General features: G+C 71.6%; 53 protein-coding genes (2 of these 53 cut by a window edge). 32 read left to right on the forward strand and 21 right to left on the reverse strand.

The genetic code is table 11. From position 1 onward, the window contains the following. The 8 genes from Voc01_RS13410 to Voc01_RS13445 all read left to right on the forward strand — a co-directional run. Positions 1-54: the 3' portion of an Nramp family divalent metal transporter gene (locus Voc01_RS13410; RefSeq protein WP_203927705.1), read on the forward strand. The gene continues 1,317 nt to the left of window position 1, outside the view; 54 of the gene's 1,371 nt are visible here — the last part of the coding sequence; its start codon lies beyond the left edge, outside the window; its stop codon occupies positions 52-54. A 10-nt stretch (positions 55-64) separates the two neighbouring features. Further along, positions 65-1,210, forward strand: coding sequence for a tRNA dihydrouridine synthase DusB (dusB, locus tag Voc01_RS13415; RefSeq protein WP_203927706.1), 1,146 nt, complete (start codon positions 65-67; stop codon positions 1,208-1,210). Between the two features lie 134 nt (positions 1,211-1,344). Beyond that, the gene (locus Voc01_RS13420) at positions 1,345-1,620 is read left to right on the forward strand and encodes a DUF2277 domain-containing protein (protein ID WP_203927707.1); all 276 of its coding nucleotides are present in this window, start codon (positions 1,345-1,347) and stop codon (positions 1,618-1,620) included. Between the two features lie 5 nt (positions 1,621-1,625). Continuing rightward, positions 1,626-2,000 (forward strand): hypothetical protein, encoded by a 375-nt coding sequence (locus Voc01_RS13425; RefSeq protein WP_203927708.1) that lies wholly within the window; start codon positions 1,626-1,628, stop codon positions 1,998-2,000. A 64-nt stretch (positions 2,001-2,064) separates the two neighbouring features. Further along, positions 2,065-4,740 carry a pyruvate, phosphate dikinase gene (gene ppdK / locus Voc01_RS13430; protein ID WP_203927709.1) on the forward strand — a complete coding sequence of 892 codons (2,676 nt, stop codon included), beginning with the start codon at positions 2,065-2,067 and terminating at the stop codon, positions 4,738-4,740. A gap of 34 nt (positions 4,741-4,774) precedes the next feature. Continuing rightward, the gene (locus tag Voc01_RS13435; RefSeq protein ID WP_203927710.1) at positions 4,775-5,131 is read left to right on the forward strand and encodes a VOC family protein; all 357 of its coding nucleotides are present in this window, start codon (positions 4,775-4,777) and stop codon (positions 5,129-5,131) included. Beyond that, positions 5,128-6,300, forward strand: a complete 1,173-nt coding sequence (locus Voc01_RS13440; RefSeq protein WP_239160160.1) for an AI-2E family transporter — start codon at positions 5,128-5,130, stop codon at positions 6,298-6,300. The genes Voc01_RS13435 and Voc01_RS13440 overlap by 4 nt, the downstream gene beginning before the upstream one ends. Before the next feature lie 22 nt (positions 6,301-6,322). Beyond that, complete coding sequence (locus tag Voc01_RS13445; RefSeq protein WP_373873815.1) at positions 6,323-7,558, forward strand: deoxyguanosinetriphosphate triphosphohydrolase; 1,236 nt, start codon at positions 6,323-6,325, stop codon at positions 7,556-7,558. A gap of 85 nt (positions 7,559-7,643) precedes the next feature. On the opposite strand, the gene Voc01_RS13450 is transcribed toward Voc01_RS13445, so the two are convergent. Beyond that, positions 7,644-8,465, reverse strand: a complete 822-nt coding sequence (locus Voc01_RS13450; protein ID WP_239160161.1) for an alpha/beta hydrolase — start codon at positions 8,463-8,465, stop codon at positions 7,644-7,646. A gap of 49 nt (positions 8,466-8,514) precedes the next feature. On the opposite strand from Voc01_RS13450, the gene dnaG reads away from it, so the two are divergent. The 8 genes from dnaG (at position 8,515) to Voc01_RS13490 (ending at position 16,351) form a co-directional block, all read left to right on the forward strand. Beyond that, a complete protein-coding gene (dnaG, locus tag Voc01_RS13455) occupies positions 8,515-10,374 on the forward strand; it encodes a DNA primase (RefSeq protein ID WP_373873812.1) in 1,860 nt (619 codons plus the stop codon). Beyond that, positions 10,375-10,911 carry a hypothetical protein gene (locus Voc01_RS13460; RefSeq protein ID WP_203927712.1) on the forward strand — a complete coding sequence of 179 codons (537 nt, stop codon included), beginning with the start codon at positions 10,375-10,377 and terminating at the stop codon, positions 10,909-10,911. 45 nt (positions 10,912-10,956) lie between these two features. Next, positions 10,957-11,871 carry an ABC transporter ATP-binding protein gene (locus Voc01_RS13465; RefSeq protein WP_203927779.1) on the forward strand — a complete coding sequence of 305 codons (915 nt, stop codon included), beginning with the start codon at positions 10,957-10,959 and terminating at the stop codon, positions 11,869-11,871. Between the two features lie 2 nt (positions 11,872-11,873). Further along, positions 11,874-12,638, forward strand: coding sequence for an ABC transporter permease (locus Voc01_RS13470; RefSeq protein WP_203927780.1), 765 nt, complete (start codon positions 11,874-11,876; stop codon positions 12,636-12,638). A gap of 28 nt (positions 12,639-12,666) precedes the next feature. Continuing rightward, positions 12,667-13,482 carry an ABC transporter permease gene (locus tag Voc01_RS13475; RefSeq protein ID WP_373873816.1) on the forward strand — a complete coding sequence of 272 codons (816 nt, stop codon included), beginning with the start codon at positions 12,667-12,669 and terminating at the stop codon, positions 13,480-13,482. Next, the gene (locus Voc01_RS13480; protein WP_373873813.1) at positions 13,479-14,294 is read left to right on the forward strand and encodes a DUF3626 domain-containing protein; all 816 of its coding nucleotides are present in this window, start codon (positions 13,479-13,481) and stop codon (positions 14,292-14,294) included. Before Voc01_RS13475 ends, Voc01_RS13480 begins: the two co-directional genes overlap by 4 nt. 159 nt (positions 14,295-14,453) lie before the next feature. Then, entirely contained in the window at positions 14,454-15,371 is a 918-nt protein-coding gene (locus Voc01_RS13485) for a tetratricopeptide repeat protein (protein ID WP_203927714.1), read from the forward strand. A 143-nt stretch (positions 15,372-15,514) separates the two neighbouring features. Next, positions 15,515-16,351: a glycosyltransferase gene (locus tag Voc01_RS13490; RefSeq protein WP_203927715.1), complete on the forward strand. Its 837-nt coding sequence runs from the start codon at positions 15,515-15,517 to the stop codon at positions 16,349-16,351. A gap of 47 nt (positions 16,352-16,398) precedes the next feature. Here the strand turns inward: Voc01_RS13490 and Voc01_RS13495 are convergent, their stop codons facing one another. Genes Voc01_RS13495 through Voc01_RS13510 form a run of 4 tightly spaced genes read right to left on the reverse strand, consistent with a single transcriptional unit; the run spans position 16,399 to position 19,823 of the window. Further along, complete coding sequence (locus Voc01_RS13495) at positions 16,399-17,040, reverse strand: DUF305 domain-containing protein (protein WP_239160162.1); 642 nt, start codon at positions 17,038-17,040, stop codon at positions 16,399-16,401. Further along, a complete protein-coding gene (locus Voc01_RS13500; RefSeq protein ID WP_203927716.1) occupies positions 17,025-17,831 on the reverse strand; it encodes a lytic polysaccharide monooxygenase in 807 nt (268 codons plus the stop codon). The genes Voc01_RS13495 and Voc01_RS13500 overlap by 16 nt, the downstream gene beginning before the upstream one ends. Positions 17,832-17,880: 49 nt before the next feature. Then, positions 17,881-19,143 carry a sensor histidine kinase gene (locus Voc01_RS13505; protein WP_203927717.1) on the reverse strand — a complete coding sequence of 421 codons (1,263 nt, stop codon included), beginning with the start codon at positions 19,141-19,143 and terminating at the stop codon, positions 17,881-17,883. Next, positions 19,140-19,823, reverse strand: coding sequence for a response regulator transcription factor (locus tag Voc01_RS13510; RefSeq protein WP_203927718.1), 684 nt, complete (start codon positions 19,821-19,823; stop codon positions 19,140-19,142). The genes Voc01_RS13505 and Voc01_RS13510 overlap by 4 nt, the downstream gene beginning before the upstream one ends. A 161-nt stretch (positions 19,824-19,984) precedes the next feature. Between Voc01_RS13510 and Voc01_RS55065 the strand changes: the two genes are divergently transcribed. Then, on the forward strand, positions 19,985-20,542 hold the full coding sequence (locus tag Voc01_RS55065; RefSeq protein WP_203927719.1) for a DNA mismatch repair protein MutL: 558 nt from the start codon (positions 19,985-19,987) through the stop codon (positions 20,540-20,542). Between the two features lie 41 nt (positions 20,543-20,583). Continuing rightward, positions 20,584-21,798 (forward strand): MFS transporter, encoded by a 1,215-nt coding sequence (locus tag Voc01_RS13520; protein WP_203927720.1) that lies wholly within the window; start codon positions 20,584-20,586, stop codon positions 21,796-21,798. Here Voc01_RS13520 and Voc01_RS53005 read toward each other — a convergent pair. Then, entirely contained in the window at positions 21,786-22,172 is a 387-nt protein-coding gene (locus tag Voc01_RS53005) for a DUF6069 family protein (protein WP_239160163.1), read from the reverse strand. The two genes, Voc01_RS13520 and Voc01_RS53005, sit on opposite strands and share 13 nt — an antisense overlap. A gap of 92 nt (positions 22,173-22,264) precedes the next feature. Between Voc01_RS53005 and Voc01_RS13530 the strand changes: the two genes are divergently transcribed. Continuing rightward, positions 22,265-23,200 (forward strand): AraC family transcriptional regulator, encoded by a 936-nt coding sequence (locus Voc01_RS13530; RefSeq protein WP_203927721.1) that lies wholly within the window; start codon positions 22,265-22,267, stop codon positions 23,198-23,200. Here Voc01_RS13530 and Voc01_RS13535 read toward each other — a convergent pair. Then, positions 23,183-24,373, reverse strand: a complete 1,191-nt coding sequence (locus tag Voc01_RS13535) for an alpha/beta fold hydrolase (protein ID WP_239160164.1) — start codon at positions 24,371-24,373, stop codon at positions 23,183-23,185. The genes Voc01_RS13530 and Voc01_RS13535 overlap by 18 nt on opposite strands. Further along, entirely contained in the window at positions 24,370-26,151 is a 1,782-nt protein-coding gene (locus tag Voc01_RS13540) for an ABC transporter ATP-binding protein (protein WP_203927785.1), read from the reverse strand. The genes Voc01_RS13535 and Voc01_RS13540 overlap by 4 nt, the downstream gene beginning before the upstream one ends. A 102-nt stretch (positions 26,152-26,253) precedes the next feature. Between Voc01_RS13540 and Voc01_RS13545 the strand changes: the two genes are divergently transcribed. Next, complete coding sequence (locus Voc01_RS13545) at positions 26,254-26,676, forward strand: MarR family winged helix-turn-helix transcriptional regulator (protein ID WP_373873814.1); 423 nt, start codon at positions 26,254-26,256, stop codon at positions 26,674-26,676. Between the two features lie 42 nt (positions 26,677-26,718). Here the strand turns inward: Voc01_RS13545 and Voc01_RS13550 are convergent, their stop codons facing one another. Genes Voc01_RS13550 through Voc01_RS13565 form a run of 4 tightly spaced genes read right to left on the reverse strand, consistent with a single transcriptional unit; the run spans position 26,719 to position 30,019 of the window. Next, positions 26,719-27,528, reverse strand: coding sequence for a VOC family protein (locus Voc01_RS13550; RefSeq protein WP_203927723.1), 810 nt, complete (start codon positions 27,526-27,528; stop codon positions 26,719-26,721). A 21-nt stretch (positions 27,529-27,549) separates the two neighbouring features. After that, the gene (locus Voc01_RS13555; RefSeq protein ID WP_203927724.1) at positions 27,550-28,173 is read right to left on the reverse strand and encodes a CbrC family protein; all 624 of its coding nucleotides are present in this window, start codon (positions 28,171-28,173) and stop codon (positions 27,550-27,552) included. Between the two features lie 5 nt (positions 28,174-28,178). Next, entirely contained in the window at positions 28,179-28,652 is a 474-nt protein-coding gene (locus Voc01_RS13560; protein ID WP_203927725.1) for a hypothetical protein, read from the reverse strand. Beyond that, complete coding sequence (locus Voc01_RS13565) at positions 28,649-30,019, reverse strand: pyridoxal phosphate-dependent aminotransferase (RefSeq protein ID WP_239160165.1); 1,371 nt, start codon at positions 30,017-30,019, stop codon at positions 28,649-28,651. The genes Voc01_RS13560 and Voc01_RS13565 overlap by 4 nt, the downstream gene beginning before the upstream one ends. A 185-nt stretch (positions 30,020-30,204) precedes the next feature. Between Voc01_RS13565 and Voc01_RS13570 the strand changes: the two genes are divergently transcribed. Continuing rightward, entirely contained in the window at positions 30,205-31,221 is a 1,017-nt protein-coding gene (locus Voc01_RS13570) for a M14 family zinc carboxypeptidase (RefSeq protein ID WP_203927726.1), read from the forward strand. Between the two features lie 239 nt (positions 31,222-31,460). On the opposite strand, the gene Voc01_RS13575 is transcribed toward Voc01_RS13570, so the two are convergent. From Voc01_RS13575 to Voc01_RS13605, 7 genes are read right to left on the reverse strand one after another with little or no spacing between them, the layout of a single operon-like run. Further along, entirely contained in the window at positions 31,461-32,078 is a 618-nt protein-coding gene (locus Voc01_RS13575) for a PadR family transcriptional regulator (RefSeq protein ID WP_203927727.1), read from the reverse strand. A gap of 28 nt (positions 32,079-32,106) precedes the next feature. Beyond that, positions 32,107-32,745: an ABC-2 membrane transporter-related protein gene (locus Voc01_RS13580; protein ID WP_203927728.1), complete on the reverse strand. Its 639-nt coding sequence runs from the start codon at positions 32,743-32,745 to the stop codon at positions 32,107-32,109. Next, positions 32,742-33,623: an ABC transporter ATP-binding protein gene (locus Voc01_RS13585; protein WP_203927729.1), complete on the reverse strand. Its 882-nt coding sequence runs from the start codon at positions 33,621-33,623 to the stop codon at positions 32,742-32,744. Before Voc01_RS13585 ends, Voc01_RS13580 begins: the two co-directional genes overlap by 4 nt. Continuing rightward, complete coding sequence (locus tag Voc01_RS13590; RefSeq protein WP_203927730.1) at positions 33,620-34,012, reverse strand: GntR family transcriptional regulator; 393 nt, start codon at positions 34,010-34,012, stop codon at positions 33,620-33,622. Before Voc01_RS13590 ends, Voc01_RS13585 begins: the two co-directional genes overlap by 4 nt. A gap of 26 nt (positions 34,013-34,038) precedes the next feature. Next, the gene (locus tag Voc01_RS13595; RefSeq protein WP_203927731.1) at positions 34,039-35,850 is read right to left on the reverse strand and encodes a S9 family peptidase; all 1,812 of its coding nucleotides are present in this window, start codon (positions 35,848-35,850) and stop codon (positions 34,039-34,041) included. 51 nt (positions 35,851-35,901) lie between these two features. Next, positions 35,902-37,566: a sensor histidine kinase gene (locus tag Voc01_RS13600; protein WP_203927732.1), complete on the reverse strand. Its 1,665-nt coding sequence runs from the start codon at positions 37,564-37,566 to the stop codon at positions 35,902-35,904. After that, positions 37,566-38,252, reverse strand: coding sequence for a response regulator transcription factor (locus Voc01_RS13605; protein ID WP_203927733.1), 687 nt, complete (start codon positions 38,250-38,252; stop codon positions 37,566-37,568). The genes Voc01_RS13600 and Voc01_RS13605 overlap by 1 nt, the downstream gene beginning before the upstream one ends. A 144-nt stretch (positions 38,253-38,396) precedes the next feature. Between Voc01_RS13605 and asnB the strand changes: the two genes are divergently transcribed. The 9 genes from asnB to Voc01_RS13650 all read left to right on the forward strand — a co-directional run bounded on the left by asnB (position 38,397) and on the right by Voc01_RS13650 (position 53,146). Continuing rightward, positions 38,397-40,286, forward strand: coding sequence for an asparagine synthase (glutamine-hydrolyzing) (gene asnB, locus Voc01_RS13610; protein ID WP_203927734.1), 1,890 nt, complete (start codon positions 38,397-38,399; stop codon positions 40,284-40,286). Positions 40,287-40,580: 294 nt separating this feature from the next. Next, positions 40,581-41,762 carry an ROK family protein gene (locus Voc01_RS13615; RefSeq protein ID WP_203927735.1) on the forward strand — a complete coding sequence of 394 codons (1,182 nt, stop codon included), beginning with the start codon at positions 40,581-40,583 and terminating at the stop codon, positions 41,760-41,762. Further along, positions 41,759-43,330: a sugar ABC transporter ATP-binding protein gene (locus tag Voc01_RS13620; RefSeq protein ID WP_203927736.1), complete on the forward strand. Its 1,572-nt coding sequence runs from the start codon at positions 41,759-41,761 to the stop codon at positions 43,328-43,330. The genes Voc01_RS13615 and Voc01_RS13620 overlap by 4 nt, the downstream gene beginning before the upstream one ends. Positions 43,331-43,400: 70 nt before the next feature. Continuing rightward, on the forward strand, positions 43,401-44,471 hold the full coding sequence (locus tag Voc01_RS13625; protein ID WP_203927737.1) for an ABC transporter permease: 1,071 nt from the start codon (positions 43,401-43,403) through the stop codon (positions 44,469-44,471). A gap of 98 nt (positions 44,472-44,569) precedes the next feature. Then, positions 44,570-45,619, forward strand: coding sequence for a substrate-binding domain-containing protein (locus Voc01_RS13630; protein ID WP_203927738.1), 1,050 nt, complete (start codon positions 44,570-44,572; stop codon positions 45,617-45,619). Positions 45,620-45,664: 45 nt separating this feature from the next. After that, complete coding sequence (locus tag Voc01_RS13635) at positions 45,665-46,849, forward strand: Gfo/Idh/MocA family protein (protein WP_203927739.1); 1,185 nt, start codon at positions 45,665-45,667, stop codon at positions 46,847-46,849. A 173-nt stretch (positions 46,850-47,022) separates the two neighbouring features. Then, a complete protein-coding gene (locus Voc01_RS13640) occupies positions 47,023-49,809 on the forward strand; it encodes a PQQ-dependent sugar dehydrogenase (RefSeq protein ID WP_203927740.1) in 2,787 nt (928 codons plus the stop codon). Positions 49,810-49,826: 17 nt separating this feature from the next. After that, positions 49,827-51,542 carry a ThuA domain-containing protein gene (locus Voc01_RS13645; protein WP_203927741.1) on the forward strand — a complete coding sequence of 572 codons (1,716 nt, stop codon included), beginning with the start codon at positions 49,827-49,829 and terminating at the stop codon, positions 51,540-51,542. A gap of 599 nt (positions 51,543-52,141) precedes the next feature. After that, positions 52,142-53,146 (forward strand): sugar phosphate isomerase/epimerase family protein, encoded by a 1,005-nt coding sequence (locus Voc01_RS13650; protein WP_203927742.1) that lies wholly within the window; start codon positions 52,142-52,144, stop codon positions 53,144-53,146. 72 nt (positions 53,147-53,218) lie between these two features. Here the strand turns inward: Voc01_RS13650 and Voc01_RS13655 are convergent, their stop codons facing one another. Next, on the reverse strand, positions 53,219-53,926 hold the full coding sequence (locus tag Voc01_RS13655) for a polysaccharide deacetylase family protein (protein WP_239160166.1): 708 nt from the start codon (positions 53,924-53,926) through the stop codon (positions 53,219-53,221). Positions 53,927-54,045: 119 nt separating this feature from the next. Next, on the reverse strand, positions 54,046-54,939 hold the full coding sequence (locus Voc01_RS13660; RefSeq protein ID WP_203927743.1) for a LysR substrate-binding domain-containing protein: 894 nt from the start codon (positions 54,937-54,939) through the stop codon (positions 54,046-54,048). A gap of 70 nt (positions 54,940-55,009) precedes the next feature. Here Voc01_RS13660 and Voc01_RS13665 point away from each other — a divergent pair, with 70 nt between their 5' ends. Both Voc01_RS13665 and Voc01_RS13670 read left to right on the forward strand, forming a co-directional pair. Then, a complete protein-coding gene (locus Voc01_RS13665; protein WP_203927744.1) occupies positions 55,010-55,747 on the forward strand; it encodes an SDR family NAD(P)-dependent oxidoreductase in 738 nt (245 codons plus the stop codon). Positions 55,748-55,752: 5 nt separating this feature from the next. After that, positions 55,753-56,907, forward strand: partial view of an MFS transporter gene (locus Voc01_RS13670; protein ID WP_203927745.1) — the 5' portion only. 192 nt of this gene lie beyond the right edge of the window; the window shows 1,155 of its 1,347 coding nt (coding positions 1-1,155); the start codon lies at positions 55,753-55,755; the stop codon falls past the right edge of the window.

Here is a 56,907-nt window from a genome sequence, read left to right on the forward strand (position 1 = left end):
GGCGTGTTCTCGGTGCTGACGCTGTGGCAGCAGGTGCCGAAACTGTTCGAGTAAGTTGGGGCCCATGCGCATCGGGCCCTTCGAGGTGACGCCACCGGTGGTGCTCGCCCCCATGGCGGGCATCACCAACGTGGCGTTCCGCAAGCTCTGCCGGGAGCAGGGTGCGGGGGTCTACGTCTGCGAGATGGTCACCACCCGCGGCATCGTCGAGCGGAACCCGAAGACGCTGCGCATGATCGCCTTCGACGAGGACGAGCACCCGCGCAGCCTGCAGGTCTACGGCGTCGACCCGAACGTGGTCGGCCGGGCCGTCGGCATGGTCGCCGACCAGGGTCTGGCCGACCACATCGACATCAACTTCGGCTGCCCGGTGCCGAAGGTGACCCGGCGGGGCGGCGGTGCCGCGCTGCCCTGGCGGCACAACCTGTTCGGTCGCATCGTGCGCGCGGCGGTGGACGCCGCCGCGCCGTCGGGTGTCCCGGTGACCATCAAGATGCGCATGGGCATCGACGAGGACCACCTGACCTACCGGCAGGCGGGGCTGATCGCGCAGGAGGCCGGCGTCAAGGCCGTCGCGCTGCACGCCCGCACCGCTGCCCAGCGTTACTCCGGCACCGCCCACTGGGACGCGATCGCCGACCTGGTGTCGGTGCTCGACGTGCCGGTGCTGGGCAACGGCGACATCTGGGAGGCCGACGACGCGCTGCGGATGGTCGCCGAGACCGGCTGCGCCGGCGTGGTCGTCGGCCGCGGCTGCCTCGGGCGTCCCTGGTTGTTCGCCGACCTGGCGGCCGCGTTCGGCGGCTCGTCCCATCGCGTGATGCCGACGCTGGGCGAGGTGGCGGTCGTGATGCGGCGGCACGCGACGCTGCTCGTCGAGTGGGCGGCCACCGAGATCGACCCGCGCGGGAAGATCTCGACCGAGCACCACGGCTGCGCCGACTTCCGCAAGCACGTCGCCTGGTACCTGAAGGGCTTCCCGGTGGGTGGCGAGCTGCGTCGCCGGCTGGCGATGATCTCGTCCCTCGCCGAGCTCGACGACCTGCTGGGCAAGCTCGACCCGGACGTACCGTTCCCCGAGAGCGAACTGGGCCACCCGCGTGGCCGCACCAACTCCCCGGGCAAGGTCGCGCTTCCGGAGGGCTGGCTCCAGGACCCGGCCAACCCGGACGTCCCGGCCGGCGCCGAGCTGGAGCACAGCGGCGGCTGACCCATCTCTTTCCCCGCCGATCTTGCACTCGTGGCCGCCCTGATGTCGTGCTTTATGTGGATTTAGCGGGGGCTACGACTGCAAGATCGGCGGGGTGGGTGGTGGGGAGTGGGCGGGCGGGGTTAACTCGGGGCATGTGTCGGAACATTCGGGTGCTTCACAACTTCGAGCCGCCGGCCACCGAAGACGAGGTGGAGGCGGCGGCCCTGCAGTACGTGCGGAAGGTCAGCGGGACGACCAAGCCGTCCGCCGCGAACCAGGAGGCGTTCGACGAGGCGGTACGGGCCGTCACCGAGGCGACCCGGGTGCTGCTGGAGAGCCTCACCACCAAGGCGCCGCCCCGTGACCGGGAGGTGGAGGCGGCCAAGGCCAAGGCCCGCGCGGCCGAGCGCTACGGCGTCCGCGCGTAACCCCCGTGGCCCGGTGGACCTGCCCCGCGTGTGACCGCGAGTTCGACCGGACCCGCCAGTCGCACGTGTGCGTGCCGGGGTGCACGATCGACGACACGTTCCGGGGCCGCGAGTGGCAGCGTCCCATCTGCGACGAGATCGTGGGCTTTGTCGCCGGCCTCGGCCCGGTTCATGTCGATGCGGTCGGGGTCGGTGTGTTTCTCAAGCGGCAGCGGAAGCTCGCCGAGATCCGGCCGAAGGTGCGGGCGTTGTCGATCTGGGTGTGGCGGCCCGGCCTGTCCGGCGACCGGGCGTGGCAGAAGCGGAACCTCACCGACAGAACGGATGTCGACGACCAGCTGCGGGACTGGCTGACCGAGTCCTACGACGCCGCCGGGTAGCGGGGACCGCCGGAGGGTAGGAACCTGGATACCCACCCTCCCTCCTCCCCCGGAGGTGCCCGCCATGACCGCATCCACGTTCGTCTACGACTTCGCCGACGGTAACCGGGACATGAAGGACCTGCTCGGCGGCAAGGGCGCGAACCTCGCCGAGATGAGCAACCTCGGCCTGCCCGTGCCACCCGGGTTCACCATCACCACCGAGGCCTGCCGGCACCACCTCACCACCGGTGACGTGCCGCCGGAGCTGGCCGGCGAGGTCGACAGCCACCTGGAGGCGCTCGAAGGGGCGATGGGCAAGCGGCTCGGCGACCCGGCCGACCCGCTGCTGGTGTCGGTGCGGTCGGGTGCGGCGTTCTCGATGCCGGGCATGATGGAGACCGTCCTCAACGTCGGGCTGTCCGACGCGAGCGTCACCGGGCTCGCCGAGCGCACCGGCAACGAGCGGTTCGCCTGGGACTCCTACCGCCGGCTCATCCAGATGTTCGGCCGCACCGTCTGCGACGTGCCGGGCGATGCCTTCGAGGACGCGCTCGACGCCGCCCGCCGGGCCAGGGGCGTCGAACACGACACCGGTCTCGACGCGGCCGCGCTCAAGGAGCTCGTCGGCACGTTCAAGGAGATCTTCGCGAAGCACGCCGGCCGCGACTTCCCGCAGGACCCGCGCGAGCAGCTGGAGCTGGCCACCCGCGCGGTCTTCGACTCGTGGAACGCCGACCGCGCCGTGCTGTACCGGCGCCAGGAGCGGATCCCGGCCGACGCGGGCACCGCGGTGAACGTGGTGGCGATGGTGTTCGGCAACATGGGCGACGACTCGGGGACCGGCGTGGCGTTCACGCGCGACCCCGGCACCGGCGCGCAGGGCATCTACGGCGACTACCTGCAGAACGCGCAGGGCGAGGACGTGGTCGCCGGCATCCGCAACACGGTGCCGCTCGGCGACCTCGAACGCATCGACAAGGCCGTGTACGACGAGCTGCTGCGCACGATGTCCACATTGGAGGACCACTACCGCGACCTGTGCGACATCGAGTTCACCGTCGAGCGGGGCAAGCTGTGGATGCTGCAGACCCGCGTCGGCAAGCGCACGGCGGCGGCCGCGTTCACGATCGCCACGCAGCTGCTCGACGAGGGGGTCATCGACCTCGACGAGGCGCTGCGCCGGGTCTCCGGAGCCCAGCTGGGGCAGCTCATGTTCCCGACGTTCGCCACGACCGAGGAGAAGCCCGTGGCGCGCGGGGTCGCGGCGTCGCCGGGCGCGGCCGTGGGCAAGGCCGTGTTCGACTCGGCCCGCGCGGCGGAACTCGGCGCGGCGGGCGAGAACGTGATCCTGGTGCGCCGGGAGACCAACCCCGACGACCTGCCCGGCATGATCGCGGCGCGGGGCGTGCTCACCAGCCGCGGTGGCAAGACCTCGCACGCCGCGGTGGTGGCCCGGGGCATGGGCAAGACGTGCGTGTGCGGCGCCGACAGGCTCGACGTCGACGTCCACAATCGACAGTTCACAGTGGACGGTCAGACGGTGAACGAGGGCGACGTCGTGTCGATCGACGGCAGCACCGGCGACGTGTACCTCGGCGAGGTTCCGGTCGAGCCGTCGCTCGTGGTCCGGTACTTCGAGGGCGAGGTCGAACCCGACAGCGAACCGCTGGTCCGCGCGGTCCATACGCTTCTGACCCACGCCGACGGGAAGCGGACGCTGAACGTGCGCACGAACGCCGACACCGGCGCCGACGCCGCGCGGGCGCGGCGCTTCGGTGCCGAGGGGATCGGCCTGTGCCGCACCGAGCACATGTTCCTCGGCGAGCGCCGGCCGATGGTCGAGCGGCTGATCCTCGCCACCGACGACGCCGAGCGGCAGGCCGCGCTCGACGAGCTGCGACCGTTGCAGCGCAAGGACTTCGCGTCGCTGCTGCGGGAGATGAGCGGGCTGCCGGTGACGATCCGGCTGATCGACCCGCCGCTGCACGAGTTCCTACCGTCCCTTGTGGACCTGGAGGTGTTGGTGGCCATCGCGAAGGAGCGGGGCGAGGACCCCGGCCGCGACGGTGACCTGCTCACGGCGGTGCGCCGCATGCACGAGGAGAACCCGATGCTGGGGCTGCGCGGCGTGCGGCTCGGCCTCGTCGTACCGGGCCTGTTCGACATGCAGGTGCGCGCCGTGGCCGAGGCGGCGCGCGAGGTGCGGGAGGCCGGCGGCGACCCGCGTCCCGAGATCATGGTGCCGCTCGTCGGCGCCGTGCAGGAGCTGGAGACCGTGAAGGCCGCCGCCACCGCCGTGATCGCCGACGTCGACCCGGGCGTCGACGTGATGATCGGCACGATGATCGAGCTGCCGCGGGCGGCCCTCACCGCCGGCCAGATCGCCGGCGCCGCCGAGTTCTTCTCGTTCGGCACCAACGACCTGACCCAGCTCGGCTGGGGCTTCTCCCGCGACGACGTGGAGAGCTCGTTCTTCACCCGCTACCTCGAGCTCGGCATCTTCGGCGTCTCGCCGTTCGAGTCCATCGACACCGAGGGGGTGGGCCGGCTGATCCGCATCGCCGTCGCCGAGGGCCGGGAGGCGCGCGCCGACCTGAAGGTGGGGGTCTGCGGCGAGCACGGCGGCGACCCGGAGTCGGTGCACTTCTTCGCCGACGTCGGCCTGGACTACGTTTCGTGTTCGCCGTTCCGGGTACCCGTGGCCCGCCTGGAGGCGGGTCGGGCAGCTGTCGGGGGGAGTGCGTCCGCCACATCCTGAGTAGGATTCCTTCACCTTTCGCAGAGGGGGCCTGATGGGTAGTCGGTGGCTCGGCCTCGTCGTTGACTCGCGTGACCCCGCCCGGCTGGCCCGCTGGTGGGCCGAGGTGCTCGGGTACCGCGTGACGTTCGAGGATCCCGGTCTGGTCGCGATCGCGGGCGACGACAAGACCCATCCCGGCATCTCGTTCGTGCCGGTGCCCGAGGCGAAGGCCGGCAAGAACCGGCTGCACCTCGACCTCGAGCCCGACGACCAGCCGGCCGAGATCGAGCGGCTGGTCGACATGGGCGCCCGGCACGTCGACGTCGGCCAGCCGGCCCGGCGCGGGTGGACCGTCCTGGCCGACCCGGAGGGCAACGAGTTCTGCGTCCTGCGGGCGAACCGCCCGTGAGCGTCGGTTCCGCGGACAGCTCCGCGGAGGAGATCCTCCGGCGCGAGCCGGCCGGCGGCGCGCCGCCGGCCGACGACAGCGGTCCGCCCGGGCAGGTCGGGTTCGGCCAGGTCTACCGGTGGGCGGTGGCGGCGGCGCTCGGCGTGCTCACGGTCGTGCTGGCGGCGTACTCGCTGTACGTGGTGCGCAGCGTGCTGATCCTGGTGGTCATCGCGCTGTTCATCGCGGTCGGGCTCGATCCGGCGGTGCGGTGGCTGGTGCGGCACGGGCTGCGCCGGGGGCCCGCCGTCGGCATCATCTTCCTCGGCACCTTCACGCTGCTCGCCGCGTTCCTGGCGGCCGTGACCCCGCCGCTGCTGCGCGAGGGCGGCGAGCTGTTCGGCAACCTGCCCGGCTACGTCGAGCGGCTGCCCGAGCAGTCGGGCCTCTACCGCGACCTCGCCGAGCGCTACAACTTCACCGAGAAGCTCAGCCAGTACGCGGCGAACATTCCGCAGAGCATGGTCGGCAACGCGTGGGGCTTCGCCCGCCGGTTCCTCGGCGCGCTGGCGTCGGTGCTCACCGTCATCGTCTTCACGATCTACTTCATGGCCGACCTGCCGCGGCTGCGGCGCGGACTGGTGCGGCTGTTCCCGCGTCCGCGCCGGCCACAGGCGGCCGAGGTGGTCAACGTGGTGGTCGAGAAGGTCGGCGCGTACATGGCCGGCAACCTGATCATCTCGCTGGTCGCGGGCGTCACGGCGTTCGCGGTGCTCATGGTGCTGGGCGTGCCGTACGCGCTGCCGCTGGCCGTCGCGGTGGCGATCACCGACCTGATCCCGCTGGTGGGCGCCACGATCGGCGCGGTGCTGTGCACAGCGATCACGTTCTTCACCAGCGAGCTGTGGCCGGCCACGATCGTCGTGGCGGTGTTCTTCGTCGTGTACCAGCAGTTGGAGAACTACCTGCTGGTGCCGCGGGTCATGCGCAACACCGTCGACATCTCCTCGATCGCGGTGCTGCTGTCGGCCCTGATCGGCGCCACGGTGCTGGGCGTGATGGGCGCGCTGATGGCGATCCCGATCGCGGCGGCGGTCAAGGTGGTGCTCACGCCGTTGATCGAGCGGCACACGGAGGTCCCGGCGCCCGCGCTGCCGGCCCCGCGCGAACCCGACGCCGCTTCTCCGTAGCGGCGATACGCTGGCGCCTGTGATCGACAACGCGGCCCGCTTTGTCGACGAGCCGGTCAAGTACGCCGGCATCGGCACCGGCCGGTTCGAGCGGAGCCCCTACGAGCGCGACCGCGGCCGGGTGCTGCACTCTGCCGGCTTCCGCCGGCTGGCCACGAAGACCCAGGTGCACCCGGCCGGCGAGGACGGCTTCGTGCGTACCCGGCTGACGCACTCGCTCGAGGTCGCCCAGATCGCCCGGGAGCTGGGGGAGCGGCTGGGCTGCGACCCCGACGTCGTCGACACCGCCGGGCTGGCGCACGACCTCGGTCACCCCCCGTTCGGTCACAACGGCGAGGACGCGCTCGACGCGATGGCCCAGCCGTGCGGCGGCTTCGAGGGCAACGCGCAGACGCTGCGGGTCCTGACCCGGCTGGAGGCGAAGGTCTTCGACGCCGACGGCCGGTCGGTGGGCCTGAACCTGACCCGGGCCACGCTCGACGCCGTGTGCAAGTACCCGTGGTTCCGCACCTCCGGCACGCGCAAGTACGGGGTCTACGCCGACGACGCGCCGATCTTCTCGTGGCTGCGCGCCGGTGCCGCCGACCGGTGCCTGGAGGCGCAGGTCATGGACTGGTCCGACGACGTCGCGTACTCGGTGCACGACGTGGAGGACGGCATCCACGGCGGCTACGTCGACCTCGACCCGCTGCGCCGCGACGACGCCGAGCGGGCCGCCCTGTGCGCCGACGTGGCGGCGGTCTACTCCGGCGAGTCGGCCGGCGACCTCGCCGACGTGCTCGACCAGCTGCTCTCCGACCCCGTGTTCACCCCGCTCAGCGGCTACGACGGGAGCCACCGGGCGCAGGCGGCGCTCAAGCGGGTCACGAGCGTGCTGACCGGCCGGTTCGTGGTCGAGACGATCAAGGCGACCCGCGACCGGTACGGCCCGGACCCGGTGCGCCGCTACGACGCCGACCTCGTCGTACCCCGCCGGACCCGGGCGCAGGTGGCCCTGCTGAAGGGGATCGCGCTGCGGTACGTGATGCGCCGGCCGGAGGCGTCACCGTCCTACGCCCGTCAGCAGGACCTGCTCAAGGAGCTGGTGACCGTGCTGATCGAGCGGGCGCCGGACGAGCTCGACCCGGTGTTCGCGCCGCTCTGGCGCACCGCGTCCGACGACGCGGAGAAGCTGCGGGTCGTGATCGACCAGGTCGCGAGCCTCACCGACCCGGCGGCGGTCGCGTGGCACCGGCGCCTCTGCGTGGGTCTCATATAAACGACGCTCTATCCAGTGTGCTTTCGGCGACCGGAGCCGCACTGGGTAGAGCGTCGTTTATGTAAAGCCGAGGTGCGGGGCGGCCTCAGGTGCGGGCGCCGCCCACCACCGTCGGGTTCAGTGCCCAGGCCAGGGCGTAGTCGGCGACCTCTTCCCAGCCGGGCTGGCCGACCGTGAAGTGGGAGCGGCCGGGGAACTCGCGGTACGCGGTCAGCGCGCTCGACCGGCGGTACCTCCGGGCGTTCTCCCGGTTCACGGCCGCCGGGATGACGTGGTCCTCGCCACCGGCCATGAACAGCAGCGGGGCCCGGTTGTGGTTGGCGAAGTCGACCCGCAGCGGGGTCCTGCGGGCCAGGTTGGCGAACGCGCCCTGGAACAGCACGTTCGCCGCGGCCGGCACGTGGTAGCGGTCGTACGCGGCGCGGGACTCGGCCTTCGGCATCGTGTTGCAGAACGCGTACCGGAACTGGTCGGGGGTCAGCGGGACGGCCTTGCGGCGGTTCGCCGGGTTGCGCAGCACCGGCGCGGTGACCCGCAGCGTCGACAAGGGCAGCCGCCGCACGCCCCGCACCGTCGACGAGGCGATCGCCACCCCGGCCGCGCCGAGCCCCCGGTCGAGCAGGAGCTGCACGAACGTTCCCCCGAAGGAGTGACCGATGATCATCGGGGGCCGGTCGAGGTCACGGATGATCCGCTCGTAGTGGTCGACGATCATGGCGACGTCGAGCCTGGTGAGCGGCGAGGGGTCGGTCCGCAACGCGTCGACCTCGCCCTCGAGGCCGGGCCACGCCGGCGCGATGACGCGGTAGCCGGCTTCGGTGTACCGCTCGACCCAGTGCTCCCAGCTGCGCGGGGTCATCCACAGGCCATGGATGAGCACGATCGTGTCGGAGGTCGCGTCGGTCACGCTCGTAACTTACCGGCCAGCTGACGGTTCACCGGCGTGACGGTGCAGGATGTATCTCATGGCCGGGAAGATTCGTCACGAGGACATCACGCTGCTGCGCGAGCGGGTCTCCGTCGTCGACGTCATCTCCGACCACGTCACGCTCAAGTCGGCCGGCGGCGGCAACCTCAAGGGCCTCTGCCCGTTCCACGACGAGAAGACCCCGTCGTTCAACGTCAAGCCGTCACAGGGCGTGTACTACTGCTTCGGCTGCGCCAACGGCGGCGACGCGATCAAGTTCGTGATGGAGATCGACCACCTCACGTTCCCGGAGGCGGCGGAGCGGCTCGCCGCCCGCGCCGGCGTCGAGCTTCGGTACGAGGAGGCCGGTCCGGCGCCGGTCCGGCAGACCGGCCAGAAGCAGCGGCTGATCGCCGCGCACCGCGACGCGGCCGCGTTCTACGCCGAGCAGCTGCTCACCCCGGGGGCCCGGAAGGCGCGGGAGTTCCTCGCCCAGCGCGGCTTCGACCGGGCCGCGGCGGAGCGGTACGGCTGCGGGTTCGCGCCCGACGGCTGGGACCACCTCACGAAGCACCTGCGCAACCAGGGCTACACCGGCCAGGAGCTGGTCACGGCCGGCCTGTCGCGGGAGGCGCGCAGCGGCAGCCTCATCGACCGGTTCCGCCGCCGCCTGCTGTGGCCGATCAAGGAGATCAGCGGCGACGTCATCGGGTTCGGCGCCCGCAAGCTGTTCGACGAGGACGACGGCCCCAAGTACCTGAACACCCCCGAGACGCCGATCTACAAGAAGTCCCACGTGCTCTACGGCATCGACCTGGCCAAGCGGGAGATCGCCAAGCAGGGCCGGGCGGTGATCGTCGAGGGCTACACCGACGTGATGGCCTGCCACCTGGCCGGGGTGCCGGTGGCGGTGGCCACGTGCGGCACGGCGTTCGGCGGCGACCACATCCAGGTGCTGCGGCGGCTGCTGATGGACGTCGACGCCTACACGGGTGAGATCATCTTCACGTTCGACGGCGACGCCGCCGGTCAGAAGGCCGCGCTGCGGGCGTTCGAGGACGACCAGAAGTTCATGGCGCAGACCTACATCGCGGTCGGCCCCGACGGCATGGACCCGTGTGAGCTGCGGCTCGCGCGCGGTGACGCGGCCGTGCGCGACCTGGTCGCCCGGCGCGAGCCGATGATCGACTTCGCGATGCGCGCCAACGCCGCCCGGTTCGACCTCGACACCGTGCCCGGGCAGATCGGGGCGGCGCGCGCGGTCGCGCCGCTCGTCGGCCGGCTCAAGGACCGGTCGCTGCGCGACCAGTACGTCAACCGGATGGCCAACATGCTGGGCGTCGACGTCGACCTGGCCCGGCGCGAGGTGGCCGCGGCGGGGGAGGGTCCGAACCGGCCCGCGCCGGCCCAGCGCCAGGCCGTGCAGGCGGGCGGCGACGGCGCCGAGGCGGCGGTCGAGCGCGAGGCGCTCAAGCTGGCGCTGCAGGCCCCGGCGCTGGCCGGTCCGATGTTCGACCTGATCGGCCCGGAGGCCTACAGTCACCCGGTCCATGCCGTCGTGCGCCGGGCCATCGCGGAGGGTGGCGGCGCCGGCGGCGGCCTGGTCGGTGCCGTCTGGACCGAGAAGGTGCGCGACGCGTGCGGTGACCTCGCCGCGAAGGCGCTGGTGACGGAGCTGTCCGTGGAGTCGCTGCGGATCGACCACGACCCCGACCCGCGCTACGTCGAGGAGACGCTGATCCGGCTGCAGATTCCCGCGGTGAACCGCCGGATCCGCGAGATCAAGTCGAAGCTGCAGCGGCTCAACCCGGTGACGCAGCGGGAGGCGTATCTGACGCTCGCCGGGGAACTGTTCTCCCTGGAGCAGCAGGCGCGTGGGCTCCGTGAGCGTGCGGCGGGAGGGTTCTAGATGCGGTCGCTGTTCCGCCGCCGGCGGCTGCCCGACGGTGCGCGTCCGGCGCTCGACCGGGACGAGCGCATCCTCGCCTGGGGCGGCGCCGCCAACGACGCTGTGGTGATAGTCACAAACTACGGGCTGTGGCTGCCCGGCCTCTCCGGCTCGGCGCGGCTGGGCTGGCACGAGATCCACAAGGCCACGTGGTCGGGCCGGGCGCTGGTGGTGGTGCCCGCCCGCGAGGTGGCCAGCCACGGGACGTACACCGAGATGGCCGACGACGACACGGTGAGTGTCACGCTGCTCGATCCGGACAAGGTGCCGGACCAGGTCCGGGCCCGGGTGACGAAATCCGTCGCGTACACCAGCCACCACGCGCTGCCGGGTGGCGGCGTGCGGGTGGTCGCGCGGCGCGTCCCCGGGCGGGACGGCCTCCGGTGGACCGTGCGCTACGACCCGGGCACGCCGTCCGCGCCCGACGCCGCGGCCGACCTGGTGGCCGCCGCCAGCGCCGCGATAACGGGTGGCCAGACCGTCGCACCCCCGGGTTAGGGTCGCCGGGTGGCCGAGACGCAGTCAGCGGAGAAGCACGCGCCGATGATCACCGCCAAGGGGCTGGTGAAGCGGTTCGGTGCCTTTACCGCGGTCGATGGCATCGACGTCGAGGTGCGGGCCGGCGAGGCGTTCGGCTTCCTCGGGCCCAACGGCGCCGGCAAGTCGTCCACGATGCGCATGATCGGCTGCGTGTCGCCGCCCACCGCCGGCTCGCTGCGCATCCTGGGCATGGACCCGGTGCGCGAGGGTCCGGCGATCCGGGCGCGGCTCGGGGTGTGCCCCCAGCAGGACTCGCTCGACCTCGAGCTCACGGTGCTCGAGAACCTCACCGTCTACGCGCGGTACTTCGGCATCCCGCGCCGCGAGGCCCGCGACCGCGCCCGCGAACTGCTCGACTTCGTGCAGCTGAGCGAGCGGGCCAACGACACCACCGAGCCGCTGTCGGGCGGCATGAAGCGCCGGCTCACCATCGCCCGCGCGCTCATCAACGACCCCGAGATCGTGCTGCTCGACGAGCCGACCACCGGGCTCGACCCGCAGGCGCGTCACCTGGTGTGGGACCGCCTGTTCCGGCTGAAACAGCGCGGGGTGACGCTCGTGCTCACCACCCACTACATGGACGAGGCCGAGCAGCTCTGCGACCGGCTGGTCGTGATGGACGGCGGCCGCATCGTCGCCGAGGACTCGCCGCGGGCGCTCATCGAGGAGCACTCCACCCGCGAGGTGGTCGAGCTGCGGTTCGGCCTCGACCCCCTGGAGCCGATCGCCGAGAAGCTCGACGGCATCGGCGAGCGCGTCGAGGTGCTCCCCGACCGCATCCTCCTCTACGCGCCCGACGGCGACGAGGCGGGCGCCGCGGTCACCAACCGGAAGCTGCACCCGTCGAGCGTGCTCGTGCGGCGCAGCACGCTGGAGGACGTGTTCCTGCACCTCACCGGACGGACGCTGGTCGATTGAGCATGTTGCATCCGTCGATCGCCGTCCTGGAGTACAACCTCGCCACCTACCGCCGGGTGTGGCGGGCGTCGGTGCTCTCGTCGTTCGCGCTGCCGCTGCTGTTCCTGCTCGGCATGGGCGTCTCGGTCGGCTCGTACGTCGACGCGCGCGGCGCGCTGGGCACCGACTACCTCGACTTCATCGCACCGGGTCTGCTGATGTCCACCGCGTTGCAGGTGGCGGTCGGCGAGTCCACCTGGCCCGTGTACGGCAGCTTCTCGTGGACGCGCGTCTACCACTCGATGCTCGCCACCCCGTTGCGCGTCCGCGACATCCTCGCCGGCAGCCTGTCGTTCGTGCTCGTGCGGGTGCTGCTGGCGAGCGTCGGCTTCCTCGTGGTGATGCTCGTCTTCGGTGCCGTGCACTCGTGGCGGGCGGTGGTGGCGCTGCCGGTGTGCGTCGTGCTGGGGCTCGCGATCGCGGCGCCGTGCTTCGCGTACGCGGCGTCGGTCAAGGCCGACGGCATGTTCGCGGTGCTGCTGCGGTTCGGCGTCATCCCGATGACGTTGTTCGCCGGCGTGTTCTTCCCGGTCGACTCGCTGCCCGACGTGCCGCGGTGGCTGGCGTACGCGTCGCCGCTGTGGCACGGCGTCGAGCTGGGCCGGGCGTCGACGCTGGGCATCGACACCGAGTGGGGCTGGCCGGTGCACCTCGGGTACCTGGTGCTGTGGTGCGTGGGCGGGTTCCTGCTGGCCCTGCACCGGTTCACCCGGAAGCTGTCGGACTGATGCTGAGTCGCGGGGGAGGGTCGCGATGGTGAGCACGCTCGCGTTGCCGACGGTGGCGAGGCGCGTCGAGCGGCGCTGGGCCAACTCGGTGGCGGTCGCGGGCCGCAACGCGACGGCCGCCCGGCACTTCGCCTACTGGTGGGTGCTGCTGTCGGGGTTCTTCGAGCCGCTGCTGTACCTGCTGTCGATCGGCATCGGGGTGGGTCAGCTCGTCGGCGACTTCCGGCTGGCCGACGGGCGCATCGTCACGTACCCGACGTTCGTGGCGCCGGCGATGCTCGCCGCGTCGGCGATGAACGGCGCGCTCGCGGAGAGCACCTTCAACTTCTTCGGGAAGATGAAGTACATGAAGGTCTACGACGCGGTGATCGCCACCCCGGTGACACCCGTCGAGATCGCGGTCGGCGAGCTGATGTGGGCGATGCTTCGCGGCGCCGTCTACTCGGCGGCGTTCCTCGGCATCATGGTCTGGATGGACCTCACCACCGCGGGGTGGGCCCTCGCCGCGTTCCCGGCGACGATGGTGGTCGGGTTCGCGTTCGGCGCGGTCGGCATGATGCTGTCGACGTTCGTGCGCAGCTGGCAGGACTTCGACTACGTGATGGTGGCGCAGTTCGCGCTGTTCCTGTTCTCCGGCACGTTCGCGCCGGTCGACTCGTTCCCCATGGTGATGCGGGTACTGGTCGAGCTCACCCCGCTGTACCACGGCGTCGAGGTGGTGCGGGCGCTCACCACCGGGGTACTGGACTGGACGCTCGCGTGGCACCTCGCGTACCTCGTGGCGCTCACGGTGCTGTGCCTGCGGGTCGCCGGCCGGCGGATGAACAACCTGCTCTGCAAGTGAGCCGCGCCGGGCGGGCGCTGCGGCACGTCGCCGCGCTGTCGTCCGGTCCGCCGGTCGACCGCACCCTGCGGATCACCCTGAACCTGCATCCGGACCGCGACGGGATCCTGGCGAAGCTCGGCGCCGGCGGGGTCTACCTGTCGCAGTTCGCCACCGGCACGAGCAACGGCGGGCTCACCGCGTATCCCGGCGGCGACCGCTGGCGCTGGGAGAGCCGCATGTTCGGTGGCGCCTACGACGACGCGCCGGCGCCGGAGCGACCGGTGTACGGCGCGCTGAACCTGCGGCGGAAGGCGGTCGGCGCGGCACCGCGGTTCGGGTCGGCGCACCTGCGTCTCACCGCCGGCTGCCTCGACCGGGCAACGTTCTGCTACCCCGACAGCTTCCTCGAACCCACCGACTTCGGGATCGCCGCGCACCTGCGGCTCGCCGACCTCGCCGCCACCTGGGACGGCGACCCGCTCGACGGCTACGTCGAGGCACACGTGCACGGCCCGGTACGGCTCGACCGCGACGTCGAGGCGATCGTGCTGGACCCGAGCCACCGCTCGACGGAGGTGGCCGCCGCCGCGGCGCGGCTGCCCTGCGCGGTGGAGTGGCACCGGGGGTTCCGGCTGTCGGTCGACGAGCTGCGCCGGCACCCGGAGTACCGCGGGCCCGAGTTCGTGGCGCTGGGCGTCGAGATCGCCGTCGACGGCGTCCTCGACCCGGCGGTGATCGGCGCGGCGGCGGCGACCGGACGCTACGACCCCCAGGCCCTCAAGCGGGTCTGGCACCATGTGGCGCACTTCGGCTGTCCCGTTGACGACTGACGGCCGGACCGCCCGCTGACACTGGCTACGTTCGACCGATGACAATGATCCGTCGTCTCATCCTGGTGCTGGCGGGCGTCGCCGGCCTCGTCGCGGTCGCCGCCGGTCCGGCGGCCGCCGGCACCAGCTTCAACCACACCGAACCGTCCCTCTGAACCGGTGCCCGGCTGGAGCCTGATCCGCGCGCGGCAGGGCCACCAGCGGGCGTTGCGGCTGTGGCGGGCCGGGCGACCGGCCCGCGCGCAGTCCGTGATGGAGCGCGCGGTCGCGCGCTACCGGCCCGGCGACGAACGGGCCGCGGCCCTCGGGGCGCTGGGTGAGATGCAGGCGGCGCGGGGCCGTTACCGCGACGCGGAGGAGACCCTGCGGCGGGCCGGCGCGCCCGTGCGGCTCGGCGACGTGCAACGGCGACGGGGCCGCTACGCGGAGGCCGAGCGGACCCTGCGGGCTGCGGTCGACTCGGCCGACGCGCGCAACGCGCTCGGCGTCCTCCTCAAGGACCTCGGCCGGTACGCCGAGGCCGCGACCTGTTACGCGGCGGCCCTCGCCGACGCCGGCGACGACCGCGACCTCCGCGCGAGCATCCACCACAACCTGGCCGGGCTCGCGTACGCCGAGGGCCGGTTGGCCGACGCGGAGGCGCCGGCCCGGGAAGCGGTCGCGGTGCGGGAGGCCACGCGCGGACCGGACGCCACCGAGGTGGCCGCCGACCGGGCCGTGCTCGCCACCGTGCTCATCGGCCTGCGGCGCCACGACGAGGCGGAGCGGCACGTGGTGGCTGCGCTCGACACCTGGATCCGCCGCCACGGCCCGGACCACCCCGAGGTGGCCGGCTGCCTGAACATCCTCGGCGTGCTGCGGTACCGGCAGGGCCGGGTGGACGAAGCCGTCCGGGTGCTCCGCGACGCCGAGCGGATCCGCACGACGGCGTTGGGGCCGGAGCATCCCGAGGTGGCGGTGGTGCGGAACAACCTCGCGGTGGCGCTGGCATCGGACGGGCCGACCGTCGACGGTCCGGCGGCGGCGAAGATACGTCGCTCGGCGAATGCGGCCCGACGGCGACCGTCCCTAGGGTGACGCCATGCGGGTTCTCATCGTCTCGGCACCGTTGATCGGGCACGTGTTCCCCCTCGTGCCGCTGGCTAGGGCGCTGATGGCCGCCGGGCACGAGGTGTGCGTCGCGACCGGTGCCGACGGGGGGCCGGGCCGGGACCCGCGGGGTGGCGCCCCTGTTCGCGTCGGTCAACGACCGGCTCGCCGACCCTGTTGTCGCGCTCGCGACGCGCTGGCGGCCCGACCTGGTGCTGTACGAGCCGTTGGCCGTGGCCGGAGCACTGGCTGCCGCGACGGTGGGCGTACCGGCCGTGCTGCACGAGAACACGTTGTACGACGGGCCGACGCTGGTGCGGGTCACCTCGGCCCGGATGGGCGCTGCGCTGCGCCGCCACGGCATCGCCGCCCTCCCGGCCGACGCCGCGACGATCGCGATCGCCCCGCCGAGCGTGGTGCCGGGACGGGCCGGCTGGCCGATGCGGCCGGTGCCGCACGCCGACGGCGACCTCGACCTGCCGGCGCCCGAACGGCCCCGCGTGGTGGTGAGCCGCAGCACGGTTCGGGCCTCGGGCGGCGGGCTGATGCCGGTCGTCGCCCGGGTGGCCGGCGCGGTCGACGCCGAGTTCGTGTTCCTCAACCCCGACAAGGGGACCCGGCTGCCGGCGAACGCGCGGGCGGTCACGTGGGCGCCGATGCCGGCACTGCTCGACACGAGCACCGCGGTGATCCACCACGGCGGGGCCGGCACCGCGATCGCGGGACTGTGCGCGGGGGTCCCGCAGCTGGTGGTCAACGGCACCGGCGACCGCCGCCACAACGCGTCCCTGATCGCCGCGCGCGGTGCCGGCCTCGCCACGGAGGAGCGCGACATCACGGCGGACCTGATCACCCGCCTGCTGACCGCCGCGGACCTGAGGACGGCCGCGGCCGAGGTCCGGGCGGAGGTCGCGGCGATGCCCGAGCCGTCGACGCTGGTGCCCCGGCTGGAGTCGCTGACGCGCTGAAGCGGCGGCCCCGCGGATGCGGGACCGCCGCTCGACCTCCCCAGGTTCTACGCGCTCGCCATCGTGAGCATCAGCGAGATCTGGTCGGACCTCGACTCCTTGATGCGCCGCGCGAGGTCCTTCGTCTCCGGGTTCGTGCCGGAGTCGGCGAGCTTGGTCAGCTCCACCGCGTTGTGCTGGTGGCCGATCAGGAGGTTGAGGAACTTCCTGTCGAAGTCGGCGCCCGCCGCCTGCTTCAGCTCGGCCAGCTGCGCCTCGCCCAGAGCGGGCAGCCCGCCGTGGTTGGCGTGCATGTTCGGGTCGTGGGCGGTCTCGGTGGGCTCGCTCCAGCCCTGCAGCCACGCCGTCATCACCTTGGCCTCCTCGCCCTGGGTGGAGTCCACCGCGGAGGCGAGGTTCCTGACGTCGTCCCGGGCGGAGTTCGTCGCGGCCAGCGCGGCCAGCTCGCGGCCCTGCTTGATGTGGACGATCATCATCTGCAGGAACATCACGTCGTCGCCGTTGTGCTCGGCGCTGGCCGCCGGCGCGGCGGTCGCCTCGCCGGCGGCGACCGGGGTGGCCTCCGGGCCGCCGGCCGCATCGTCCTGTGTGGACGATGAGCAGCCGGCGAACCCGGCGGAGCCGACCAAGAGCGCAGCCAGCAACGCGAACGCCGCCAAGTAGCGCTTGACCATCAGACCGGCAGCCACAGCGCGAGCGTGAACACCGACGGCTCCCACGAGCGGATCGACGTGTGCGCCTGGCGGCACTTGAACTTCTGGCCGTTGAAGGTCACGACGTCACCGACCTTGTAGGCGGTGCCCGGAGCCCAGCTTCCGTTGGGTTGCTGGGCTCCGGGCTGTTGGCCCCCGGGCGGAGGGGCCGGCACCGTCGCGGTGGGAGATCCACCGGGCGGTGCTGTCGTGGGTGACTTCGTGGGCGTCGGGTTCGCCGGCGGCGGGTTGCCGGTACCGGGACCCGTGCCGCCGATGTTCACGTCGACGCAGCTGTAGAACGCCATCGGGGTGTCGCCGATGTTCCACACCGCGAGCACGGTCTGGCGGCCCCGGAAGTTGCCGAGGTTCACCTTGTGGGTCACCACGGCCTCGGGCTGGGCGTTGTTTCCGTTGACGATCCCGACGCGGGTGTTGCCGATGAAGTACTCCCAGTTGCTGGTGCGGTGCCGGGCGGTGAACACCCAGGTGAACTCCAGCGAGCTGCCGACGTTGCGGGCCGGCCAGTTGCGGCTGTTGTCGCCGAGCGCCTTGAACGCGGCGATGCCGCCGTCGCAACTGCGGCCACCCTTGGGGGCCTCGACGCTCTGCGGCTCGAACTGGATGGCACCACAGTCGGGCACGGCCTTCGTGGCGCACAGCGCCTGGCGGCTGGGCGGAGCGGAGACGTAGCCGTGGGCGGAGGCGCCGGTCGCGGTGGCGAACACAGCGGCGGTGGCGGCGCCCAGGACCACCGACGGATAGACGAGAGCCTTCTTCCAGAACATGCGCCAGACGCTATGGAGCCCTTGCCTAAAGGGACCTTAACGATGCCGGTTAAACCCCTAAAAACAACGCGACCCGCGCCCCGCCCAGCGGCGAACGCCCGATCTCGAGCCGGCCGCCGGCGGCACGCGCCACCCGCTGGGCGATGTCGAGCCCGAGACCGGTGGACCCCGCGCCGCTCGCGCCACGGCGCACCGCCGCCTCCGGATCGCGGATGCCGGGACCGGCGTCGTCGACGATCATCCCGTGCTCGGAGACGGTCACCTGCAACGGCGTTCCCTCGGGCGTGTGCGCGAACACGTTGCCCAGCAACGCGTCGATCGCGAGGATCAGCTCGCCGCGGGGCACGTTCACGGGAACCGGGTGCTCGCCGCCGACGATGCGGGTGTGCCGTCCCTGGTCCTCGGCCAGCACCGACCAGAACGCCAGCCGGTCGGCGAGCGCCTCCACGAGGTCGGTCGACTGCGCGGTGCGCTTGCTCGCGGACAGGCGCGCACCGGTGATGATGGCCTCCAGCTCGGCGTCGAGCACGTCGAACGCCTGCCGCAGCCGGTCGGCGACGGGGCCCGGTGGCACGGCGTCGGCGTCGAGCCGCAGCGCCGTCAGGGGAGTGCGGAGCCGGTGCGACAGGTCGGCGGCGAGCTCGCGCTCGGCGTCCATGCGCTCGCGGAGGTTGTCGGCCATCGCGTTGAAGTTGCGGGCCGCGTCACGCAGTTCGGGTGGACCCTTCGGCTCGGCGCGCACGGTGAGGTCGCCGGCGCCGAAGCGGCGGGTGACGTCGGCGAGGTCGCGGGTGGCGTGCACGGTGCGGCTGCCGAGCCGGTCGGCGAACAGTGTCGAGCCGATGACCAGGGCCACGGCGAGGCCGGCGAGCGCCAGCCACGCCGGCCACACCCCGCGGTTGAGTTCGTCACCGGGAACGAACACCTCGATGACGGCCACGCGGCTGCCGTCGAGCACGCTCGGCTGCAGGTAGACCAGGCCGCTGGCACCGGTCCGCGTGAACGAGCGCCCGCCCCGCGCGGCCGCGACGTCGGCCGCGGCCGCGTGTGAGACGCCGATCGGATCCGCGCCGGGCAGGTGCACCGCGAGCCGGCCGGCGCCGCCCGCCGCCGTGCTGGCGACGGCCCGCGCGAGCAGTTCCGGGCGGCTGTCGACGGCGAGCGCGGTGACCATCGCGGCCGCCTGCTGGCGCGCGTCGCCGAGCGCGCGGTCGTGCGCCAGCTGCCGGGTGACGCCGGCCAGCGGCACCAGGAACGCCAGTGCCACCATCGCGGTGATGGCCACGGCCAACCGGTTGAGCGCCAGCCTCATTGCGGGTCCACCATCATCACGCCGACGCCGCGCACGGTGACGAGGAACCGTGGCTGGGCGGCGGTCTCGCCGAGTTTGCGGCGCAGCCACGAGATGTGGACGTCGATGGTCTGCTCCTCGCCGATGTGGGCCTGCTGCCACACCTGCGTCATCAGCTCGCGGCGCGAGACCACGCGGCCGGCCCGCTCGGCGAGGTACTGCAGGACGTCGAACTCCCGTCGCGTGAGCCGGAGCGGCTCACCGTCCAATGTGGCCTGTCGCTTGTGCGGCTGGATGGTCAGCGCGCCCACCCGGATCTCCCGCTGCTCCTGCTCGGGCGTCCGGTTGCGCCGGAGCACGGCGTTGACGCGCGCGAGGATGTGCCCGGCGGAGAACGGCTTGGTGACGTAGTCGTCGGCGCCGAGGTTGAGCAGCTTGATGATTTCGCCCTCGCCGCGGCGGGCGGTGGCCACGATGACCGGCACGTCGGACACGCTCCGCATCATGCGCAGCGCGTCGGCGCCGTCGATGTCGGGCAGCCCGAGGTCGAGGATCACCAGGTCCGGTCGGTCGTCATTGACCATCTTCAACGCGTCGGCGGCGGTGCCGGCGGCGCGCACCAGATGGCCCGCATCGGTGAGCGACCGCGCCAACGCCGCGGCGATGATGCGGTCGTCCTCGATCAGCAGGATCACGGCCATAGGGGTGCACGGTACTGTGTTTGACGGCGCCCGCCTGCGCGGGCGCGGGCCCGGGGCCTTGTCGGTGCCGGCTTCCCTCGTCGCTGCGGTCGCTTCGCTCCCTGCGCTCCTCAGTCCAGCCGGCACCGGCCCCGGGCCGGGTGGGGTGGTTCAATGGGCGGGTGCGGTCGCGGGTGGTGCTTCCTGTAGTCGGGTGGTGTGCGGCGACGTTGGCGAGTATCGCGCTGGCGTCGGTGGCGCTACTGCCCGTGCTGCGTACGGGAACGCCCAGTACCGAGACACCGGCTGGTGGCTTTGCGGTGGCACCGGTGGCCACCGTGGTGCCGGCGCCGACGTCGGCTCCGCCTGCGCCGTCGGCCACCGCGGGCAGCGCCTCGTCGTCGCGGGCGGTGGGGGGTCCGGGCAGGTCACCTAGCGCTCCGCCGTCGTCGCAGCAGGTCAGGGTGGTGGACGGGTGGACGGTCACTACGGGCGACGACGGCAGACCCGTGTACCTGCGGTCGTTCCGCGTCGACGGGGGACAGGCGGTCATCCGGATGACCGAGGGCAGCGTGCACCTGGTCACGGCGACCCCGAGCGCCGGGTACACCGTGACCACGACGCAGAACGAGCCGGGCAACCTGGCCGTGCAGTTCACCGAGCAGAACCACTACTTCGTGATCCACGCCCTGTGGCACAACAACGCGCCGTTCGCCCAGGTGAGTGAAGTCGGCTCCTGAAGGTACTTGCCTCCGGCGGCGCCCGGGATCATGCTCTCCGCATGGATTCGCGGACGCGGCGTGCCCGCGTGGCCGTCGCGATGGCGTTCTTCGCGCAGGGCTTCTGCTTCGCCGCGCTGCTGACCCAGACAAACGTCCTCAAGGACCGGTTCGGGTTCAGCGACGGCGAGCTGTCGCTGGTGCTGCTCGTGGTGCCGGTGGTGGCCGGCGTGGGCAGCGTACTCGCCGGCTACGCGGCCACCCGCGTGGGCAGCGGGCCCGTGCTGCGGGTCGGCGGGGTGCTGGTGGCGATCGCGGTCGCCGGCACCGGCGCGTCCACCGAGGTCCCCCAGCTGTTCGCGGCGCTCACCGCGCTGGGCGTCGGGCTCGGCGCCGTCGACGCGACGATGAACATGCAGGGATACGCGGTCGAGCGGCGGTACGCGCGTCCGGTGCTGTCGTCGCTGCACGGGGTATGGAGCGTCGGTGCGATGGCCGGCGCGCTCACCACCGCCGGCACCTCGGAGCTCGACTTCACGACGTTCCAGTCGCTGGGTACGGCGGCGGCGATCGGTGCCGCGATCGCGCTCTGCGCCGGTCCCCTGTTGTTGCGCCGCGCCGAGTTCGACACCGCACCCGCCGACACCGCACCGGCCATCGGCGGACCGGGGGACGCGCCGCTCGGTGCACCGGCCGCCGCACCGCTGCCGTGGGGACCCATCGTGCTCCTCGGTATCGCGATGATGGCGATGTACATCGCCGACTCCGCCACCTCGAACTGGTCGGCCGTGTTCCTCGACGACGTGCTCAGCGCGTCTCAAAGCGTTGCGGCCCTGGGCCTGTTCTTCTACCAGACCTTCATGGTGCTCGGGCGGGCCGTGAACGACCGGCTGGTGCGGCGGTACGGGCCGGTGCCCATCGTGCGCGTGGGCGCCTCGATCGGCGTCGTCGGGCTGCTCGTTGTCGCGGTGGCGCCGGTGCCGGCGGTGGCGCTGGCCGGATTCGCGTTGCAGGGCCTCGGATTGTGCGTCGTGGTCCCGTTGTCGTTCTCGGCCGCGGGCCGGCTCGACCCGGCCGACACCGGTGTGGCGATCGCCCGGGTGAACCTGTTCAACTACGCCGGGTTCGTCATCGGTGCCGGCCTGATCGGTGCGGTGGCGGAGCTGGCGAGCCTGCGGTTGGCGTTCGCGGTTCCGGCCGCGCTCACCCTCGTGATCGTGCTGCTCGCCCGGTCGTTCGCGGGCCGGCCGGCACCGCTGGTGGGTCAGCCGGCGTAGGCGGGCGCCCGACGCCGGCCCAGCACCGGCACCAGAACCGCCGCCACCGCCAGGTGGGCGAGCGCGAGGATCGTCTTCGTGCCGCCGGACGCGCCGACGCCGAGGACGGGCAGGAACGACGCCACCAGGACGACGCCGGCGACGACGGTCCAGATGCGGGCGGCGTGTGCCGTGAACCGGTCGAGGGCCGCGCGCAGCCCCCAGCCGAGCAGCGAGACCACGAGCGTCATCGCGGCGGCGAACGGAAGTGGGATCTCGCCCGGCGGCTGGCCGTTCCTCGGGTCGACGACCATGTCGATGTCGAGGATCGCGGCGACCATCCACAGGGCGACCGTGCTGAGAACCGCGCCGGCGATCGCGTAGAGAGGCTTCATGCCGGAGACGCTATTCGCTGCGCTACGAGACGAGCCATGGTCTGACGTCCTGGCTTCATACGTCATCGTCTCGATGGCGATACGATCGCGGGATGGACGTGCTGAGCGACGTCATCACGGTGCTGCGCACCGGAGAACCGCGGTCGGCCCGGCTGGAGTTCCACGGGCCGTGGGGCCAGTGGTTCGAGCCGTTCCCCGGGTCGGCGGGCTTCCACGTGGTGCTGCGAGGTCCGTGCTGGCTGCTGCGCCCGTCCGAGGACCCGGTGCCGCTGGGCGTCGGCGACGTCGTGTTCCGTCCGCACGGCGGTCCTCACGCGCTCGCCGACAGCCCGACACCCGCGTACGTCGGACCGGCCTGCCGGCCCGACGACGCCCGCCGCCTCCAGCGGTACGCCAACGAGACGATCGGCTCCGGCGGCACCAGCGTCACCGTGACCCTGTGCGGCGCCTACGAGTTCGACCCCGGCGGCGGCCACCCGTTGCTCGACGCGCTGCCCGAGGTCGTGCACCTGCCCGCCCATCTCGGTCGCAACCCCGGCCTACGGTCCACTGTGGACCTGCTCGCCGCGGAGCTGGCGCAGCCCCGCCTCGGCACCGACGCGATCGTGCCCGCGCTGCTCGACACGTTGCTGCTGTACGTGCTGCGCACGTGGTTCGACGCCCAGCCGGTCACCGCCCCGGTCGGTTGGGCGGCGGCGCTGAACGACCCGGTCACCGCGGCGGCGCTGCGGGCCATCCACGGCGACCCGGCCCGGCCGTGGACGGTGGCCGCGCTCGCCGCCGAGGCGGGCCTGTCGCGGGCGCCGTTCGCGCGCAGGTTCTCCGCACAGCTCGGCCAGCCGCCGCTGGCCTACCTGACGTGGTGGCGGATGACCACCGCGGCGCGCCTGCTGCGCGAGTCCGACCAGCCGTTGACCGCGGTGGCGGCGCGGGTCGGGTACGCGTCGGAGTTCGCGTTCTCGGCCGCGTTCAAGCGGAGGTACGGGGTCGCGCCCGGTCGGTTCCGGCGCTCAACGCCCGTCGGCTAGGTCCATGAGGTGACCGAGGACGCGGTCGCCGTCGACGCGGAGTCCATTGTGGAGGTACTCGTTCGTGAGCCAGGCGCGCATGCCGCGCACCTGCGCGACCGTCTCCATCGAGAACCCGCTCGTGACGAACGGGTCGTCGACGTACACCGACGCGGCCACCGGCACCTCGTTGCGCCGCAGGACCTCCGGGTCGTAGAGCGCGGGCCACTCGTGGTCGGCGAGCTGGTTCGCGGCTTCCGTGAACGGGTTCAGCGCGGCGTACTCGTCGAGCATCCAGGGGAACAGGTGCTCGCCGGTGAACAGCGTCTCGTCGTCGCGGAAGTCCTGCGGCATCACGCGGTCGGCCGACCAGCGGGTGGCGGTGCCGTCGGCGTAGCAGGCCTCGTGGATCACCGCGTACAGCGGGTTGCGCGCGAACGGCAGTGACTGCAGCAGGTCGTGGCGGAACGCTGGGCTCCGGGGCGGCAGCTCCAGGAGGTAGTGCAGGTGTTCGGCGCCGCCGTCCATTCCGAGGTGACCGCCCGCGGTGCGCAGCCGCCGCACGGTGAGCGGGTCGCCGTCGGCGAGCGTCAGCCCCGTCGGAAGGTTCCGGACCCGGTCGCGGTCGGCGGGGTAGCGGTCGTAGTAGCGGCGGTTGGCCTCGCGCATGCGGTCGTACGTCGCGGCGTAGATCTCGTCGGGACCGCGGCCGAGCGGCGGGACGCCACCGGTGATGTACGCGGCGGCAAGGCTGTGCGGTGCGAGCGACAGGTAGGTCATCGCGCAGAAGCCGCCGAAGGACTGGCCGAGGATGCTCCACCGGTCGACGCCGAGCGCCTCGCGGACGACCTCGGCGTCGCGCACGATCGAGTCGGCGCGGAAGTGCGTGAGGTGGTCGGCGGTCGCTCCGGGCTCGACCGGCGTGGAGCGGCCGGTGCCGCGCTGGTCGAGCATGAGGACGCGGTACCGGCTCAGGGCCGTGTCGAGCCAGCTCGGCGACGTGGGGTGCCGGGTCGGCCGCGGAGCCTCGAAGCCGGGTCCGCCCTGGAGGTAGACGAGGTAGGGCCGGTCGAGGCCGGCGGGGTCGGCGACCTCGCGGGCGAACACCGTGATGGTCGCGCCGGGGTTCGCGTGGTCGAGGGGGACCTCGAACTCGTGCTCGACGAGCACGAGTCCCTGCGTCCTGATCATCATGAGGCCAGTGTCGCGTACCTGCCGCCGGCGTCGACCAGGGCGGTGTGGGTGCCGGACTCCTCGATGCGGCCATGCCCGATCACCACGATCTCGTCGGCGTCGCGCACCGTCGACAGCCGGTGGGCGATGGTGACCGTCGTGCGACCGGCGGCCAGGGTCGCGAACGCCCGCTGCACCGCCCGTTCGGTGTCGGTGTCGAGGGCGCTGGTCGCCTCGTCGAGCACGAGGATGCGCGGGTCACGCAGCAGCGTGCGCGCGATCGCGATGCGTTGCTTCTCGCCGCCGGAGAACCGGTGTCCGCGCGAGCCGACCACCGTGTCGTACCCCTCGGGCAGCGCCGCGATGTGGTCGTGGATCTGTGCCGCGCGGGCGGCGCGCTCGATCTCGGCGTCAGAGGCGTCGGGACGCGCGTAGCGCAGGTTCTCGCGGATCGTCGTGTGCAGCAGGTACGTCTCCTGGCTGACGACGCCGACGATCGCGGCCAGGTCGTCGAGCCGCAGGTCGCGGATGTCGACGCCGTCGATCGTCACGCGTCCACCCGTGGGGTCGTACAGCCGGGCGATCAGTGCCGCGATCGTGCTCTTGCCCGAGCCGGTCTCGCCGACGAGCGCGAGCGTGTGCCCCGGCGGCACGTCGAGGGTGACGCCGTCGACGGCCGGCGTGTCGCTGCCGGGGTAGCGGAAGCTGACGTTCTCCAACCGGAGGTGGCCTTCCACGTTCCACGGCTCCACCGGGTGCTCCGGGTCGTCGACGTCGACGGGCAGGTCGAGGTACTCGAAGATGCGCGCGAACAGGGCGAGCGAGCTGGTGATCGACACACCGACGCCGAGCAGCCCCATCAGCGGCCGGAACAGCCCGGACTGCAGGGCGGTGAACGCGACGACGGTGCCGATGGTGAGCGCGTTCGACAGGCCCGCGCCGAGGTAGATCACGGCGGGGATCGCCGCGAAGATGACGCTCATCCACGCCATCCGCCAGCGGCCGGCGAGCTCGGAGCGCAGCTCCAGGTCGATGAGCCGGGTCGACGAGCGGGTGAACCGGTCGACCAGGGCCGTGCCGGCGCCCATCGTCTTGCTCAGCTGTACGCCGCTGATCGACAGGCCCTCCTCGATGGTGACGTTGAGGTCGGCCAGTTCGCGCTGGCGCTTGGCGGTGATCTCGCGGCGCATCCGGGCCACCTTGCGGGTGAGGACGACCGCCGGCGGCAGAACCACCAGGGAGACCAGCGACAGCTGCCACGACAGCGCCAGCATCGCCACGATCGTGGCGACCGCGGTGGTGAGGTTCGACGCGATGCCGGTCGCGGTGTTGGTGACCACCGACTGCATGCCGCCGATGTCGTTGGTGATCCGGGACTGGACCTCGCCGGTGCGGGTCCGCGTGAAGAACGCGATCGACTGGCGGTGCAGGTGCCGGAAGACGTCGGTGCGCAGCCGGTGCATGACCCGCTGTCCGACGGTGGTGGAGATCCACGTCTGCACCACGCCGAGCGCCGACGTGGCGGCGGCGACGCCGACCATGCCGACCACCAGCCAGACGAGCAGCCGGAGGTTCTGCTCCGGCAGCGCGACGTCGATGACCTCGCGCAGCAGGAACGGCGACGCCATCGACACGATCGACGACGCCACGATCATCGCGACGACGATCGTGAGCTGGCTCCGGTGCGGGGTGAACAGCCGCCCGATCCGGCGCAGGGAAACGTCCTTGGCCTGCGCCTTCTCGGCGGCCTTCTCTGCGGCGGAGACGGTGTGCGGGCGGCCCTTGCCGCCGCGCTCCATGGGAACTTCGTCCAAGATTTTCTTCTTTCTGTCAGCCTCTCGATAATGCTGAGGTTACCTCATCATGAGGGAACAACAACAGTGGCTGGTACGGTATTCCGCGTGCCGGCCGATGACGACGACCTTGGCGACCTTCCCGGGCTGTTCTGGGCGGTGGCCCGGCGGATGCGGCACGCCTCGAGCGCCGCGCTGGAGAAGTGGGACATCACGCCCGGCCAGGCACGGGCGGTGCGGGTGCTGGCCAAACACGGCGACATGCGCCTGAACCACCTGTCGGAGCACCTGCGCATCGCCCCCCGCTCGACCACCGAGGTGGTCGACGCGCTGGAGGAGCGCGGCCTGGTGGAGCGCCGCCCCGACCCGACCGACCGCCGGGCCACCCTGGTGGCCCTGACCGACCGCGGGGCGGGCGTGGGCCGCGACATCCGCGATGCCGCCTCGGCGGAGACCGACCGTTCGTTCGCCGCCCTCGACCCGGAGGACCGGAGGACGCTCGCGCGCATCCTCCGCACCCTCCGGGACTGACTCCTCCGTCGCGCCTACACCGTCGCGCCTACACCGTCGCGCCTACTCCGGCGGGGTGAACTGGCTCGCGCTGAACGTGGCGCCCCACGGGTCGCGGAGGACCGCCAGGCGGGTCCAGTCGGAGTCTTCCTGCGCCTCGACCGTGCCGCCCAGTCGCTCGGCGGTGGCGACCGTCGCGTCACGGTCGGCCACCGTGAACACCACGTGCCAGCGGGGCGTCTGCCCCGGGCTCTCCGGAACCAGCCAGGCCACGGCGTCGGCGAAGCCGGGCGGGGCGCTGATGCCGTCTTGCCGCTCGTGGATGGTCGGGTCGACCGTGTCGGCGAGATGGTCGCCGTAACCGGGGACGCGGATCATCACGCCGAAGCCGATGTCGTCGAACGACCAGCCGAAGGCGGAGGTGTAGAAGTCGGTTGCCGGGGCCGGCTCCGGCGTGTGGAGGTTGCTGAAGTTCCACGCGCCCGGCTCGTTTGTGGCCTGTGCACCCAGCCGGTGACCGGCCTGCCACAGGCCGAAGGTGGCGCCCTGCGGGTCGGCTACCAGGGCCGAGCGGCCGGCGGGGCCGGCGTCTTCGGGCGCGCGCAGCACCCGGCCGCCGCCGGCGACGACCCGCTCGGCGGCGGCATCGGCGTCGTCGACGGCGACGTACGTCGACCAGCCGGCCGTGCCGGTACCCGGGAGAATTCCGGCCACCTCGCGGCCGGCGAGGCGGGCGATCGTGTAGCCGCCCGGCCGGTCTTCGAAGGTCCAGCCGAACAGGTCGCCGTAGAACGCGCGTGCCGCGCCCGGATCGGGCTGCTCCGTCTCGATCCAGCTCGGCACGCCGTGCGGGTAGGTTCTCGAATCAGCCATGCACCCGACCGTACGCCGGGGCTACGACATATCCGTGTGGCCGCGCACCCGGTCGCACGAACGGCAGCGGAACGCGTGGAAGTCGATGCTCAGGTCGTCGAGGTCGGCCCACATCCACGGTTCGGCGCCCTCGAAGATGGCCAGGAACGCCGCCGCCGGGTCGGCGGGAACGTGCCGGACCACGTCGTCCTGCCTCCACCGTCCGATGTAGACCATCGCGGACCCGCAGCAGAACAGCCAGCGCTCGCCCTGCCACGTCACGTAGTCGGGCGTACGCACCAGTTCCAACAGCACCATCGCCGGGATCTCGACCGACACCCAGCCGTCCTCGTTCGGCTCGCTCAGCGGGAAGCCGTCGGCATGACGGAGATCGGGGACGCCGTGGGTGCGGCCGGCCACGGCGTCCTCCCACCGCACCAGGCCGTACTCGGTGTCGCGGGTGAACGCGACGTGCCCGGCCCGCAGGCAGGGCACGCACACCGCGTCGTCGGGGTCGGACGGCGCCTCCTGCGGCACGAGCCGGCCGCTACCGCGGAGCCGCAACCGTTCGTCCACCTCGGCACCGCACACCACGCACGGCCCGGCGCCGGTGTGACCGGCAGCTTCCGACAGCGGTGCCGCGAACAACGGGAAGGGTTGGCTCACCCTGCCTAGTAAACATCCTTCAGGTAGGCCTCGATGTCGGGCCCGGCCGGGTTCGCGATGACGTGACGGCGCCACGCCGCACCCTCGTGCGCGGCGATCGCGAGCTCGGAGATCCCGCTGATCGCGGCCGTGTCCAGCGGCGCCAGGTCCTGCGGCGCGTCCGGGGGAGCGGCGAACGTGTGCTGGTACAGCTCGTCGGGCCGGACCCACCAGTTGAGCTGTGCCAGCAGGCGGCACTCCGTGAGGTGCACCACCAGGAAGCCGACGCCGAACGCGCCCACCCGGTCGGGCCGCAGCGGCAGCGTCGCCGCCACCGTCCGGCGGGCCGCCGCGAGCATGTGCGACCCGGTCGTCGGGCAGACCCGGTAGGTCTTGATGCGCCAACCGTCGATGTCGGTGGTACCGACGAACCGCGAGGGAAAGACCAGCGGATCGACGGTCACCGCGCTCGCGGAGGCGGGCGCATCGAGCACGGTCACCGCGCGGCCGCCATGCCGTTGTGGCCGTTGTGCCCGTTGTAGACGGGCCGCCGCGAACGGCGCTCGGGCAGGGTGGTGACGACGGGCGGGCTCGTGTACGACCCGTTGGAGTACGAGCCGGCCTGGTACCCGTTCGACAGCGAGCCGAGGTTCATGATTCCGGTGCCGGTCATCGGCAGGTCGCCGGTGAGCGGGTCGTCGTTGAAGTCGGTGCCGAACTCGCGGTACTGCTGCGGCTCGGGCTGCAGGGTGCGGGCGTACGACGCCATGCCGTCGATGAGCTTGGCCACGTCGTCCTCGGGACGCACGACCAGGCGCAGGAACTGGCTGGTCATGCCGAGCTTGTTGCCGCACTCCCGCACGTACACGCCGTGCTGGCTGATGAGGTGGTCGCGCATCGCGACACCGTCCCAGTTGCCCGGCACCTTGATGAGGATGAAGTTGCCCTGCGACGGGTAGACGGTCAGGCCCGGCACGCGCATCAGCGACTCGGCCATGCGCATGCGGTCACGCGACAGCAGGCGCAGGCTCTCGCGGTACTCGGCCTCGTAGTCCTTGAGCATGAAGACGACGGACTCGGCCAACGAGTTCAGGTTCCACTTCGGCAGGGCCTTGCCGATCTTCCCGGTGATGGCCGGGTTGGCGATCATGTAGCCGAACCGGATGCCGTGCAGGCCGAAGTTCTTGCCCAGGCTCTTGAGCACCACCACGTTCGGCCGGATCGTCGCGTCGGGACCGACCGACGGGTACCGCTCGGCGTCGACGAAGTCGATGAACGACTCGTCGATGACCACGAGGTCGAGGTCGCTGAGCTGGTCCATGAACCGCAGCACCTCGCGGCGCGGGATGTAGTTGCCGTCGGGGTTGTTCACGTTGCAGATGACCGCGACGCGCGACCCCCGCTGCCGGATGAACGAGATGTAGTGGTCGAGGTTCAGCGCGAAGTTGTCGCGCTCCTGCAGCGGATACATGTCGACCCGCTTGCCGGTCTCCATCGGCTGGTCGGTCCACCGGCCGAAGGTGGGGATCGGGATCGCCACGCTCTCCTTGATGAGAAGGTGGTCGATCCACGTGATGAGCTCGGTGGACCCGTTGGCCATCGCCACCGTCTGCGGGTGCAGTTTCAGCACCTGGCACAGCTGCTTGGTGATGGTGCCCGAGTCGCTCGGGTAGTACTTCAGGATGTCGACCAGGCTCTCGCTGAGCTTGGCGAACATCTCCGGCGTGGGGAAGTACGGGTTGCAGGGGATGCAGAAGTCGGCGAGCTTCTCCTTGGCATCCGGTCCCATGCTGCGGGAGAGCGCGAAGTACGAGGGGCTGTGCGCGCCCTGCCGCAACAGGCTGGTGTCAACTGAACCGTGGCGCAACAGAAACCTCCATCGATCGATGCCCGCGTCTCCCGCAGTCGGACGGTACGCGTAATCGTTCCCAGAATCCGTCTCGCAATGGTGATTTCGGGCGCACCTAACGCGCGCTAAAGATCGACTCGCGTTCTTCCTGGTGGCGTGGTGGGGTTCTTGTCATCTACGCACTTCGATCCCAGGAGCACTCGATGAGATCAAAGGTGATCGGCGTCTTTGCGGCTCTGCTCGCGGTCCCGTTGCTCGGTCCGTCCCCCGTGAAAGCGGAACCCGCGCCGCCGCCGCAACCCACGACGCTGGCCGCGCCCGCCACTCTCGTGCCGTCGGAACCGAGCCCCGAGCAGGTCGGATCGGCGCTCGCGGCGATCGCGCGGGCGAGTGACGGCCGGGTGCGGCTCGGCGCGATCGGCCGCAGCAACGAGGGGCGCCCGCTGCGGTTGGCCACCGTCGGCCGCGGGCCGACGCGCCTGCTGTATGTGACCCAGCAGCACGGCGACGAGCCGCTCGGCACCCCGGCGGCGATCCAGGCGCTGTGGGTGCTCGGCGTGCCGCGGTCGGCCTGGCACAGGTGGCTGCTCAGCCGGCTGACCATCGACATCGTGGTGCAGGCCAACCCCGACGGCGCGGTGCGCGACCAGCGCTACAACCACGACCCGACCGCTTCCGGTGAGTACTCGCAGCCCGGCGTCGGCTACGACATCAACCGTTTTCACAATCCACTGACGCCGATCTCCGACAACCCGGTGCCCGAGTCGCGGGCGGTGCTTTCGTGGTGGCGAGCTGTTCGTCCATCGATCGTGGTCGACTACCACATGCAGGGCCGCTACCTGCAGCCCGACGGCCGCGAGACCACCGCGTCGATCCTGTGGCCGACGACGCCGTTGGCAGGCGCCGACGCGGTGAACCGCGGACGGCAGCTGGCGGTGAGCAACTACCAGGCGATGACGTACCTGGCTGGCGCGAACGTCACCCGGTATCCGGGCGGTGACTACGAGGGCATCGCCCGCAACGCGTACGGGGTGCTGGGAAGCGCGTCGCTGCTGGTGGAGCTGTCGAACCTGCCCGCCGAGCAGGTGCCGGCCCAGATCCGGGCCGCGTTCGTCTCGATGCTCGCGACGGCGCAGGGCGCGGCGGACGGCTCGCTGTGGCGGGTCGACCCCGCGGCGGCGGACACGGTACCGGCGAGGGGCCCGTCTCTGCCCGACTGAACCGGCTCGCTGCTGGTCGGGCGGCCCGCTGTCCGCCGGCTTGCTCGCTGTCCGCCGGCTTGCTCGCTGCCCGGCGCGCCCCTCGCTGGCTGCTGGGCCGCCTTGCTGCTCGCCGATCTTGCAGTTGTGGCCCCCACGATAGGCGGACATAACATGAAATAGGTGCGGCCACAACTGCAAGATCGGCGCGGGTTGGGGGTGTGTGCGGGGCGGCGGCGTGGGGCAGAGGCGTGGCCTGGTCAGGGGAGGGGGCGGGCGGCGAGGGAGCGGATCAGGTCCCAGGGCGGCTCTGCCCGTGAGACGTCCTCCGGCCAGGCTTCGACCGTCTGCCTCGCCCACTCGGCCCAGGTCGCTATCGCGTCCCAGTAGCTTGTCAAACAGGCCACCACCAGCGTGGCCTGGGCGACCCGCTCCGGGAAGGGCCCGTCGCCGTCGGCGTACTCGCGGGCCACCTCGATGTTCTGGCGTTGCCGCTCCGCGGCCCACTCCGCCGCCGCCTTCAGGTTGGCCAGCAGGTCGGCCCGGCTGCCGTTCTCGCTGAAGAAGACCTTCAGCAGCAGCTCGAACTCCAGCGCCGGCCCGGCACCGGGCACGCCGACCCACTCCCTGAGGGCGGCCCGGCCGGCCGGCGTGATCTCGTAGACGGTGCTGGTGCGCCGGCCGACGGTACGGGTGCTCGCCGTCGCCAGCCCCTGGGCCACCAGCTTCTTCGGCTCCTCGTACAGCTTGCTCTCGGCCCGGGGCCAGAAGTGGTGCAGGCTGCGGCTCATCTGCTTGGTCAGCTCGTAGCTCGACCACGGCTGGATCGCCAGCAGGCCGAGGATCGCGTGCGAGGTCGTGGTGAGCGCCACCGTCATGGGTCCAGTATTACTCCCAAGGGGAGTGCTAACGCCTGCCTTCCACGAGGCGGAACGTCGCGGCGGCCTGCCCCACGGCGAGCGCCAGCAGGGCACCGCCGAGCGCGAGCTGCGCCGGCCAGTACCGCGCCGCCCATCCCGAACTGCCATATGGGACCGCGCTGAGCACGCCGATCGTGGCGATGGTGACCAGCAGCGTGGTGCCGAGCGCCGGTACGGTACGCCGGATCACGGCGCCGGCGAGCGCGCCGGACGTCACCACGAACGCCGCCAACGCGTACGGCAGCACCCCGTGTACGAGGAAGCGCGGGTCGCCGGGGAGCACCGGCCCGGCGGTGCGCACCGTGCTCAGCGTCACCTGCTGGGCCGCGACCGCGAGCAGCGCGACGCCGACGGCGGCGCCGAGCCGGTACGCGAGCCAGCGGCGGCGCGTGACCGACTGGGTCCATGCGAACTGGTGCGTGCCGAGTTCGAGCTCGCGGCTCACCAGCGGCGCGCCGAGGAGCAACGCGAGGAACAGGAACAGGTACGGCGTGAAGTTGACCGTGATGCCGGAGAACGTGTGCGGCCGCACGTCCTCGAGAACGGCCAGCAGCCCGAACAGCGCGAGGATTCCGGCGACCCCGAGCGCGGTCGCGCGGGTCTGGCGCCAGGCCACCCAGGTCACGATGTCACCAGTTCCAGGGCGGGAAGCGTTGCGGCGTCGGGGTTGCGTAGGTAGGCGAGCACGATCTCCTCCAGGCTCGGTGTGCGGGTGGCCCAGCGCGGGTCGGCGAAGGTCCCGTTCGGGCGCAGCAGCGCGGTCGCCTGCCGGCCGCTGCCGCCCTCCTGGATGACCGTGTGCGGGGTCAGTGCGGCGGCGTGCTCGCGCAGGCCGTCGACGGCCAGGTGCGCGGCGCGCAGGTCGTCGACGTCGCCGGCGAGCTGGACGCGGCCCTGCTGCACCATCACCAGGTGGTCGCAGGAGTCTTCGAGGTCGGCGAGCACGTGCGACGACAGCACCACGGTGAGGCCGTGCTCGGCGGTGGCGGCCATGAGGTCGCGCATGACGTCGTTGCGCCCCAGTGGGTCGAGGTCGGCCATGGGCTCGTCGAGCAGGACCAGCCGGGCGCGCTTGGCCAGGGTGAGCGTGAGCGCCACCTGGGCGCGCTGGCCGCCGGAGAGCCGGCCGACCCGCTGCGCCGACGGGATGTCGAGGCGGCGTAGGCGCTCGCGGGCGAACGGCTCGTCGAAGCGCGGGTTGAGCTCGCGGCAGAAGCGCACGGTGTCGTCGACGGTGAAGCGGGGGTAGAGCGGCTTGCTCTGCGCCAGGAACGCCACGGTGGGCAGGCCCTCGGGCGCCGCCGGGTCGCGGCCGTCAAGTCGCACCTCGCCCTCGGTGGGCCGGAGCAGGCCGGCGAGCACGCGCAGCAGCGTGGTCTTGCCGGCGCCGTTCGGGCCGACCAGCCCGACCACCCGGCCCGGCGGAACGGCGAACGAGCACCGCCGCAGCACCCACCGGCCCTTGAACCGCTGTCCGACGCCGGTCGCGGTGATCGCGTTCATGCGGCTCCCCGTCCGTAGGTGTCTGTGAAGGTCGCCTCGAACAGGGCCCGCACGTCGCCGGGCGCGAGGCCGGCCTGCTGCGCCGCGAGCATCCAGGTGGCGAGGCGGGTGCGTAGGCGCGGGTGCGCGGTGGCGGTCGCGGGCGGCGCCGAGGCGAGCACGAACGTGCCCACGCCGGCCCGCATCTCGACGACACCGGCGTGCTCCAGTTCGCGGTACGCCTTGAGGACGGTGTTGGGATTGATGCCGAGCGCCGCGACGACGCTCTTCGCGGTGGGCAGCTGGTCGCCGGGCACCAGCGTGCCCAGCCGCACGGCCTGCTGCACCTGCTGGATCAGCTGTTGGTAGGGCGGCAGTCCGCCCCGCCGGTCGAGATGGAAGTCGAGCACAGAGCGAACGATAGACAACTAAATAACTAGTTGTCTAGTTCTTTGTCTCGCCGGATGCCGTCGAGGAACGCCAGCGTCCGCTCCCAGCAGAGGACCATGGTGTCGGGGCCGAACGACTGGTGGCCGCCGTCGAGCCAGACCAGGTCGAGCTCCTTGCCGTGCTCGCGCATGCGGCGTTCGAAGTCCTCCATCTGCGTGACCCCGATGCGGCTGTCGTTACGGGCCTGGATCACCAGCGCCGGCGCGGCGAAGTCGGCGACGTACGTGATCGGCGACGAGCGGGCCCACGCCTCGGGGCGCTCCTCCGGGGTCCCTCGCATCCAGCCGCGCATCGCGGCCTTCAGCGCGTCGGACACCTCCGCGTAGCTCGCGACGAGGTCGGCCTCGGCGACGATGCCGACGCCGCCGGCCCACAGGTCGGGCCGCCGGCCGAGCGCGAACAGCGTCAGGTAGCCGCCGTACGAGGCGCCGAACGCGAAGATCCGGTCGGGCCGGGCGATGCCCTCGCGCACGACCCATTCGTGGGCGGCGGCCATGTCGGCCAGCTCCCAGTGGCCCATGTCGCCCCAGATCTTCTCGGTGAAGTCGCGGCCGAAGCCGACCGAACCGCGGTAGTTCACGGAGATCCAGGCGTAGCCGTTGTCGAGGAACGCCTGTGCGCCCGGGTCGTACTTCTCGTACGCGATGTAGTGCGGGCCGCCGTGGGTCTCCAGGATCGTCGGGAACGGGCCGGTGCCCTCGGGGACGGCGACCCAGGCCTGCACGGTCGCGCCGTCGGCGCTCTCGAACGTCACCGATCGCCAGGGACGGCCGGGCGGCGCGGCGCCCGCCGCCAGCAGGACGCGGCGCTGCCGCCCGGTGGCGCCGTCGAGCTCCACGATGGACGGTGCCGCGACCGCGGTCTGTCGCAGGCCGACGATGTTGCCGGCCGGGTCGTACCGGGCACCGCCGGCGATCGGGTCGTGGTAGGTGCCGGGCGGGTGGTCGAGCGCGGTCACCGTCGCGGTGGCGACGTCGTAGCTGTAGAGCCGCTGCGCGCCGGCGAGCCCGCAGAGCAGGATGCGGCCGGCGTCGGGTGACCAGTCCAGCGCGACGACGTCGCCGTCGACGTCGGGCAGGTCGATGTCGGTGCGTTCGCCGGTGCGCGGGTTCCATACCAGCGGGCGGGAGACGCCGGTGCGGGTCGTCGTGGCGACGACGCGGTCGTCGCCGTCCACCTGGCTGAACACCGTGCCGACGATGCTGGTCTCCGGGCCGTCGTCGAGCTCGGCGACGAGGTCGCCGGTGGTGGTGTCGAGGACGAGCAGGGTGTACTGGCGCACGCCCTTCGCCCGGGCCGTCGACCAGCAGGCGGCGAGGTCACCGCGGGCGGAGGCCAGCGCGCCCCAGGTCTCCCAGGTGTCGCGGTACAGCAGGCGCGGTTCGCCGCCCTCGGGGATCGCGTACAACGCGAAGCCGTCGGGGTTCACCGGGTTGATGACCACGAGCGAGCCGTCGCCGTCGAAGCCGACCCCGCGCAGCGTGTACGGGGGCAGGTCGGGGGTGAGGTCCTCGGTGTCGCCGCCGTCGACCGGCACCCGCACCAGGTGGCCGAACTCCGATCCCTGCTCGTCGCGGAGGTGGTGGACGTACCTGCCGGCCGGGTCGATCCAGCCGTCGAGCACGTTCAGCGGGTCGCCGGTGCGGGCGTCGAGCCGGTCGGACGCGGCGTCCCAGACGAACAGTTGCGTGGTCGAGCCGTCCTGGCTGGCGACGACCAGCCACCGGTCGGGGTGGTGGCGGGCGGGGGAGGCCAGCCAGATCTGCGGTGCCCGGAAACGGTCGCGCCAGTCGGTCATGGGGGTGCCCCTCCACTGATTGAGGAAATTCAATCAGTAGCGTAGCGCCGACTACGCGTTCAGGGGGAGGGCGAGCGTGAACGTCGTGCCGACGCCGAGCCGGCTCGACACGCGGAGCTGGCCCTGATGGTCCACGGTGATCTGGCGCGCGATCGTGAGACCCAGCCCGCTGCCGCCGGAGGCCCGGTCGCGCGCGGCGTCGGCCCGCCAGAAGCGCTTGAACACGTGCGGCAGGTCGCCCTCGGCGATGCCGCGCCCGGTGTCGGTGACCTCCACGACGGCCTGCCCGGCCGAGGCGTACGCGTACAACGTCAGTGTGCCGCCCGCCGGGGTGTACCGCACGCCGTTGGTGATGAGGTTGCCCAGGACCTGCCGGATGCGGTCCTGGTCGACCAGCACCGGCAGCGAGTTGTTGGCGTAGGCGGTCAGCGCGACCCCGGCCTCCTCCGCCACCGCGAGGTGCGCCCGGGCGCTCATCGCGACCAGCTCGGCCAGGTCGGTCGGCTCGCGCCGGTAGGCCAGGCTGCCGGCCTCGGCGAGCGCCAGGTCCTGCAGATCGTCGAGGATGCGCCGCTGCAGCAGCACCTCCTCGTACAGCGACCCGAAGAGCTCGGGGCTGGGCCGCACCACCCCGTCCTGGAGCGCCTCCAGGTACCCGCGCAGGTTCGACAGCGGGGTGCGCAGTTCGTGCGCGACGCTGGCCACCAGCCGGCGCTGGTCCTCCTCGGCGTGCTGGATCGCCTCGGCCATCCGGTTGAACGAGTACGACAGCTGTCCCAGCTCGTCGTTGCCGCCTACGGTCACGCGCGCGTCGAAGTCGCCGTCGGTCAACCGGCGGGACGCGGCGGTCAGCGACCGGATGGGCCGGCTCACCTGCCGCGCGATGAGCGCGGTACCGACGAGCGCGAGCAGGGTCACCGCGCCCGCGGCGATGATCAGCGGGGTGCCGAGCAGGTCGGCCGGTTCGCTGTCGATGCCGCCGAGGAACAGCTGCAGCGGCTCGGGACCGACCTGCGCCACCCGGTCGGAGAACTCGCCCTCCAGGCACGCCCGGAACCGTTCGTCGGTGATCGGGCAGGTTTCGAGGCCGGCGGCGTCGGAGGCGACACCCTCGTCGGCCCGGACCGCCGCCTGCTTGTCGCAGTCGATGAAGTCGCGGGAGACGGCGTTGGCGGTCGCGACGCCGTTCTCGCCCTCGATCAGCGGCAGCACCTGCTTGTAGCCGTTCCAGACGCAGGTGGTGAGGTGCACGGTGTACCGGTAGTCGCGCAGGGCCTCCTGCACCCAGTTGCGCGCGAACCGGGCCCGCTCGAACACGACCTTCTCGTTCGCCGGGTCGGCCGGGAACACCCGCTCCGGGATCTTCAGCTTCGGCCGCGGGTCGACCAGGTTCGCGGTGCCGAGCGTCGGACGGGCGGCCCGCTGGGCGAGGTGGTCGCTGTCGACGATCACGTTGCCGTTGATCGTGGCCATCCGGATCCGCACCCGGTACTCGTCGGACAGCTCCCGCACCCGGCCGTCGACGCCCTGCCAGGTACCACGGTCGTGGGCGAAGTCGCCGAGCGTGCGGGTGATCACCGCGGTGTCGCGTTTGCTCGCCGCCACGGCGTCGGACACCCGCTTCGACGCGAGACTGAGCGTGAGCCACGCCGTCGCGCCGATCGCGGTGACCGCGACCAGCATGACCAGCAGGAACACCCGCAGCCGGAACGACACTACTGGTCAGCCATCCGGTACCCCCGCCCGTACACCGTCTGCACGTACCGCGGCGCGGCCGGGTCGGCCTCGATCTTCCGCCGCAGGTTCACCACGTGGGCGTCCACGGTACGCGCGGACACCTCGTAGTCGAACCCGAACGTCCGGTTGATGATCTCACCGCGGGTGTAGACGCGGCCGGGTTCGCTCGCGAGCAGTTCGAGGATGCCGAACTCCTTGGCCGTCAGCTGCACCTGCGCGCCGTCGACCCGCACCTCGAACCGGTCGGCGTCGATCTCCAGCCCGCCGACCCGCAGCACCGGCCTACCACCACCGGAGCTGACCCCGGTGCGGCGCAGCAGCGCGCGCACCCGGGCGGTGAGCTCGCGCGGGCTCACCGGCTTGGCGAGGTAGTCGTCGGCGCCGAGGTCGAGCCCGAGGAGCATGTCCTCCTCGGTGGTCCGGGCGGTCACCAGCAGGATCGCGACGCTCGACTCGGCGCGCAGGATGCGGCACACGTCGAGCCCGTCGACGAGTGGCATCATCACGTCGAGCACCACGAGGTCGGGCCGGCGGGCGCGGCACTGGTCCAGTGCGGCGCGTCCGTTGCCCACCGTGAGGACGTCGTGGCCCTCGCGTTCGAGGTAGAGGCGGATCAGCTCCGCCTGCTTGCGGTCGTCGTCGGCGACCAGGATCCGGGCACCCATCGCCGCACATTGTGACCTGCCGGCGCACCTGACGACGGGGCGATTGTGAGAAACCTGTGAAGATGCTGTGCGAAGCCGTTGTGCCATGATTTCCGGCCGGCTTCTTCATAAGTTTCTGACAGTCGTTTCCCTACCGTCCGTCGCATGTGCGGATTCCTGGTGTTCATCGGCCCGAACGGCGCGGTGGACGTGCGTTTCGCGGAGGCGCTGGAGACGATCCACCACCGCGGTCCCGACGCCTCCGGCATGGAAGCCGTCGACGGCGCGGTGTTCGGCTTCAAGCGACTGTCGATTATCGAGATCGCCGACGGACAGCAGCCGGTCCGGTACGGCCGGTGGACAGTGGTGTTCAACGGCGAGATCTACAACTACCGCGAGCTGCGCGAGGAACTGCTGACGGTGGCGACGGCGCCGATCGTCAGCGAGGCCGACGTGATCGCGGCCGCCTTCGAGCACTGGGGACCGTCGGCGCTGCACCGGTTCCGCGGCATGTTCGCGCTCGTGGCGTGGGACGCCGAGACCGGAACCGGCTACGCCGCCCGCGACCCGTTCGGCATCAAGCCGCTGTACCACGCGCGCACGCCCGAGGGCCTGTACCTCGCGAGCGAGAAGAAGGCGCTGCAGCCGTTCGTCACCACCACCGGCCGGGTGGACCACGACGCGCTGTCGCACTACATGAGCATGCAGTACGTGCCGGAGCCGGCCACGCTCACGCCGCACGTGCGCCGGCTGCAGGCCGGTCACCTCCTCACGGTGCGGGCCGGCGACCCCGAACCGGTCGTCGAGGCGTACTTCCGGCCGTCGTTCCGGCCGGTCGCCGCCTACTCCGGCGGAGGGGAGCGCGCGGCCGTCTCCGTGGTCCGCGACGCGCTGCGCGACTCCGTGCACCGGCACCTGCTCGCCGAGGTGCCCGTGGGCGCGTTCCTGTCGAGCGGGGTCGACTCGACCGCGGTGGTGGCGCTGGCCCGCGAGGTCGTTCCGGACCTCCGCACGTACACGGTCGGGTTCACCGGTGACACGTACTCCGAGGTCGACGTCGCGCAGCGGACCGCCCGGCACCTCGGTGTCGAGCTGACCGCCACGTTCGTCACCCCGCAGGACGTCATCGAGGCGCTGCCCCGCATCGTGTGGCACCTCGACGACCCGGTGGCCGACCCCGCGCTGGTCCCGTTGTACTTCCTCGCCCGGCGCGCGGCGCGCGACGTGACCGTCGTGCTCTCGGGAGAGGGCGCCGACGAACTCTTCGGCGGCTACGAGATCTACCGCGAGCCGGCGTCGCTCGCGGCCGTGGCGGGCCTGCCGCCGTCGCTCAAACGCGGGCTGCGCAAGCTGTCGACCGTGCTGCCGGAGGGCGTGAAGGGCCGCAGCTTCCTCGACCGCGCGACCACGCCGATCGAGGAGCGTTACTGGGGAAACGCCCGCATCTTCACACCGGAGCAGAAGGCGGACCTGTTGCAGGGGCACGTGGTCCCGCTCACCGACGTCACCGGCCCGGTGTACGACCGCGCGGCCGGGCTCGACCCGGTGTCGGCGATGCAGTACGTGGACCTGAACACGTGGCTGCCCGGCGACATCCTCACCAAGGCCGACCGGATGACGATGGCGCACTCGCTCGAACTGCGCGTGCCGTTCCTCGACCGGGTCGTGTACGCGGCGGCGGCGGCGCTGCCGCCGGAGCTGAAGCTGGCCCGCACCACCAAGTACGCGTTGCGTGAAGCGGTGCGCGGCATCGTGCCGGACTTCATCGTCGACCGCCCGAAGCTCGGCTTCCCGACCCCGACGCGGGCGTGGCTGCGCGGTCCGGTGGGCGAGTGGGCCGGCGACGTGTTCGCGGCGTCGGACGCGGGCGACCTCGTCGACCTCGCGTACGTGCAGAGCCTGCTGACCATGCACCGGGTCGGACGGGCCGACCACGCGCGCAAGATCTGGACCGTGCTGATGTTCTGCCTCTGGCACGCTCAGGCCACGGCACCGGCGCCGGCGGTGCCGAGCTTCGCGCGCCCCGCGACCCGCATGGTGCCCGCGCCTGTCTGAGGTCACGACCCGGTACCACCTGAGGGCCGCCCGCTTCCCGCGGGCGGCCCCTTCATGTTCACTCCCTGTCGGGGGGTCGACACCTGGCGAGGCGCTTTTGTTGAGCCCAGCAAAAGTTGGAAACGATTCGGTAGAAGGTCTTTACGGGGCTCACCCAAGCGCCTACAGTTCGGACGCAACAAGCGCGTTACACGGATCACACACCCGCGCAACTGCTCCAACCCCTGCTCCCACCCCCTGCTTCATCTCTGCAGTCGACCGGCTAGGCGGTGCTCCCCCCATGCGTGGCTCCTCATGAGTGACACCGAGGGACCGACCCGTACCCGGCTGCTCCGGCTCCTGCGTGACCGGGGTGCGCTGTCGCGGGCGGAGCTGGCCGACCGGCTGCAGGTGCCCCGTCCCCGGCTGCTCACCGACCTCGACGGCCTGCTGGCCACCGGTCTCATCCAGGAGGCCGGCCCGGCGGCGAGCCGGGGCGGTCGACGCTCGACGCTCGTGGAGCTGAACCCGACCCTGCGGTTCGCCGCCGTCGACCTCGGCGCGTCGTCGATCGACGTCGAGATCACCGACGGCCGGCTGGAACCGGTCGCGGCCGCGACGATGGTCTCCGACATCCGCAGCGGGCCGAAGGAAATACTGCATCAGGTCAACGAGATGCTCGGGAAGTTCCACACCGAGGGCGCGTTCGAGCGGCTCGCCGCCGTGGGCATCGGCGTTCCCGGTCCGGTCAGCTTCCGCGACGGCGTACCGGTCTCGCCGCCGATCATGCCGGGCTGGGACCGGTACCCGGTGCGCGACCTCATCGCCCGCGAGCACGGCTGCCCCGTGGTGGTCGACAACGACGTGAACATCATGAGCATCGGCGAGCGGTACGGCGGTGTCGCCGACTCGGTCGACAACCTGCTGTTCGTGAAGATAGGCACCGGAATCGGGTGCGGCATCTACCTCAACGGCGAGGTGTACCGCGGCACCGACGGGTCCGCCGGCGACATCGGGCACATCCAGGTCGACAGCCACGGCCCGGTGTGCTCGTGCGGCAACGTCGGTTGCCTGGAGGCGTTGTTCGGTGGTGCGGCGCTGGCGCGCGATGCGCTCGCCGCCGCGAAGGCCGGCACCTCGCCGTCGCTCGCGGAGCGCCTGTCGGCCAACCGCACCGTCACCGCGAAGGACGTCGCCGACGGCGCCGCCGAGGGCGACGTGACGTGCATCCGCCTCATCCGCGACGGCGGCCGCCGGGTCGGTGGGGTCCTGGCCGGGCTGGTGAGCTTCATCAACCCCTCGATGATCGTGATCGGTGGCGGGCTGGCCGGTCTCGGCCACATCCTGCTGGCCGAGATCCGCAGCGTCGTCTACCGGCGGTCGTTGCCGTTGGCGACCGGCAACCTGCCGGTCGTGTTGTCGGAACTGGGAACCCGCGCCGGCGTCGTCGGTGCCGCGGTACTCGCCAGCGAGATTGCGTACGGGCAGCCGTCATGACGAATCTTTCCAAGTCCTCGGAACCCGTTGCCCCGCAACGGGAGACCGTCCTCACCCTCACCGACGTCGTGAAGACGTTCCCCGGTGTGCGCGCGCTCGACGGCGTGCAGCTGGAGGTCGCCGCCGGCGAGGTGCACTGCCTGCTCGGCCAGAACGGCGCGGGCAAGTCGACGCTCATCAAGGTGCTCTCCGGCGCGCACCGGCCCGACAGCGGCGAGGTCATGTGGCTCGGCCAGCCGGTGTCGTTCACCAACCCGCAGGCCGCGATGAAGGCCGGCATCGCCACCATCTACCAGGAACTCGACCTGGTCGACGGGTTGAGCGTCGCCGACAACATCTTCCTCGGGCACGAGCCGCGCACCGTCGGGTTCGTCAACCGTCCGCAGGTGCGGCGGCAGGCGAGCGAGATCCTCGCGTCGCTCGGGCATCCGGAGATTCCGGTGCGCCGGGAGGTCGGTAAGTTGCCGGCCGCCGCCAAGCAGGTCGTGTCGATGGGACGCGCGTTGTCGCGCGAGGCGCGACTCATGATCATGGACGAGCCGAGCGCCGTGCTCGCCCACGACGAGGTGGAGAACCTCTTCCGGGTGATCAGGGGCCTGACCGCGCAAGGGATCGCGGTCATCTACATCTCGCACCGGCTCGACGAGATCCGCGAGATCGGCGACCGCGTCACGGTCCTCAAGGACGGCCGCACGACGGCCGCGAACCTCGACGCGAAGACCACGCCCACGACGGAGCTCGTGAGCCGCATGACCGGCCGGAACATCGAGTACGTGTTCCCGCCTCGGCCGGCGGAACCCGTTGCGCCGTCGGAATCCGCACCTCTGCTGATGGTCGAGGGCCTCACCCGGCACGGCGAGTTCGCCGACGTCGACCTGGCCGTCCACAGTGGAGAGATCGTCGGGATCACCGGCCTCGTCGGGTCCGGGCGCTCCGAGCTGATGGAGACCATCTTCGGCGCCCGCCGCGCGCACGGCGGCCGCGTCACGGTCAACGGCAAGGTGCTGCGGCCCGGCAGCGTCACGGCGGCCGTGAAGGCCGGGCTCGGCATGGCGCCCGAGGAGCGCAAGAGCCAGGCGCTGGTGCTCGGCGAACCGGTGTACCGCAACATGACCCTGGCCAACTTCGCCGGCTACGCGAAGGTCGGGTTCACCGATGCCGCGAAGGAGCGGCAGGCCGCCGACGAGGTGGCCGAGCAGCTCGAGCTGCGCCCGCGCGACGTGCGCCGGGTGGTGCGCACGCTGTCGGGCGGCAACCAGCAGAAGGTGGTGGTCGGGCGCTGGCTGCTCGGCGGCACCCGGCTGCTGCTGCTCGACGAGCCCACCCGCGGCGTCGACGTCGGCGCCCGGGCCGAGCTGTACCAGGTGATCCGCAAGCTCGCCGACTCCGGCGTCGGGGTGCTCATGGTCTCCAGCGAGGTGCCCGAGGTGCTCGGGCTCGCCGACCGCGTGGTGGTCATGCGCGAGGGGCGCATCGTTCGGCAGGCACCCGCCGCCGACATCGACGAAGAAACCGTTCTCGACCTCGTCATGGCGGGGTCGTTGCTGGAAGGGAGCCCGGCGGTATGAGCGACCTTCGGGAGCGAATCATCAACTCAGTCACCGGTCATACGATGGCGGAGCGAAGCGGAGCCATGCCATGACAAGCCTCAAGCCCGCCGCCGAGACGACGCCGGACGGTCAGCCGACCGCCGCCGCCGAGCTGACGAAGAAACGGGGCTGGTGGGCCGACGACGCGAGCGAGCCGGTACGCCGGAATCTCGGCCTCGTCGGTGTGCTCGTCGCGATCTGGGTCGTCGGCGCCATCACGGTGCCGCGCATCTTCCTCGACCCGGAACAGCTGTGGAACAACTGGCTGATCATCCTCCAGCAGTCGGCGGCGATCGGGGTCATCGCGATCGGGATGACGTTCGTCATCATCGGCGGCGGCATCGACCTGTCGGTGGGCGCGCTGGTCGCGCTGAGCAGCGTGTGGTGCACCACCGTGGCGACGCAGGAGTTCGGACCGACCGGCATGGTGTTCACCGCGATCGTGGTCGGCACGATCGCCGGCCTGGTCAACGGTTTCCTCATCGCGTACGGACGGGTGGTCGCGTTCATCGCCACGCTCGCGATGCTCGTGTCGGCCCGTGGTCTGGCCCAGCTCATCTCCGGCAAGCGCACCCAGCGGGTCAGTGCCGAGAACGCCGCGATCACCAACATCGCCGAGAACCGCATCCTGGGCATCCCGATCCTGGTGTGGATGCTGCTGGTCGTCGGCGTCATCGGCTGGATCCTGTTGAACCGCACCACGTTCGGCCGGCGCACGTTCGCGGTCGGCGGCAACCCCGAGGCGGCCCGGCTGGCCGGCATCAACCTGCGGCTGCACACCATGCTGCTGTACGGGTTGAGCGGGTTGTGCTGCGGCATCGCCGCCATCATGGTGGTGGCGCAGGCCACCGCCGGCGCACCCGACCACGGCGACCTCTACGAGCTCGACGCGATCGCGGCCGCCATCATCGGCGGCACCGCACTGGCCGGTGGCCGCGGCTCGATCGTGGGCGCCATCCTCGGCGTCCTCGTCTTCAAGGGCATCACGAACCTGTTCATCGTCAACAACCTCGAGCAGGAGTACCAGCTCATCGTGAAGGGTGTCATCATCGTCGGCGCCGTTCTGCTGCAGCAGGTCAACTTCAGCTCGCTGCCGCAACTCCGAAAATCGCCAACCTGACAAACCCCATCCATTTCCCACGGCGGGCACCGCAGACGGCTGTGCCGCCAAGCTCAACACACCCATCCACCGTCCACATTCGACTCATGGAGGTCGAAATGAGTGACTTCTCCCGTCGTCGGCTCCTCCTCGGCGGCTCCGCCGTCGGCGCCGGTCTACTGCTCAGCGCCTGCACGTCCAACGACTCCGGTGAAGCCGACAAGCAGGCCGAAGACCAGACCAAGGTCGCCGCAGGCAAGAACGCCGAACCCGGCAAGAAGATCACGATCGGGTTCTCCGCGCCGGCCGCCGACCACGGCTGGATCGCCGCGATCACCAACAACGCCAAGGCGCAGGCCGGCAAGTACTCCGACGTCACCTTCAACGCGGTGGCGGCCGGCAAGGACGTGCCGGAGCAGCGGGCGGCTCTCGAGACGCTGATCCAGCAGAAGCCCGACGTCATCGTGCTGCTTCCGCACGACGGCGCCCAGATGACCGCCACCGGCCGCAAGGCGATGGACGCCGGCATCCCGGTCATCAACCTCGACCGCGAGTTCTCCGACGCGTTGTCCTACCGGACGCTCGTCAAGGGCGACAACTACGGCATGGGCGTCGCGGCGGGCCGGCTGATCGGCGAGAAGTTCAAGAGCAACCCGAACGCCGTGATCGCCGAGATCGCCGGCATGGACGAGCTTCCGCTCACCCAGGACCGCTCGAAGGGCTTCCGCGACGCGCTGCAGGCCTACGGCCTGAAGGTCGGCCCGCGTCAGGCCGCCCGCTTCACCGTCCAGAGTGGACAGGAGGTCACCGCGAACCTGCTGCAGGCCGCGCCGAAGATCGACGCGATCTGGAACCACGACGACGACCAGGGTGTCGGCGTGCTGGCCGCGATCAAGCAGGCCAACCGCAGCGAGTTCTACATGGTCGGTGGCGCCGGTTCGCTCGACGCGATGGAGATCATCAAGGCCGACAACCAGCCGTTGAAGGCCACGGTCACCTACAGCCCGACGATGGCCTCCTCGGCGATCTCGCTGGCGCGCCTGGTGGCGCAGGGCAAGGGCATGGAGGACCTGGTCGAGCTTCAGGTGCCGAAGCTGGTCATTCTCCAGTCGGAGACGATCACCAAGGAGAATGTCGACCAGTACATGCCGCTCGGCTTCCGTTCCTGACCAGGGACCGGCAGACGGGGCGCGGAGAACGTAAGGAGACCGCCGATGTCCTCATCGGACACCAACGGAGAACTGCGGGTCGGCATGGTCGGCTACGCGTTCATGGGCGCTGCGCACTCCCAGGCGTGGCGCACCGTGAACCGGGCCTTCGACCTGCCGGTGCGCGCCCGGATGACCGCCGTGGCCGGCCGCGACGACGCGAAGGTGCGCGCCGCGGCCGCCCAGCTCGGCTGGGAACGGACCTACACCGACTGGCGCGAGCTGGTGGCCGCTGACGACATCGACGTCGTCGACATCTGTACACCGGGTGACAGCCACTGTGAGATCGCGCTGGCCGCCCTCGCCGCCGGCAAGCACGTCCTGTGCGAGAAGCCGTTGGCGAACACCGTCGAGGAGGCGCGGGCGATGGTCGCGGCCGCCGAGACGGCACGGGCGTCCGGGGTCCGCTCGATGGCGGGCTTCAACTACCGGCGGGTGCCGGCGGTGGCGTACCTGAAGCAGCTCATCGCCGGCGGCCGGCTGGGCACCGTGCGGCACGTGCGCGCGGTGTACCTGCAGGACTGGATCATCGATCCCCAGTTCCCGCTGGTGTGGCGGCTGCAGAAGGAGAAGTCCGGTTCCGGGGCGCTCGGTGACATCGGGTCGCACATCGTCGACCTGACGCAGTACGTCACCGGTCAGTCCATCACCGGGGTGTCGGCGGTCACCGAGACGTTCATCAAGGAGCGTCCGCTGCCCAGCGCGTCGAGCGGGCTCAGCGCCGAAAGTTCGACGGAGACCGGCCAGGTCACGGTCGACGACGCGGCGCTGTTCCTGGCCCGGCTGTCCGGTGGGGCGGTGGCCACCTACGAAGCGACCCGCTTCGCCACCGGACGCAAGAACGGCCTGCGGGTCGAGGTCAACGGGTCGCTCGGCTCCGCCGTGTTCGACCTGGAGCGCCTCAACGAACTGGAGTTCTACGACGCCAACCGCCCCGGCGCCGAGCAGGGCTTCACCCGCATTCTCGTGACCGAGGGCGAGCACCCGTACATGGCGGCATGGTGGCCGCCGGGTCACATCATCGGGTACGAGCACTCGTTCACCCACCAGATGCGCGACTTCCTCGAGGCGGTCGCGGTCGGAAAGGACCCGGAGCCCTCGTTCGCCGACGCCCTGCAGGTTCAGCAGGTGCTCGACGCGGTCGAGAAGAGTGCGTCCGCCGGCTCCGGCTGGACGACGGTTCCGGAGTAACACCCGAAGGCTTCCCGGCCGCGTAGCGAGGTCCACGGCGGCTGCGCCCCGTCCGTGGGGTGCGCGGCCGGGAAGATACACCCCCGTCCCTACAACTCGACAAACCATTGTCGGCGCGGTCGGCGCGCGCCCTCCTGGCTAGACCCCCAGGTCAGGGAAAGGGATTTACGGCAATGCACAAACGGTCCACAGCCGCGGTCATGCTGGCCGCGGCGGCAACCCTCACCGTGACGGCCATCGGCGCACCGCCCGCGCAGGCCCACCCGGTGATCGACCCGGCCGCCTTCCAACAGGTGACGCTCGCCAAGGGCGTCGCCGAGATGGGCGAGCCGATGAGCCTGGCGGTGCTGCCCGACCGCTCGGTGCTGCACACCGCCCGCAACGGCACGCTGCGGCGTACCGACGCGGCCGGCACGACGTCGGTCGTCGCGACCCTCTCCGTCTACAGCCACGACGAGGAGGGGCTGCAGGGCGTCGGCGTCGACCCGAACTTCGCCAGCAACCGGTGGATATACCTGTACTACGCGCCGCCGCTGTCGACCCCGGCCGGCGACGCGCCCACCACCGGCACCGACTTCAGCGCCTGGCGGGGCGTGAACCGGCTGTCTCGGTTCACGGTCACCGCCGGCTGGCAGCTCCAGGCCGGCAGCGAGGTGACCGTGCTCGACGTGCCCGCCGACCGCGGGCTGTGCTGCCACGTGGGCGGCGACATCGACTTCGACGCCGCCGGCAACCTCTACCTGTCCACAGGCGACGACACCAACCCGTTCGAGTCCGACGGGTACGCGCCCATCGACGAGCGCACCAACCGCAACCCGGCCTTCGACGCGCAACGCAGCAGCGGCAACACCAACGACCTGCGCGGCAAGATCCTGCGGATCAAACCGTCGGCGGCGGGCGGGTACACGGTGCCGTCCGGCAACCTGTTCGCGCCGGGAACGGCGAACACGCGTCCCGAGATCTACGCGATGGGTTTCCGCAACCCGTTCCGGATGAGCGTCGACAAGGCGACCGGGGTGGTCTACGTCGGCGACTACGGGCCCGACGCCGGCACCGCCGGCCCGCGCGGCCCGGCCGGGCAGGTGGAGTTCGCCCGCGTGACGGCGCCGGGCAACTACGGCTGGCCGTACTGCACCGGTACGAACACGGCCGCGGAGACCTACGCCGACTACAACTTCGCCACCGGCGCCGTCGGCGCGAAGTTCACCTGCGCCACGGGACCGGCGAACAACTCGCCGCGCAACACCGGCCTGGGTGTGCTTCCGCCGGCGCAGGCGGCCTGGATCCCGTACGACAACTGCTCGCAGCCGGCGTTCGGGTGCGGGTCGGAGTCGCCGATGGCCGGGCCGGTGTACCGGTACAACGCGTCGAGCACGTCGACGGTGAAGTTCCCCGCCGACTTCGACGGGCACGTGTTCCTCGGCGAGTTCGGCCGGCGCTGGATCCGTGTGGCGCACGCCGGGAGCACGCCCGGTGAGATCGCGGCGTTCCCGTGGTCGGGCACGCAGATCATGGACATGGCGTTCGGACCCGACGGCGCGCTGTACGTGCTCGACTACGGCACCGGCTACTTCAACGGCGACGCGAACTCGGCGCTGTACCGCGTCGAGTACATCGCCGGCGGTCCGCGGGCACCGATCGCGGCCGCGTCCGGGACGCCGACCAGTGGACAGGCGCCGCTGACCGTCCAGTTCTCGTCGGCCGGGTCGAGCGACCCGGAGGGCGGCGCGCTCACGTACTCCTGGGCGTTCGGCGACGGCGGCACGTCGACGGCGGCCAACCCGTCGCACACGTACGCGTCCAACGGCACGTTCACCGCGACGCTGACCGTCCGCGACAACCAGAACCTGACCGCGACCGCGAGCGTGCCGATCACCGTCGGGAACACGGCGCCGACGGTGACGCTGCTCGCGCCGCTCGACGGGCAGTTGTTCGGCTTCGGCGGCACCGTACCGTTCCAGGTGCGGGTCACCGACCCGGAGGACGCGACGATCGACTGCTCCCGGGTGAAGGTGCGGTACCTGCTCGGGCACGACTCGCACGCGCACGAGATCACGTCGGCCACCGGGTGCAACGGCACGATCGCGGTGCCCGTCGACGGCGAGCACGACCCGGCGGCGAACATCTTCGGGGTGTTCGACGCCGAGTACACCGACAGCGGCGGCACGACGTCGCACACCCAGCACGTCACCCAGCCGCGGACGCGTCAGGGTGAGCACTTCTCGGCGCAGCAGGGCGTCACCGTCTTCGACAAGGCCGCCGCGCACGGTGGCCGCGCGGTCGGCGACATCCACAATGGAGACTGGATCGCGTTCGACCGGTACAACGTGGCGACCGCGACCGGGTTCTCGGCGCGCGTCGCGTCGGCCGGCGTCGGCGGCACGCTGACGCTGCGGGCCGGCTCGCCGACCGGTCAGGTCGTCGGCACGGCCACGGTTCCGGTGACCGGTGGCTGGGAGACGTTCGTCAGCGTCACCGGTGTGCTGGGTACGGTGCCGTCGGGGACGGTGCGGTTGTATCTTGTGTTCACGGGTGGAACGGGAGCGCTGTTCGACGTCGACGACTTCACGTTCACCTCCGGCGTGGCGGGCCGCGTCACCGGGATCAACGGCAAGTGCATGGACGTGGCCGGTGCCAACACCGCCGACGGCACGCAGATCCAGCTCTATACGTGCAACAACACCTCGGCGCAGTCGTGGACCCGCACCGGGCAGACGATCCGCGCGATGGGCAAGTGTCTCGACATCTCCGGAGGTGCGACAGCCAACGGCGCGAAGGTGCAGTTGTGGACCTGCAACGGGACGGGCGCGCAGAACTGGGTGGTGGAGGCTTCCGGCGCCGTGCGCAACCCGCAGTCGAACCGGTGCCTGGAGGCGCCGGGTGGACAGACCGGCGACGGCACGCCGTTGCGGATCTGGGACTGCGCCGCCGGAACCAATCAACGATGGACGTTCTCATGAACCTGGGGAGGCATACGATGAGAACACTCATGGGACGAATGGCGGTGCTCGCGACCGCACTGGTGACGGTGGTCGCCGGTGTGACGTCGACCGCCTGTGCCGAGACGGCCGCCGTCGACGACCCGTACTCCGTGCTGGTCTTCTCGAAGACCGCGGGGTTCCGGCACGACTCGATCGCGGTGGGCACGCAGGCGATCCGCGACCTCGGCGCGGCCAACGGCTTCTCGGTGACCGCCACCGAGGACGCGGCCGCGTTCACCGCCGCGAACCTCAACCGGTACGACGCGGTGGTGTTCCTCAACACGACCGGCGACGTGCTGAACGCCGCGCAGCAGACGGCGTTCGAGGGCTACATCGCCGCCGGCAACGGATACGTGGGGGTGCACGCGGCGGCCGACACCGAGTACGACTGGCCGTTCTACGGCAGCCTCGTCGGCGCCTACTTCCAGCAGCACCCGGCGATCCAGTCGGCGCGGGTGGTCGTCGAGGACCGGGCGCACCCGGCCACGGCCCACCTGGGTCCACAGTGGACCCGCACCGACGAGTGGTACAGCTTCCGCACCAACCCCCGCTCGACGGCGCACGTGCTCGCGTCGCTGGACGAGTCGTCGTACTCCGGCGGCGGCATGGGCGACCACCCGATCACGTGGTGCAAGAGCGTGAACGGCGGCCGGTCGTTCTACACCGGCTTCGGGCATACCCAGGAGTCGTACGCCGACAACGCCGTACGACAGGTGCTCCTGGGAGGCATCCGCTACGCGGCCGGCCAGGCCAGCGCCGACTGCCGGCCGGAGACCGGGTACACCGCGCTGTACAACGGGTCCACCACCGGGTGGTCGCAGGCCGGTCCCGGATCGTTCACCAACGCCGACGGCACGCTCACGTCGGTCGGTGGCATGGGCATGCTGTGGTACGAGGCGTCGGAGCTCCGTTCGTACTCGCTCAAGGCCGACTGGAAGATGGCCGGCGACGACAACTCCGGCATCTTCATCGGGTTCCCGCCGTCGAGCGACCCGTGGTCGGCGGTGAACAACGGCTACGAGATCCAGATCGACGCGACCGACGCCGCCGACCGCACCACCGGCGCGGTGTACGGGTTCAAGGGCGCCGACACGGCCGCCCGCGACGCGGCCCTCAACCCGCCGGGGGAGTGGAACACGTTCGAGCTGCTCGTCGAGGGCGAGCGGGTGCAGATCTTCCTGAACGGCGTGAAGGTGAACGACTTCACCAACACCGATCCGGTGCGCAGCCTCACGTCGGGCCACATCGGTCTGCAGAACCACGGTGCGGGCGACGACGTGTCGTTCCGGAACGTCCGCGTCAAGGCACTGGGCGGAACGAACCCGCAGCCCGGCCCGGGACCGGTGCGCGGCATCAACGGCAAGTGCATGGACGTCAGCGGCGCCAACACCGCCGACGGCACCCAGATCCAGCTATGGACGTGCAACAACACCAACGCCCAGGTCTGGACCCGCACCGGCCAGACGATCCGCGCGCTCGGCAAGTGCCTCGACGTCTCCGGCGGCGGCACGGCCAACGGCACGCGGGTGCAGCTGTGGACCTGCAACAACTCCGGCGCGCAGAACTGGGTCGTCGAGTCGAACGGGGCGGTGCGCAACCCGCAGTCGAACCGGTGCCTCGAGTCACCGGGCGGCCAGACCGGTGACGGAACGGCCCTGCGGATCTGGGACTGCAACGGCGGCGCCAACCAGCGCTGGGTGTTCCCCACCTAGCGCCCACAGACCCGGGTGAGCGGGGTCGCGACGCCGACCGGCCCCGCTCACCCGGCCAGTTCGCGCAGCACCGCCAGCAGACGCTCGTCCCCGGTCACGCCGGTCGTGCCGAACGAGCCCTCCTCGACGTTGTGCCGGCACGCGCGGCGACGAGCGTGCCGATCAGGCGGACCAGCTCCGTGTAGTCGCCGCGCCAGCCGTGCACCAGGTGGCTGGCCGGGTACAGCGCGTCGAGGCGGGCCTCCGGGTTTGCCGGCGCGCAGCAGCGTGGTGAGCAGCGTGAGGCGGTCGTCGACGCGGTCGCCGAGGCCGTGGTCGATGGCGCGGGCCGGGCCGTCGGCCTCCGGCGCGGCGCGGCCTTCGTCGGCCAGTTCGGAGAGCTCGCGGACGGCGCCGATGAGCGAGTCGGTGCTGAAACCGGCCCTGGCACGGGTCCAGGATCATGCCGGACTTTTGCTGGCCTGATGGACCGCCTAGCATGGGACCCGGTACCGGTCCGGTGCGAAGGGGAGGCGCAGTCCCCGCCGGCTGGCGATTGCATGTCCGTCGCAGGTCTCCTCGCGCCTGATGCTTTGTCACCAACCGTCAGAGGAGCTTTGATGGCGCGTCCGATCACGTTGTTCACCGGCCAGTGGGCCGACCTGCCGTTCGAAGAGGTGTGCCGGCATGCCTCCGAGTGGGGCTACGACGGCCTGGAGATCGCCTGCTGGGGCGACCACTTCGAGGTCGACAAGGCGCTGTCCGACGAGTCCTACGTCGACCGCAAGCTGGAGACGCTCGCGAAGTACAACCTGCACGTCTACGCGATCTCCAACCACCTGGTGGGCCAGGCGGTCTGCGACCACCCGATCGACGAACGGCACCAGGGCATCCTGCCGGCCCGCATCTGGGGCGACGGCGAGCCCGAAGGCGTGCGCCAGCGCGCCGCCGAGGACATCAAGGACACCGCCCGCGCCGCCGCCAAGCTCGGCGTGCGCACCGTGGTGGGCTTCACCGGCTCGTCGATCTGGCACACCGTGGCCATGTTCCCGCCGGTGCCCACGTCGATGATCGACAAGGGCTACGAGGACTTCGCCAACCGGTGGAACCCGATCCTCGACGTGTTCGACGAGGTGGGCGTGCGCTTCGCGCACGAGGTGCACCCGAGCGAGATCGCCTACGACTACTACACCGCCCAGCGCACGCTGGAGGCTATCGGTCACCGCGAGGCGTTCGGGCTCAACTGGGACCCGTCGCACTTCGTGTGGCAGGAGCTCGACCCGGTGAACTTCATCTTCGACTTCGCCGACCGCATCTACCACGTCGACTGCAAGGACGCGAAGGTCCGTACCGGCGACGGCCGCCGCGGCCGGTTGAGCTCGCACCTGCCCTGGGCCGACATGCGCCGCGGCTGGGACTTCGTGTCCACCGGCCACGGCGACGTGCCGTGGGAGGACTGCTTCCGCGCCCTGAACGCGATCGGCTACGACGGCCCGATCTCGATCGAGTGGGAGGACGCCGGCATGGACCGCCTCGTCGGCGCCAAGGAGGCCGTCGAGTTCGTCCGCCGCCTGGCCTTCGACCCGCCGTCGGCCGCGTTCGACGCCGCGTTCTCGTCCAGCTGACCCACCCTGTCGCGCGATCTTGGACTCCCGTACACGCTATAGCGTGCCTGGGAGTCCAAGATCGCGGAGAAGCTAGCGGTGTTCGGGCAGGGTGAAGCGGTAGCCCTGCGCGCGGAGCAGGGGGATTGTCCGTTCTACCGCTTCCACCGTCTGGCTGCGGTCGCCGCCGCCGTCGTGCATCAGGACCACGGCACCGGAAGTGATGCCGTCCATCAGGCGGCGGACCAGCTCGTCGGTGCCCGGGGGCTCCCAGTCGGAGATCGCGAGGCGCCAGCCCAGCGGCTGCATCCCCAGCCCGGCCGCGACCGTCGGGGTCTCACCCCAGCTGCCGTACGGCGCCCGGAAGTACGGGATGTGGGCGCGCGGCACCGCGGCGCGGATCGCGGCGTTCGTGGCGAGCAGGTCGGCCCGGATCTGCTCGGGCGTGGCGGTGCCGAGGTCGTCGTGCTGGAGGCTGTGGTTGCACAACACGTGCCCCTCGGCCACGATGCGGCGCACCAGCGCCGGGTACTCGCGGGCATGGTTGCCCTGCACGCAGAACACGGCCCGTACCCGGTGCGCCTTCAGCACGGCGAGCAGCCGTGGCGTGTCTACGGGGTTGGGGCCGTCGTCGAACGTGTAGCTGACCACGGTGCCGTGGCCGCGGGCGGTGTCGACGATCGTCGGGGTGGGGCGGCCGCCGGCGGAGCCGGGCGTGGCGGTGCCGAGGATCAGGCCGGCGGCGAACAGCGGCGCGGCGAGGTGCCGCAGGCGGACGGTGCGGTGACGGGTGGCGGACACGGGTGGGTCCCTTCAACGGCGGGCGGCCAGGGGGAGGCGTCCGTCGAAAGTTTCAGGCCGCGTTTCGAAACGTGAGGTGACCGTAGGGGCGCGGCCCACCCGCAGTCAAGTGACAGACGTCAATCGCCGGGGAGCAGCGCGAGGAACCGCGCCAGCACCGGCGACGCGTCGTCCGAGCACCACATGGCGGCCGAGACCACCGGCTGGTCGGCGTCGCGCAGGCCGACGTAGGCCAGCCCCTCGGTGCGCAGCATCCGCGTCGACTCCGGCACCAGCGCCACCCCGAGCCCGGCCGCGACCAGCGTCAGCAGCGCGCCGAGCTCACCGGCGTAGCGCACCGTGCGCGGGGCGAACCCGCCGCGCTCGCACATCGCCGCCAGGCTGTCGTGCCAGGACGCGCAGACCTCGCGGCCGAGCATCAGCAGCGTCTGCCCGGCGAGGTCGGACATCGCGACGTCCGCGGCACCGGCCGTCCCGTGGGAGAGCGGCGCCGCCACCACGATCCGTTCCGTGGCGAGCGTGCGCATCGCGAGTGCCGGCTGTCCACAGTCGACCGCGCCGAGCGTGCTGAGGAACGCCACGTCGACCAGGTCGTCGCGCAGCGGCTGGCCCAGAATGCCCATCGGCAGCTCGCGCAGGCTCAGCTCGACCTCCGGCGCGATCCGCTCGAACGCGGCCAACGCCGCGAGGAACGGCTGCGACGACGCCGTCGGGTGGTAGCCGACCCGCAGCCGGCCCTGCTCGCCGCGCCGCGCCCGCTCGGCCACCGACTCGGCCGTGCGCGCCTGCGACAGCGTTCGCCGCGCCTCCACCAGGAAGAGCCGGCCGGCCTCGCTCAGGCTGGTGCGCCGCTTCGACCGCACCAGCAGGTCGACGCCGAGCGCCGACTCCAGCCGCAGGATCTGCTGCGACAGGGCCGGCTGCGCCACGTGGAGCCGCTGCGCCGCGCGTCCGAAATGCAGTTCCTCCGCGACCGCGACGAACGCCTCCAGGTGCCGCAGCTCGAACTTCATGCGTGCACGTTATCAAGTCATCCCGAATGAGTCTTTGATCGTATGAACTGCGGCTCCTAGCGTCGACCGCATGGAACTCACTAACAAGGTCGCGCTGGTCACCGGCTCCACCGGCGGCATCGGCGCCGCGATCGCCCGCGGGCTCGCCGCGGCCGGCGCGGCGGTCGTCGTGGTCGGGCGGCGCGAGGAGGAGGGCGCGGCCGTCGCCAAGGAGCTTCCGCGGGCGACGTTCGTCGCCGCGGACCTGACCCGACGGGACGCGCGTCAGCGCGCCATCGACGCGGCGCTGGACCACTTCGGCGGCCTCGACATCCTCGTCAACAACGCGGCGGCCAACGCGCTCGGCCCAGCGATCCAGGGCACCGAGGAGGACTTCGACCGGCTCGTCGCGCTGAACTACCGGGCCGCGTTCTTCCTGACCCAGGCCGCACTGCCGGCACTGATCGCGAGCGGCGCCGGCCGGGTGGTCAACGTCAGTTCGATCGGCACGATCAAGACGTTCGCCGGCGGGGCGATCTACAACTCGACGAAGGCGGCCCTGGACAACCTGACCCGCACCTGGGCGCAGGAGCACGGCCCCGACGGCGTGCGGGTCAACTCGGTCAACCCGGGCATCGTCGTCGACGGTCCGATGTCGGCACCGGTGCAGGCGTTCCTCGACCTCGAGCGCGACGTGGTCCCCACGATCCCGGCCCGGCGGCCGGCCACCGCCGCCGACGTCGCGGCCGTCGTCACGTTCCTGGCGGGACCGGGTGCGGACTACCTGAACGGCGTGATCCTCCCGCTCGACGGCGGCCTCACGGCGTGAGCCGCGTGAGCCGCGGCCCCGCGTTGGCGGTGCTGTGCGTCGTGCAGTTCATGGTGGTCCTCGACAGCACGATCACCACCGTCGCGCTCGACGCGGTCCGCGCCGACCTCGGCGCCGACGAGCGCACCCTGCAGTACGTCCTGTCCCTGTACGCCGTGACGTTCGGCGGGCTGCTCCTGCTCGCCGGGCGGGTCGGTGACCTCGCCGGCCGGCGGCGCGTGTTCCGCCTCGGCGCCGCCGCGTTCACGGGCGCGTCGCTGCTGTGCGCGGCGGCGCCGACCCTGCCGGTGCTCCTGGCCGGGCGGGCGGCGCAGGGCGCCGGCGCCGCCTTCGCCTCGGCGACGGCGTTCGCCCTGGTGCTGGAGCTGTTCCCGGAACCGGCGGGACGGCACCGGGCCATCGGGGTCTGGTCGGCGCTCGGCGCGTCCGGCGCGGCGGCCGGGCTGATCCTCGGCGGGGTGCTCACCGACCTCGCCGGGTGGCCGCTGGTGTTCGCGGTGAACGGCCCGCCCGGGGCGGTCGCGGTGCTGCTGGCCGGCCGGCTGCTGCCGCCGGGTCGGGCTCAGCGGGTCCCGCTGGATGTTCCCGGCGCGATCACCGCGACGGCCGCGACCGCGACGCTGGTCTTCGCGGTGACCCGCGGCCCGGCCGGCGCCCTCCTCGCGGTGGCCGCGGTGTTGTTCGTGGCGTTCGTGCTGATCGAGGCGCGTGCACCGGACCCGCTGCTGCCGCTGCCGATGATCACCCGGGGACCGTTGCCGGTCGCCGCGGTGGCGCTCGGGTGCCTCGCGGCCGTGATCGGCAGCCAGGGCTTCTTCCTGGTGCTCCACCTGCAGCGGATTCTCGGGTTCGGCCCGGCGGCCACGGGTCTGGCGATCGCGCCGGCCGCGGTGCTGGCGTTCGTCGGGAGCACGGTCGCGGCGCGGCTGGCGGGCCGCGTTCCGGCGCGGGTCCTCGTGGTGACCGGGCTGCTGCTGGTCGCCGTGGCGCAACTGCTGCTCGGCCGGTTGGGGGAGTACGTGCCCGACCTGCTGCCCGGGCTGCTCCTGTTCGGGGTCGGGCTGGGCGTCGCGTTCGTCGGCACGACGGTCCTGGGTACCGCCGAGGTCGCCGATGGACGCGCGTCCGGGGTCCTGAACACCGCCCAGCAGGTGGGGCTG

The organism is Virgisporangium ochraceum (assembly GCF_016863655.1).
Classification (GTDB): domain Bacteria; phylum Actinomycetota; class Actinomycetes; order Mycobacteriales; family Micromonosporaceae; genus Virgisporangium; species Virgisporangium ochraceum.

Excerpts from the sequence above, each read along its gene's own strand:
- dusB (WP_203927706.1), top strand. The coding sequence starts at position 65 with ATGCGCATCGGGCCCTTCGAGGTGACGCCACCGGTGGTGCTCGCCCCC.
- Voc01_RS13420 (WP_203927707.1), top strand. The coding sequence starts at position 1,345 with ATGTGTCGGAACATTCGGGTGCTTCACAACTTCGAGCCGCCGGCCACC.
- ppdK (WP_203927709.1), top strand. The coding sequence starts at position 2,065 with ATGACCGCATCCACGTTCGTCTACGACTTCGCCGACGGTAACCGGGAC.
- Voc01_RS13435 (WP_203927710.1), top strand. The coding sequence starts at position 4,775 with ATGGGTAGTCGGTGGCTCGGCCTCGTCGTTGACTCGCGTGACCCCGCC.
- dnaG (WP_373873812.1), top strand. The coding sequence starts at position 8,515 with ATGTATCTCATGGCCGGGAAGATTCGTCACGAGGACATCACGCTGCTG.
- Voc01_RS13460 (WP_203927712.1), top strand. The coding sequence starts at position 10,375 with ATGCGGTCGCTGTTCCGCCGCCGGCGGCTGCCCGACGGTGCGCGTCCG.
- Voc01_RS13465 (WP_203927779.1), top strand. The coding sequence starts at position 10,957 with ATGATCACCGCCAAGGGGCTGGTGAAGCGGTTCGGTGCCTTTACCGCG.
- Voc01_RS13470 (WP_203927780.1), top strand. The coding sequence starts at position 11,874 with ATGTTGCATCCGTCGATCGCCGTCCTGGAGTACAACCTCGCCACCTAC.
- Voc01_RS13500 (WP_203927716.1), bottom strand. The coding sequence starts at position 17,831 with ATGTTCTGGAAGAAGGCTCTCGTCTATCCGTCGGTGGTCCTGGGCGCC.
- Voc01_RS13505 (WP_203927717.1), bottom strand. The coding sequence starts at position 19,143 with ATGAGGCTGGCGCTCAACCGGTTGGCCGTGGCCATCACCGCGATGGTG.
- Voc01_RS13510 (WP_203927718.1), bottom strand. The coding sequence starts at position 19,823 with ATGGCCGTGATCCTGCTGATCGAGGACGACCGCATCATCGCCGCGGCG.
- Voc01_RS13520 (WP_203927720.1), top strand. The coding sequence starts at position 20,584 with ATGGATTCGCGGACGCGGCGTGCCCGCGTGGCCGTCGCGATGGCGTTC.
- Voc01_RS53005 (WP_239160163.1), bottom strand. The coding sequence starts at position 22,172 with ATGAAGCCTCTCTACGCGATCGCCGGCGCGGTTCTCAGCACGGTCGCC.
- Voc01_RS13530 (WP_203927721.1), top strand. The coding sequence starts at position 22,265 with ATGGACGTGCTGAGCGACGTCATCACGGTGCTGCGCACCGGAGAACCG.
- Voc01_RS13535 (WP_239160164.1), bottom strand. The coding sequence starts at position 24,373 with ATGATGATCAGGACGCAGGGACTCGTGCTCGTCGAGCACGAGTTCGAG.
- Voc01_RS13540 (WP_203927785.1), bottom strand. The coding sequence starts at position 26,151 with ATGGAGCGCGGCGGCAAGGGCCGCCCGCACACCGTCTCCGCCGCAGAG.
- Voc01_RS13550 (WP_203927723.1), bottom strand. The coding sequence starts at position 27,528 with ATGGCTGATTCGAGAACCTACCCGCACGGCGTGCCGAGCTGGATCGAG.
- Voc01_RS13570 (WP_203927726.1), top strand. The coding sequence starts at position 30,205 with ATGAGATCAAAGGTGATCGGCGTCTTTGCGGCTCTGCTCGCGGTCCCG.
- Voc01_RS13575 (WP_203927727.1), bottom strand. The coding sequence starts at position 32,078 with ATGACGGTGGCGCTCACCACGACCTCGCACGCGATCCTCGGCCTGCTG.
- Voc01_RS13585 (WP_203927729.1), bottom strand. The coding sequence starts at position 33,623 with ATGAACGCGATCACCGCGACCGGCGTCGGACAGCGGTTCAAGGGCCGG.
- Voc01_RS13595 (WP_203927731.1), bottom strand. The coding sequence starts at position 35,850 with ATGACCGACTGGCGCGACCGTTTCCGGGCACCGCAGATCTGGCTGGCC.
- Voc01_RS13605 (WP_203927733.1), bottom strand. The coding sequence starts at position 38,252 with ATGGGTGCCCGGATCCTGGTCGCCGACGACGACCGCAAGCAGGCGGAG.
- asnB (WP_203927734.1), top strand. The coding sequence starts at position 38,397 with ATGTGCGGATTCCTGGTGTTCATCGGCCCGAACGGCGCGGTGGACGTG.
- Voc01_RS13615 (WP_203927735.1), top strand. The coding sequence starts at position 40,581 with ATGAGTGACACCGAGGGACCGACCCGTACCCGGCTGCTCCGGCTCCTG.
- Voc01_RS13620 (WP_203927736.1), top strand. The coding sequence starts at position 41,759 with ATGACGAATCTTTCCAAGTCCTCGGAACCCGTTGCCCCGCAACGGGAG.
- Voc01_RS13625 (WP_203927737.1), top strand. The coding sequence starts at position 43,401 with ATGACAAGCCTCAAGCCCGCCGCCGAGACGACGCCGGACGGTCAGCCG.
- Voc01_RS13630 (WP_203927738.1), top strand. The coding sequence starts at position 44,570 with ATGAGTGACTTCTCCCGTCGTCGGCTCCTCCTCGGCGGCTCCGCCGTC.
- Voc01_RS13635 (WP_203927739.1), top strand. The coding sequence starts at position 45,665 with ATGTCCTCATCGGACACCAACGGAGAACTGCGGGTCGGCATGGTCGGC.
- Voc01_RS13640 (WP_203927740.1), top strand. The coding sequence starts at position 47,023 with ATGCACAAACGGTCCACAGCCGCGGTCATGCTGGCCGCGGCGGCAACC.
- Voc01_RS13645 (WP_203927741.1), top strand. The coding sequence starts at position 49,827 with ATGAGAACACTCATGGGACGAATGGCGGTGCTCGCGACCGCACTGGTG.
- Voc01_RS13650 (WP_203927742.1), top strand. The coding sequence starts at position 52,142 with ATGGCGCGTCCGATCACGTTGTTCACCGGCCAGTGGGCCGACCTGCCG.
- Voc01_RS13660 (WP_203927743.1), bottom strand. The coding sequence starts at position 54,939 with ATGAAGTTCGAGCTGCGGCACCTGGAGGCGTTCGTCGCGGTCGCGGAG.
- Voc01_RS13665 (WP_203927744.1), top strand. The coding sequence starts at position 55,010 with ATGGAACTCACTAACAAGGTCGCGCTGGTCACCGGCTCCACCGGCGGC.